Annotated in this window: 63 protein-coding genes and 3 tRNA genes (2 of these 66 running past the window's edge); 52 read left to right on the forward strand and 14 right to left on the reverse strand. The window is 43.2% G+C overall.

Going from position 1 to position 57323, the window contains the following annotated elements:
* From LIN78_RS01575 to nagZ, 11 genes are all read left to right on the forward strand, one after another.
* Positions 1-199 carry the 3' end of a sigma-E factor negative regulatory protein gene (locus tag LIN78_RS01575; protein WP_227177798.1) on the forward strand. It extends 281 nt beyond the left edge of the window, so the window shows 199 of its 480 coding nt (coding positions 282-480); its start codon lies beyond the left edge, outside the window; its stop codon occupies positions 197-199.
* Complete coding sequence (locus LIN78_RS01580) at positions 196-1164, forward strand: MucB/RseB C-terminal domain-containing protein (RefSeq protein WP_227177800.1); 969 nt, start codon at positions 196-198, stop codon at positions 1162-1164. The genes LIN78_RS01575 and LIN78_RS01580 overlap by 4 nt, the downstream gene beginning before the upstream one ends.
* 54 nt (positions 1165-1218) lie before the next feature.
* Entirely contained in the window at positions 1219-2604 is a 1386-nt protein-coding gene (locus LIN78_RS01585) for a trypsin-like peptidase domain-containing protein (protein ID WP_227177802.1), read from the forward strand.
* Positions 2605-2626: 22 nt separating this feature from the next.
* Complete coding sequence (locus LIN78_RS01590; protein WP_227177804.1) at positions 2627-2869, forward strand: glutaredoxin family protein; 243 nt, start codon at positions 2627-2629, stop codon at positions 2867-2869.
* A gap of 107 nt (positions 2870-2976) precedes the next feature.
* Positions 2977-4770: a translation elongation factor 4 gene (lepA, locus tag LIN78_RS01595; protein ID WP_227177806.1), complete on the forward strand. Its 1794-nt coding sequence runs from the start codon at positions 2977-2979 to the stop codon at positions 4768-4770.
* 29 nt (positions 4771-4799) lie between these two features.
* Positions 4800-5774, forward strand: coding sequence for a signal peptidase I (gene lepB / locus LIN78_RS01600; RefSeq protein ID WP_227177808.1), 975 nt, complete (start codon positions 4800-4802; stop codon positions 5772-5774).
* Positions 5775-5793: 19 nt separating this feature from the next.
* Positions 5794-6162: a DUF4845 domain-containing protein gene (locus LIN78_RS01605; protein WP_227177810.1), complete on the forward strand. Its 369-nt coding sequence runs from the start codon at positions 5794-5796 to the stop codon at positions 6160-6162.
* A gap of 15 nt (positions 6163-6177) precedes the next feature.
* Positions 6178-6882 carry a ribonuclease III gene (gene rnc / locus LIN78_RS01610; RefSeq protein ID WP_227177812.1) on the forward strand — a complete coding sequence of 235 codons (705 nt, stop codon included), beginning with the start codon at positions 6178-6180 and terminating at the stop codon, positions 6880-6882.
* Complete coding sequence (gene era / locus LIN78_RS01615) at positions 6875-7801, forward strand: GTPase Era (RefSeq protein WP_227177814.1); 927 nt, start codon at positions 6875-6877, stop codon at positions 7799-7801. Before rnc ends, era begins: the two co-directional genes overlap by 8 nt.
* A gap of 31 nt (positions 7802-7832) precedes the next feature.
* Positions 7833-8570 (forward strand): DNA repair protein RecO, encoded by a 738-nt coding sequence (recO, locus tag LIN78_RS01620; RefSeq protein WP_227177816.1) that lies wholly within the window; start codon positions 7833-7835, stop codon positions 8568-8570.
* 34 nt (positions 8571-8604) lie between these two features.
* Positions 8605-9696, forward strand: a complete 1092-nt coding sequence (gene nagZ, locus LIN78_RS01625; RefSeq protein ID WP_227177817.1) for a beta-N-acetylhexosaminidase — start codon at positions 8605-8607, stop codon at positions 9694-9696.
* Here nagZ and LIN78_RS01630 read toward each other — a convergent pair.
* Positions 9680-10330, reverse strand: coding sequence for a CoA pyrophosphatase (locus tag LIN78_RS01630; RefSeq protein ID WP_227177819.1), 651 nt, complete (start codon positions 10328-10330; stop codon positions 9680-9682). The genes nagZ and LIN78_RS01630 overlap by 17 nt on opposite strands.
* A 265-nt stretch (positions 10331-10595) precedes the next feature.
* Between LIN78_RS01630 and carA the strand changes: the two genes are divergently transcribed.
* From carA to LIN78_RS01655, 5 genes are all read left to right on the forward strand, one after another.
* The gene (gene carA / locus LIN78_RS01635; protein WP_227177822.1) at positions 10596-11729 is read left to right on the forward strand and encodes a glutamine-hydrolyzing carbamoyl-phosphate synthase small subunit; all 1134 of its coding nucleotides are present in this window, start codon (positions 10596-10598) and stop codon (positions 11727-11729) included.
* Between the two features lie 25 nt (positions 11730-11754).
* Positions 11755-12423: a leucine efflux protein LeuE gene (gene leuE / locus LIN78_RS01640; protein WP_227177823.1), complete on the forward strand. Its 669-nt coding sequence runs from the start codon at positions 11755-11757 to the stop codon at positions 12421-12423.
* Between the two features lie 88 nt (positions 12424-12511).
* Complete coding sequence (gene carB / locus LIN78_RS01645; RefSeq protein ID WP_227177825.1) at positions 12512-15736, forward strand: carbamoyl-phosphate synthase large subunit; 3225 nt, start codon at positions 12512-12514, stop codon at positions 15734-15736.
* Positions 15737-15897: 161 nt separating this feature from the next.
* Positions 15898-16374, forward strand: coding sequence for a transcription elongation factor GreA (greA, locus tag LIN78_RS01650; RefSeq protein ID WP_227177827.1), 477 nt, complete (start codon positions 15898-15900; stop codon positions 16372-16374).
* 32 nt (positions 16375-16406) lie between these two features.
* The gene (locus LIN78_RS01655; RefSeq protein WP_227177829.1) at positions 16407-16799 is read left to right on the forward strand and encodes a hypothetical protein; all 393 of its coding nucleotides are present in this window, start codon (positions 16407-16409) and stop codon (positions 16797-16799) included.
* A 32-nt stretch (positions 16800-16831) separates the two neighbouring features.
* On the opposite strand, the gene yhbY is transcribed toward LIN78_RS01655, so the two are convergent.
* Positions 16832-17203 (reverse strand): ribosome assembly RNA-binding protein YhbY, encoded by a 372-nt coding sequence (gene yhbY, locus LIN78_RS01660; protein WP_227177831.1) that lies wholly within the window; start codon positions 17201-17203, stop codon positions 16832-16834.
* 38 nt (positions 17204-17241) lie between these two features.
* Between yhbY and LIN78_RS01665 the strand changes: the two genes are divergently transcribed.
* From LIN78_RS01665 to LIN78_RS01840, 36 genes are all read left to right on the forward strand, one after another.
* On the forward strand, positions 17242-17892 hold the full coding sequence (locus LIN78_RS01665; protein WP_227177833.1) for an RlmE family RNA methyltransferase: 651 nt from the start codon (positions 17242-17244) through the stop codon (positions 17890-17892).
* Positions 17893-17974: 82 nt separating this feature from the next.
* Positions 17975-19897, forward strand: coding sequence for an ATP-dependent zinc metalloprotease FtsH (ftsH, locus tag LIN78_RS01670; RefSeq protein ID WP_227177835.1), 1923 nt, complete (start codon positions 17975-17977; stop codon positions 19895-19897).
* A 42-nt stretch (positions 19898-19939) separates the two neighbouring features.
* Entirely contained in the window at positions 19940-20791 is an 852-nt protein-coding gene (gene folP, locus LIN78_RS01675) for a dihydropteroate synthase (protein WP_227177837.1), read from the forward strand.
* Positions 20788-22146 carry a phosphoglucosamine mutase gene (gene glmM, locus LIN78_RS01680; protein ID WP_227177839.1) on the forward strand — a complete coding sequence of 453 codons (1359 nt, stop codon included), beginning with the start codon at positions 20788-20790 and terminating at the stop codon, positions 22144-22146. The genes folP and glmM overlap by 4 nt, the downstream gene beginning before the upstream one ends.
* A gap of 199 nt (positions 22147-22345) precedes the next feature.
* Positions 22346-23158 (forward strand): phosphate ABC transporter ATP-binding protein PstB, encoded by an 813-nt coding sequence (gene pstB / locus LIN78_RS01685; RefSeq protein WP_284700237.1) that lies wholly within the window; start codon positions 22346-22348, stop codon positions 23156-23158.
* Positions 23159-23224: 66 nt separating this feature from the next.
* The gene (gene pstS, locus LIN78_RS01690) at positions 23225-24259 is read left to right on the forward strand and encodes a phosphate ABC transporter substrate-binding protein PstS (RefSeq protein WP_227177841.1); all 1035 of its coding nucleotides are present in this window, start codon (positions 23225-23227) and stop codon (positions 24257-24259) included.
* An 80-nt stretch (positions 24260-24339) separates the two neighbouring features.
* A complete protein-coding gene (gene pstC / locus LIN78_RS01695) occupies positions 24340-25335 on the forward strand; it encodes a phosphate ABC transporter permease subunit PstC (RefSeq protein ID WP_227177843.1) in 996 nt (331 codons plus the stop codon).
* Position 25336: 1 nt separating this feature from the next.
* Positions 25337-26212, forward strand: coding sequence for a phosphate ABC transporter permease PstA (gene pstA, locus LIN78_RS01700; protein ID WP_227177845.1), 876 nt, complete (start codon positions 25337-25339; stop codon positions 26210-26212).
* Between the two features lie 95 nt (positions 26213-26307).
* Positions 26308-27060 carry a triose-phosphate isomerase gene (gene tpiA, locus LIN78_RS01705; protein ID WP_227177847.1) on the forward strand — a complete coding sequence of 251 codons (753 nt, stop codon included), beginning with the start codon at positions 26308-26310 and terminating at the stop codon, positions 27058-27060.
* A 16-nt stretch (positions 27061-27076) separates the two neighbouring features.
* Positions 27077-27418, forward strand: coding sequence for a preprotein translocase subunit SecG (secG, locus tag LIN78_RS01710; protein ID WP_227177849.1), 342 nt, complete (start codon positions 27077-27079; stop codon positions 27416-27418).
* A 50-nt stretch (positions 27419-27468) separates the two neighbouring features.
* Positions 27469-27554, forward strand: a tRNA-Leu gene (locus LIN78_RS01715).
* A 45-nt stretch (positions 27555-27599) separates the two neighbouring features.
* The gene (locus tag LIN78_RS01720) at positions 27600-27956 is read left to right on the forward strand and encodes an NADH-quinone oxidoreductase subunit A (protein WP_227177851.1); all 357 of its coding nucleotides are present in this window, start codon (positions 27600-27602) and stop codon (positions 27954-27956) included.
* Positions 27947-28429, forward strand: a complete 483-nt coding sequence (locus LIN78_RS01725) for a NuoB/complex I 20 kDa subunit family protein (RefSeq protein ID WP_227177853.1) — start codon at positions 27947-27949, stop codon at positions 28427-28429. Before LIN78_RS01720 ends, LIN78_RS01725 begins: the two co-directional genes overlap by 10 nt.
* A 3-nt stretch (positions 28430-28432) precedes the next feature.
* A complete protein-coding gene (locus tag LIN78_RS01730; RefSeq protein ID WP_227177855.1) occupies positions 28433-29026 on the forward strand; it encodes an NADH-quinone oxidoreductase subunit C in 594 nt (197 codons plus the stop codon).
* Entirely contained in the window at positions 29019-30272 is a 1254-nt protein-coding gene (locus tag LIN78_RS01735; protein ID WP_227177857.1) for an NADH-quinone oxidoreductase subunit D, read from the forward strand. The genes LIN78_RS01730 and LIN78_RS01735 overlap by 8 nt, the downstream gene beginning before the upstream one ends.
* Complete coding sequence (gene nuoE, locus LIN78_RS01740; RefSeq protein ID WP_227177858.1) at positions 30272-30757, forward strand: NADH-quinone oxidoreductase subunit NuoE; 486 nt, start codon at positions 30272-30274, stop codon at positions 30755-30757. Before LIN78_RS01735 ends, nuoE begins: the two co-directional genes overlap by 1 nt.
* Before the next feature lie 2 nt (positions 30758-30759).
* Complete coding sequence (gene nuoF, locus LIN78_RS01745) at positions 30760-32055, forward strand: NADH-quinone oxidoreductase subunit NuoF (RefSeq protein WP_227177860.1); 1296 nt, start codon at positions 30760-30762, stop codon at positions 32053-32055.
* A 63-nt stretch (positions 32056-32118) separates the two neighbouring features.
* Complete coding sequence (gene nuoG / locus LIN78_RS01750) at positions 32119-34443, forward strand: NADH-quinone oxidoreductase subunit NuoG (protein WP_227177862.1); 2325 nt, start codon at positions 32119-32121, stop codon at positions 34441-34443.
* Positions 34444-34445: 2 nt separating this feature from the next.
* The gene (gene nuoH / locus LIN78_RS01755) at positions 34446-35489 is read left to right on the forward strand and encodes an NADH-quinone oxidoreductase subunit NuoH (RefSeq protein ID WP_227177863.1); all 1044 of its coding nucleotides are present in this window, start codon (positions 34446-34448) and stop codon (positions 35487-35489) included.
* A 23-nt stretch (positions 35490-35512) separates the two neighbouring features.
* Positions 35513-36001, forward strand: coding sequence for an NADH-quinone oxidoreductase subunit NuoI (gene nuoI / locus LIN78_RS01760; RefSeq protein ID WP_227177865.1), 489 nt, complete (start codon positions 35513-35515; stop codon positions 35999-36001).
* A 41-nt stretch (positions 36002-36042) separates the two neighbouring features.
* Complete coding sequence (locus tag LIN78_RS01765) at positions 36043-36681, forward strand: NADH-quinone oxidoreductase subunit J (RefSeq protein ID WP_227177868.1); 639 nt, start codon at positions 36043-36045, stop codon at positions 36679-36681.
* A gap of 19 nt (positions 36682-36700) precedes the next feature.
* Positions 36701-37006 carry an NADH-quinone oxidoreductase subunit NuoK gene (gene nuoK, locus LIN78_RS01770; protein ID WP_227177870.1) on the forward strand — a complete coding sequence of 102 codons (306 nt, stop codon included), beginning with the start codon at positions 36701-36703 and terminating at the stop codon, positions 37004-37006.
* A gap of 87 nt (positions 37007-37093) precedes the next feature.
* Positions 37094-39106 (forward strand): NADH-quinone oxidoreductase subunit L, encoded by a 2013-nt coding sequence (gene nuoL / locus LIN78_RS01775; protein ID WP_227177872.1) that lies wholly within the window; start codon positions 37094-37096, stop codon positions 39104-39106.
* A gap of 47 nt (positions 39107-39153) precedes the next feature.
* Positions 39154-40671 (forward strand): NADH-quinone oxidoreductase subunit M, encoded by a 1518-nt coding sequence (locus tag LIN78_RS01780; RefSeq protein WP_227177874.1) that lies wholly within the window; start codon positions 39154-39156, stop codon positions 40669-40671.
* Positions 40672-40727: 56 nt separating this feature from the next.
* Positions 40728-42179: an NADH-quinone oxidoreductase subunit NuoN gene (gene nuoN, locus LIN78_RS01785; RefSeq protein ID WP_227177876.1), complete on the forward strand. Its 1452-nt coding sequence runs from the start codon at positions 40728-40730 to the stop codon at positions 42177-42179.
* 2 nt (positions 42180-42181) lie between these two features.
* Positions 42182-42481, forward strand: coding sequence for a DUF2818 family protein (locus LIN78_RS01790; RefSeq protein ID WP_227177878.1), 300 nt, complete (start codon positions 42182-42184; stop codon positions 42479-42481).
* Between the two features lie 52 nt (positions 42482-42533).
* Positions 42534-42610, forward strand: a tRNA-Val gene (locus tag LIN78_RS01795).
* Between the two features lie 106 nt (positions 42611-42716).
* Entirely contained in the window at positions 42717-44624 is a 1908-nt protein-coding gene (gene thrS / locus LIN78_RS01800) for a threonine--tRNA ligase (protein ID WP_227177880.1), read from the forward strand.
* Between the two features lie 26 nt (positions 44625-44650).
* The gene (infC, locus tag LIN78_RS01805) at positions 44651-45169 is read left to right on the forward strand and encodes a translation initiation factor IF-3 (protein ID WP_227178299.1); all 519 of its coding nucleotides are present in this window, start codon (positions 44651-44653) and stop codon (positions 45167-45169) included.
* 106 nt (positions 45170-45275) lie between these two features.
* Positions 45276-45473, forward strand: a complete 198-nt coding sequence (gene rpmI / locus LIN78_RS01810) for a 50S ribosomal protein L35 (protein ID WP_227177881.1) — start codon at positions 45276-45278, stop codon at positions 45471-45473.
* 11 nt (positions 45474-45484) lie between these two features.
* Positions 45485-45841, forward strand: a complete 357-nt coding sequence (gene rplT / locus LIN78_RS01815) for a 50S ribosomal protein L20 (RefSeq protein WP_227177883.1) — start codon at positions 45485-45487, stop codon at positions 45839-45841.
* 86 nt (positions 45842-45927) lie between these two features.
* Positions 45928-46938 (forward strand): phenylalanine--tRNA ligase subunit alpha, encoded by a 1011-nt coding sequence (gene pheS, locus LIN78_RS01820; protein ID WP_227177885.1) that lies wholly within the window; start codon positions 45928-45930, stop codon positions 46936-46938.
* Positions 46939-46994: 56 nt separating this feature from the next.
* Positions 46995-49400 carry a phenylalanine--tRNA ligase subunit beta gene (gene pheT, locus LIN78_RS01825; protein WP_227177887.1) on the forward strand — a complete coding sequence of 802 codons (2406 nt, stop codon included), beginning with the start codon at positions 46995-46997 and terminating at the stop codon, positions 49398-49400.
* 15 nt (positions 49401-49415) lie between these two features.
* The gene (locus LIN78_RS01830; RefSeq protein ID WP_227177889.1) at positions 49416-49721 is read left to right on the forward strand and encodes an integration host factor subunit alpha; all 306 of its coding nucleotides are present in this window, start codon (positions 49416-49418) and stop codon (positions 49719-49721) included.
* Positions 49705-50103, forward strand: coding sequence for a MerR family transcriptional regulator (locus tag LIN78_RS01835; RefSeq protein ID WP_227177891.1), 399 nt, complete (start codon positions 49705-49707; stop codon positions 50101-50103). The genes LIN78_RS01830 and LIN78_RS01835 overlap by 17 nt, the downstream gene beginning before the upstream one ends.
* Positions 50104-50150: 47 nt before the next feature.
* Positions 50151-50227 (forward strand) — tRNA-Pro (locus LIN78_RS01840).
* A gap of 198 nt (positions 50228-50425) precedes the next feature.
* Here LIN78_RS01840 and LIN78_RS01845 read toward each other — a convergent pair.
* From LIN78_RS01845 to LIN78_RS01900, 12 genes are all read right to left on the reverse strand, one after another.
* Positions 50426-51196, reverse strand: a complete 771-nt coding sequence (locus tag LIN78_RS01845) for a DNA adenine methylase (protein ID WP_227177893.1) — start codon at positions 51194-51196, stop codon at positions 50426-50428.
* Between the two features lie 140 nt (positions 51197-51336).
* Positions 51337-51837 carry a DUF7338 family protein gene (locus LIN78_RS01850; protein ID WP_227177894.1) on the reverse strand — a complete coding sequence of 167 codons (501 nt, stop codon included), beginning with the start codon at positions 51835-51837 and terminating at the stop codon, positions 51337-51339.
* Complete coding sequence (locus LIN78_RS01855; protein WP_227177896.1) at positions 51834-52283, reverse strand: hypothetical protein; 450 nt, start codon at positions 52281-52283, stop codon at positions 51834-51836. Before LIN78_RS01855 ends, LIN78_RS01850 begins: the two co-directional genes overlap by 4 nt.
* Positions 52280-53017 carry a hypothetical protein gene (locus tag LIN78_RS01860; RefSeq protein WP_227177899.1) on the reverse strand — a complete coding sequence of 246 codons (738 nt, stop codon included), beginning with the start codon at positions 53015-53017 and terminating at the stop codon, positions 52280-52282. The genes LIN78_RS01855 and LIN78_RS01860 overlap by 4 nt, the downstream gene beginning before the upstream one ends.
* Positions 53014-53931: a hypothetical protein gene (locus LIN78_RS01865; protein WP_227177901.1), complete on the reverse strand. Its 918-nt coding sequence runs from the start codon at positions 53929-53931 to the stop codon at positions 53014-53016. Before LIN78_RS01865 ends, LIN78_RS01860 begins: the two co-directional genes overlap by 4 nt.
* 8 nt (positions 53932-53939) lie before the next feature.
* The gene (locus LIN78_RS01870) at positions 53940-54509 is read right to left on the reverse strand and encodes a YmfQ family protein (RefSeq protein WP_227177903.1); all 570 of its coding nucleotides are present in this window, start codon (positions 54507-54509) and stop codon (positions 53940-53942) included.
* Positions 54510-55577, reverse strand: coding sequence for a baseplate J/gp47 family protein (locus LIN78_RS01875; protein WP_227177905.1), 1068 nt, complete (start codon positions 55575-55577; stop codon positions 54510-54512).
* A 1-nt stretch (position 55578) separates the two neighbouring features.
* The gene (locus tag LIN78_RS01880) at positions 55579-55929 is read right to left on the reverse strand and encodes a phage GP46 family protein (RefSeq protein ID WP_227177907.1); all 351 of its coding nucleotides are present in this window, start codon (positions 55927-55929) and stop codon (positions 55579-55581) included.
* Between the two features lie 56 nt (positions 55930-55985).
* Positions 55986-56579: a hypothetical protein gene (locus tag LIN78_RS01885; RefSeq protein ID WP_227177908.1), complete on the reverse strand. Its 594-nt coding sequence runs from the start codon at positions 56577-56579 to the stop codon at positions 55986-55988.
* Between the two features lie 86 nt (positions 56580-56665).
* Positions 56666-56872 (reverse strand): hypothetical protein, encoded by a 207-nt coding sequence (locus LIN78_RS01890; protein WP_227177909.1) that lies wholly within the window; start codon positions 56870-56872, stop codon positions 56666-56668.
* Between the two features lie 16 nt (positions 56873-56888).
* Positions 56889-57269 carry a phage baseplate assembly protein gene (locus tag LIN78_RS01895; RefSeq protein WP_227177910.1) on the reverse strand — a complete coding sequence of 127 codons (381 nt, stop codon included), beginning with the start codon at positions 57267-57269 and terminating at the stop codon, positions 56889-56891.
* Positions 57269-57323 carry the 3' portion of a phage baseplate assembly protein gene (locus tag LIN78_RS01900; RefSeq protein ID WP_227177911.1) on the reverse strand. 1091 nt of this gene lie beyond the right edge of the window, so 55 of the gene's 1146 nt are visible here — the last part of the coding sequence; its start codon lies off the right edge, out of view; its stop codon occupies positions 57269-57271. Before LIN78_RS01900 ends, LIN78_RS01895 begins: the two co-directional genes overlap by 1 nt.

The raw sequence follows: 57323 nt of genomic DNA on the forward strand, positions 1-57323 counted from the left end.
TGCGGTCGCTGTATTGGGTGTGGTTAGTTTTCAACGTACACATCAAGCAGAACAGCAAACGGTGGTTGTTGCTCAAAAAACGAATAACTTAGATTTAAACCCTTACTTAGCAGCGCACCAACAATATGCCGCGCAAGCGGGGGGGCGACCGCAAGTTCGTCCTGTGTCAATGGACAATCCGGAGGGATTGTCTAAATGAGAGTGAGTAATATCGCTATTGGGGTTGCCTGTGTTATTGCTGGTTCTGTTGCTTATGCCGGTCAGTCGTTAACGCCACAAGAAGCGATCCAACTGCTGACAAAAGTAAATAATGCATCAAGGCAAATGACTTTTTCAGGTCTATATGTCTATCAGCGTGGCGGAATGGTCGAAACGTCTCGAATCAGCCATGCAGTAATTGGTGGGACCCATTTTGAAAAAATTGAAACTGTAGATGGTCCGCCGCAAGAGTTAATTGTTCAAAATGATGCAATGTCTTGCTATGTGCCTAGTCAACATGATGCGCCGATTGATTTGCGCGCAAGTGATCATTTTTTTCCAAGCGTATTGCCGGCAGATATCAAGCAGTTATTAACCAATTATCAAGCAATGAAGCAAGATGTAGAGCGTGTGGCAGAAAATGATTGCCAAATGATTCTATTGGTTCCAAAAGATAACTTAAGAAATCCTTTTAGATTTTGCTACGAGCCTTCTACCGGAGTGATTCTTAAATCTCAACGATTTAATGACAACAAAGAGCTTTCTGAGCAAATGGCATTTTCTCAGATTAAGCTAGGTGGTGAGTTAGATCGTTCGGCTTTTAAACCAAAATTTCCGAAAAAAATTGGCACTTGGCAGCGACAAAGTAAAGTACCGCAACCAGATGATATCTTGGTTAACTATAAGAACTTACCTGCTGGTTTTAAGTTAGTGCATGGTGGTAAACGGCAGTTTCCTGGTAAATCAAAACCGATTTCACATTACCTCTTTTCAGATGGTCTATCCTCTGTTTCCGTTTTTGTGGATAAGTCAGCAGAAGATGCATCTGTACAGAATGGTTTGACAAGAAAAGGCGCTACAAATGTCTATGTTGAGTCAGAAGGTAATGTGGTGATGATGATTTTGGGAGAGGTGCCTCCTTCGTCTGTGCAACTTTTTGGTCTTGGACTTGAAATCAAGAAATAACATGCGATAACTAAAGTAGATCGCAATTCAATTTGTTAACTGGTAGTCAATTCAATGTTTGCTTGGGCAGAAAAGAAAAAATTAATCAATCAGACAATCGGTGTTTTTGTTTTAACTTTTTCTTTTCAAGTCCAAGCGTTAGATTTGCCTGATATCACAGATTTGGTTGAACGCCAGTCTCAAGTTGTTGTTAACATCAATACAACACAACCACTCTCAGACCTTAAGAGGTCGACGTTAGAAAGTGACTTAGCTACCGAGTACGTTAAAAAGAATTTCCCTCAGGTTTTAAAAGAGGTGAAAAACCAGTCCTTAGGTTCTGGCTTATTAATCAGTTCAGATGGGTATGTCGTTTCTTCTTCTCGTAATATTGAAGGTGTGGATGATATAACTGTAAAACTTGCGGATAAACGTGAGTTTAAAGCACGATTGATTGGTGTTGATAGAAGGCTTGATTTAGCATTGCTAAAAATACCTGCTACCAATGTTCCTAAAGCAAATATAGCAGATGTAGATCGCATAAAGTTGGGTGAGTGGGTTGTTGCTATTGGTGCGCCGTTCGCTGGGGATAGTGCAGTTTCCTTAGGTGTTGTCTCGTCAAAAGGTCGCTCTATTTCAGAAGATCTTTATATTCCATTTATTCAATCTGATTTATCCACTTCTTCAGGTAGTGCATTGTTCAATAGCAGGGGCGAAGTGGTCGGTGTAAATGCACAGATTGGTTCAAGCAATATCAACAATCGAAGTGCATCATTTTTTATTCCCATCGATATGGTGCTTGACGTTGTCACCCAATTAAAAGCAAATGCTAAGCTAACATCTGGAAAATTAGGATTGGTCATCCAGAATCTAGTAAGGGATCCGGCAGATGCAACGACAACGGAAAAAAACACCGGCGTTTTAGTCGTCTCTGTAGATAAGAACTCGTTGTTAGATAAAGCCGGTTTAAAGGCTGGCGACATTATCCTTAGCCTCAATGGTAAGCCGGTTATATCAGCGATAGAGTTCCAAAAAACGATTGGTTTATTAAAGACGGGTGCACGGGGAAGTCTATCTATTCAGCGTGCTACAGCAACTAAAGAGATTTCATTTGCTATTGCAGAGCCTGTTGATGAAAAGTCTGTGCAGATCGAGCGCAACAAGGCAGTCAACAAGCCAGACTACTCGGGGCGATTGGGGGTCTCATTAACTGAACTCAATGCCAATCAAAAGAGAGTGTTAGATATTCCATTTGGGCTTGTTGTCTCTGATGTTCAGCCTGTTGCGCAAAAGGCTGGAATGCAGGAGGGGGATGTGGTGATTGGCATCAATAATGAGTCTATTAAATCGTTAGTACAGTTTAATCAGTACCTCGATCGTGCAGTCAAAGGAACGGTCATTGCGCTTTTGGTAAAGCGCGAAGATAGTACATTGTTTATTCCTGTTAAAATCCAGAATTAAGACTTTACGAGTTGTTACAACAATGAATAAACCCACGCTTACCCTCTATGTAAAAGAGTACTGCTCTCTATGCCAAGAGATGTTCCAACAGTTACAAAGCTATTCAGATAGAATAACTTTGACTGTGGTTGATATAGATGATGATGATGAACTAGAGGAAAAGTATGCTCAACTCATTCCTGTGTTGATGTCCGCAGAGGGTGAAATTTGCCATTATCATCTACACGTACAACGTCTTGATGCTTATTTGTCCAAGATTGGTTAAAATAGCAAGTTGAATGCTTAAGTAACATAAGGGCACTTTTGTGCCTTTTGTTTTATCTACCAAGAGAGTCTGCTCTCTTTAATAACAATGATTGGCTGTTTTCATCAATGGAACATATTCGTAACTTTTCTATCATTGCTCACATCGATCACGGTAAATCGACGCTAGCCGATCGTTTTATCCAATTCTGCGGTGGACTAGAAGCGCGAGAGATGTCATCGCAAGTGCTGGATTCAATGGATATTGAAAAGGAGCGCGGTATTACGATTAAAGCCCAAACTGCGGCGTTATCGTATAAAGCATTAGATGGAAATGTGTACAATCTAAACCTAATTGATACTCCTGGACACGTTGACTTTTCTTACGAAGTTAGCCGGTCTTTAGCTGCTTGCGAAGGGGCATTGTTGGTTGTTGATGCTTCTCAGGGTGTGGAAGCACAAACCGTAGCAAACTGTTATACCGCGATTGAGCAAAATGTAGAGGTTGTACCAGTACTTAACAAAATTGATTTGCCTGCCGCAGAGCCAGAGCGTGTTAGTGAAGAAATTGAAGATATTATTGGTATCGATGCGACTGATGCGGTAAGAGCTTCTGCAAAAAGTGGCATCGGTATTCAAGACATCCTTGAGACAGTTGTAGCTAAAATCCCACCTCCTAAAGGCGATTTAACCGCACCACTAAAAGCACTGATTATTGATAGTTGGTTTGACAACTATGTAGGCGTTGTGATGTTGGTCAGAGTGGTTGATGGTGAGCTGAAACCAAAAGATAAAATTTTGTTCATGAGCTCAAAGGCTCAGTATCTTTGCGAACAAGTTGGTGTGTTCACGCCAAAATCTGTGCAACGGACTTCGCTAAAAGCAGGTGAAGTAGGGTTCGTGATTGCAGGCATTAAAGAACTAAAAAATGCAAAGGTCGGTGATACTATTACGATCGCAAACAAGCCAGCTTCTGAAGCTTTACCTGGTTTTAAAGAAATCAAATCTCAAGTGTTTGCCGGTTTATATCCTGTTGAAAGTCATGATTATGAGAACTTACGTGACTCATTGGAAAAGCTGCAACTAAACGATGCGAGTTTGCATTTTGAACCCGAGGTGTCACAAGCCTTAGGGTTTGGTTTCCGTTGCGGCTTTTTAGGCCTACTTCACATGGAGATTGTGCAAGAGCGTCTAGAGCGTGAGTTTGATATGGATTTGATTACAACCGCGCCGACAGTGGTTTATCAAGTTCAAATGAAAGATGGCGAATTGCTTGAAGTAGAGAACCCTTCAAAACTTCCTGACTTAGCCAAGGTCGAAGAGATCCGTGAACCGATTATTACTGCTCATATTCTAGTTCCTCCAGATTATCTAGGGGCGGTAATGACCTTGTGTAATAACAAGCGTGGCGTTCAAAAGAATATGCAGTATTTAGGTCGACAAGTAATGTTGACTTATGATTTGCCAATGAATGAAGTCGTGATGGATTTCTTCGATAAACTGAAATCCGTTAGCCGTGGCTATGCTTCTCTAGACTATGATTTTAAAGAGTTTTTGCCTGCAGATTTGGTTAAGCTAGATATCTTGGTAAACGGTGATAAGGTTGATGCGTTGTCGTTAATTGTGCACCGTGCCAACAGTGTGTACAGAGGTCGTGAGTTAGTTAGCAAAATGCGTGAACTGATTCCTCGCCAAATGTATGACGTGGCGGTTCAGGCGGCGATTGGTGCAAACATTATTGCACGTGAAAACGTTAAGGCGATGCGTAAAGACGTTTTGGCAAAATGTTATGGTGGTGATATTACGCGTAAGAAGAAACTGCTAGAAAAGCAAAAAGCTGGTAAGAAACGTATGAAGCAAGTGGGTAATGTGGAGATTCCACAAGAAGCCTTCTTGGCAATTTTGCAAGTTAGTGACAAATAAGCCTTACAACAATTAAAAAAGGAATATAGATGAATTGGATGGCCATGTGGTCGATTGCCGCTGTTGTCGGGATCGTTTTGGTTGTTGTTGGTTCAAAATCACCAAGATCTGAAACCGGAGAGGCACCAGCAGCTTTACAATTTGGCTATATGGCCTTAGTTGTTGGGCTTTTTGGTTTGGTGGGTTATCAAACTAGTCTAGCGCTAGCAATGCTTCTTTTTGTGCTGATTTCCGGTGTGGTGTGGGTACTTGATAAATGGGTATGGGCTAAAAAGCGAGCGAAAGACCAACGTCAGCATGATGCAGTTGAGCTTTTAGCTGGTTTGTTTCCGGTGATTGGAGTGGTATTTGTTGTTCGCTCTTTCTTGTTCGAACCTTTTACCATTCCTTCGAGCTCAATGCGTCCGGGCCTCATCCCTGGTGATTTTATTTTAGTAAATCGCTTTGCTTATGGTGTTCGTGTTCCCGTATCAAATCAGGTGATGATTGATACAGGTAAGCCAGCAAGAGGGGATGTGATGGTATTTCACTATCCTCCAGAACCAACTAAAGACTTTATCAAGCGTGTTGTTGGATTACCTGGTGATGAAGTGCTTTATAAGAATAAGCAGTTATTCATCAATAATAAGGAAATTCCGCAGGAATGGGTTGGTGATGCTGAATACCCAAGAGATGGACAATTCTTGCCTGTACCAGTAAAGCAGTTTAAAGAAACGCTTGGAAATGCAACGCATTTGATGCAGCAAGTTGAAGGAGCTCCTTCGGTCAATCATTTAGGTGTTCAACAGTTTCCACATAGAGAAAACTGTAGTTATGCGTTAGATGATTCATGGTTTAAATGTAAGGTTCCTGCTGGTCAGTACTTTATGATGGGTGATAACAGAGATGATAGTTCAGATGGCCGCTACTGGGGGTTTGTGCCTGACGAAAATATAGTGGGTAAAGCGGTGGTTATCTGGTTTAATTGGCCAGAGTTAAGTCGTGTCGGTACTGTAATTCGTTAAGCTTAATGAGGGTTCCATAATGAGATTTTTGCAAAACAAGAAAAAGCAAGCTGGTGTTTCCCTGCTCGGAGTCTTATTTTGGGGCGTGTTTATTGGGGCTGGCGTGTTGTTAGGATTTAAAGTTTTCCCGGGTTACTCGGAATTCATGGAAGTAAAACGTGCATTATCTCGTACGGCGGAAAAAGGTGGTCAGCCGAATGATCTGCGAGATAGTTTCGATAAAAATGTACAAGCCGGCTATATTAAAACAATCAGTGCTAAGGATTTGATTATTGAGCCAGTAGGCCAAAATTTTAGACTTAGCGTGTCGTACCAGTATAAAGTGCCATTAATAGCTAATGCCACATTGATATTGGATTTTAATTCAAGTGCTCAAACGGGTTCTTGATCAACAGGTAAGTGAATGCAAAGAAAAGAAAATGAACAGGTGCTTCAGGAGTCAATAGGGTATCAGTTCAAAAAACAAAGTTTATTAAGGCAGGCTCTCACACACAGAAGTTATGGGATTCCTCATAATGAAAGGTTAGAGTTTTTAGGCGATAGTGTATTGTCACTGTCGCTTTCTGCTTTATTGTATGACCGTTTTCCGTTGTTATCTGAAGGCGAACTTTCTCGCATGCGTGCTAATTTGGTGAATCAACAGGCACTTTGTGAGATCGCCTCTAAGCTCAATGTTGGCGAAATGTTGTGGTTAGGAGAGGGTGAGCTAAAAAGTGGCGGCCGTTCTAGACCTTCCATTTTAGCCGATGCATTAGAAGCCTTGATGGGAGCAATTTACTTAGATGGTGGATTGCCAGCAGCAAAAAATTGGATAGATCAATTGTATCTCCCAATGCTTGATTATCTTGATCCTAAAACTGTTGGTAAAGACCCTAAAACACTACTTCAAGAGTTTTTGCAGGGACGTAAGTTACCGTTGCCACTTTATCGTGTAATAAAAACGGAAGGTGCTGTTCATGAGCAGCAATTCGAAGTGGAATGTGAAGTGTCAAAATTTAATCTGAAAATTGTTGCGGTAGGACTAAGCCGGCGTTTGGCTGAACAAAAAGCGGCGGCAGAAATGCTTCCTGTCATTGAAGGTATTTTAAAGAACAAAAAGCATGGATGAAATTAAGCAAGATCAAATGGATGAATCTCAAGAGGCGGGATTTCGCTGCGGATATGTAGCGATTGTAGGCCGACCAAACGTTGGTAAGTCAACCTTGCTAAATCATCTTGTTGGCCAGAAGATTAGTATTACATCTCGTAAGGCACAAACAACGCGTCATCGAATTACGGGCATTTTCACCGATGAGAAATGCCAGTTAATTTATGTAGATACCCCTGGTTGGCAGACGAAACATCGTACAGCTATGCACCAGGCAATGAATAGAAGTGTGACTTCTGCATTGAATGCAATCGACGTGGTTTTGTTTGTAATTGAAGCTGGACGCTACACCAAAGAAGATGAAGATGTATTAAAAAGATTGCCAGCCAAAGTGCCTGTTGTGCTTGTGATTAATAAGGCGGATCGTCTAAAAGAGGACAAGCCAAGATTACTAGCATTTATGAAGGAAATGTCAGAGAAGCATTCTTTTGCTGCGATTGTGCCTGTGATTGCGCAATATGGTCATAAATTAGATGTGTTAACAGAAGCATTTATGCCATGCATTCCTGAGGGGGATGCCATTTACGATGAAGATCAAATTACTGATCGCAGTGAACGCTTTTTGGCCGCTGAAATCGTGCGTGAAAAAATCTTCCGCTTGTTAGGTGATGAACTGCCATACGCAATGAATGTCTTTATCGAGAAGTTTGAAATTGAGGGCTCTCTTCGACGCATTCATGCCGCTGTAATGGTGGATAAGCCGGGCCAAAAAGCTATTTTGATTGGTAAAGGTGGCGAGAAACTAAAGCGGATAGCGACAGAGGCTCGCATCGATATGGAAACACTGTTTGATGGTAAGGTGTTTTTACAGGTGTGGGTAAAAGTTAAAGGTGGCTGGGCGGATGATACACGAGTACTTCGTGAGTTCGGGTTCGAATAATTCGTTGCGTCACTCATAAATATCTATCGGCATGCATAAAAAAGATGGAAAGGTTGAGGCGCAAAAGGGGTATGTGATACATACATACCCCTATAAAGAAACTAGTCTCATCCTAGATGTGTTCACTGAGCAATATGGACGTGTCTCCATTGTCGCAAGGGGGGCACGGCGCCCAAATTCTGCAATTCGTTCAGTCTTATTGCCTTTTCAATTACTGGAATTTAGTTGGTTTGGTAAGTCTGAGCTCAAAACACTTCATAAAATAGAGTGGTGTGGCGGTGTTAGGGCGTTAGCGGGTAATGCGCTTATTAGTGGCTATTACTTAAATGAATTATTGATTGCCTTGCTCCCAAAAGAAGACTCGATAGAGCCTCAATTCTTTTGGACTTATCACCATACGGTTAAGTCACTTGCAGACGAGATATTTGAGCATTCTGCAATTCGATATTATGAATTGGCTTTGCTTAGGAGTGCAGGGTATGGTTTTCATGCAGTGATAGAGGAGCATGCGCTACCAATATTGCCAGAAAAAACTTATCGCTACCGATACGAATATGGAATTGGCTTGCATGATGGAGTTCTCACTCCGCTGGATTTCTCTATCACTGGAGAGTTGATTCAGGTATTGTCTAAGGGTGACGTGATTGAAAAGCATTTAAGAAAAGAAGCGCGGCAATTTCTCGCTTGGCTACTTAAATTTGCTTTACCAGAACAACACTCCCTTCAGAGTCAGGTTTTAATTCAAAAAATTTATGCACTTCAAGACTGAAACTCATCAGTCTCCTCTTACTCGAGATAACTACATGACTGTCGTGACTCAGCATATACCCCTTGGGCCTATTATTGTCGATATTGCTTCAACTGAATTAACTTCGTTGGAAAGAACTCGATTAAAACACCCAATGGTAGGGGGGGTGATTTTATTTGCTAGAAACTTCGAGTCAATTGAACAACTGATTAAGTTAACTGCAGAGATTCGAGCCATAAGAAAGCCTTCGCTGTTGATTTCGGTTGACCATGAAGGGGGGCGGGTTCAACGTTTTAAAAAGGGCTTCACTAGAATTCCTGCGATGTCGGTGTTTGGGGAGTTATGGGCACAGGACGAATACAAAGCAAAAACGTTGGCCGAAAAAACAGGCTATGTCCTTGCTGCCGAGTTAAGGGCGTCAGGTGTTGATTTTAGTTTTGCGCCAGTCTTGGATTTGGATTTTGGTCGTTCTTCAGTGATTGGTAATCGTGCGTTTCATTCTAATCCGCAAGTGGTAGCAAGCATTGCAAAATCGGTGATTAGAGGGATGAAGTTGGCAGGAATGCATCCATGTGGAAAACATTTTCCGGGTCATGGGTATGTAGAGGTGGATTCACATGTTGGAATACCTTCAGACGACAGGGGGTACGAAGACATTCACTCGGCTGACATTTATCCGTATCGGCAGTTGTTTGATGCTGGCTTAACTGCGATCATGCCTGCACATGTCATTTATTCTAAAGTGGATGCTAAGCCAGCAGGGTTCTCGCGTGTTTGGTTGCAAGAGATATTAAGGTCGAGGCTGGGGTTTGACGGCGTGATCATTAGTGATGCTTTAGATATGGAAGGCGCATCATTTGCAGGATCCACTTTTACACAGCGTGTGGCAACGGCGATTGATGCAGGTTGCGATTTAGTATTGGCAACAAATCGACCGGAAGATACAGATCGAATGCTGGAAGAGTTAAAGCTGCCAGTTAATGCTGTTTCGCTGACGAGGCTGGCAAGATTGCATGGGGAGCCAGATCCGCATCTTACTTGGGAAAAATTGAAAAATGACATTGCATTTCAAGCCACTAGACTTGAAGTCTCAGCTCTAGTTGGGGAAAAAACAGATGCGATGTGGGGTGCTAACGTGGGAGAGTAGCCAGCTCGGCAAAAGAAGCGTTGCTTAGAATTAACTCTCTAAGTTGAACGAGGAGGCTGGCTGTAGCTCCCCAAATATAAAAACCGTTATACGCGATAACATGAATGGTATGTTCTTTTTGCCATCGGATAATTTTTTCCTTTTTGAGGGCATCAGGATTAAGTAGTTGTAGTAAAGGTAGTTCAAAAACTTGCTCTACTTCACTTGTTGAAAGGTTGTAGTGGGCCTTTCGGCTGATGAGGCCGATAATTGGATGGATATTAAATTGGCTAACAGTTGGTAGCGGTAATAGGGCTCCGATTGGTCGAATGTCTTCTCTGGCAATTCCTATTTCTTCAAAGGTTTCACGCAGCGCTGTTTCTGTTGTGCTTCTATCTGATAAATCAACTTTCCCTCCCGGAAAGCAAACTTGCCCCTGGTGCGATGGCAAATTCAGACTGCGCTTGGTGAGTAATATATTTATTTTTCCATCATCAATAATAAATGGGATAAGCACTGCTGCTTGACGTAACTCAGAAGCTGGTTCGACTAAAGTTGGATTGCTAAGGCTACGTGAAAAACAAGAGGTCAGTAACTGTGTTAATTCCTCCTTGTTTAATCTATCGATTGCCGACCATAGTTGGAAAGTATTCATAATAACTAAATCCGTTGGATCACCTAATTCTAATACATTTTGCTATAGGTGTATTTGCTTTCATGATTGATGAAAAGCCTAGTTTGAGGTACAATATCAAGGTTTAAAAAGCACAACAGCGGGATAGGCTAAGCGCCTGTCCCGTTTCTATAAGTAGCAGTAGAAAATTCAATTCTACTGCTTTCACTTGTCTGGCTGAGCGATCGCACTTATCTGGTGCGAATCAGTTGGCAGGTTTTGTAAACGTCAGGATAAGGAGCAACCAGTGTCTCAACATCAGCCCGCCATTCTTGCATTAGCCGACGGGACGGTGTTTCGCGGCGTCTCAATTGGCAGCGCCGGCGTGACCGTAGGCGAGGTGGTTTTTAATACCGCCCTGACCGGATATCAAGAAATTCTGACTGACCCTTCATATACAAAACAAATTGTAACCCTTACCTATCCTCACATCGGTAATGTTGGTGTGAATAGCGAAGATGCTGAAGCTGGTGGTGTATATGCCTCCGGGTTGGTCATCAGAGATTTGCCGCTTTTGGTTTCAAACTGGCGTTCAGAAATGTCTCTGCCAGATTATTTAAAGCAACATAATGTTGTCGCAATTGCTGATATTGATACCCGTAAGCTAACCCGTATTTTGCGTGAAAAAGGTGCGCAAAACGGGGTGGTTATGGCTGGTCATATTGATGAGCAAAAAGCAGTTGAGCTTGCAAAAGCAGCTCCTTCAATGGCTGGTCAAGATCTTGCTAAAGTGGTTACGACTAAAGCAGCTTACGAATGGACTCAAGGTGAGTGGCGTTTAGGCGAGGGCTTTGTAGAATCTTCAGATAAGCCTTACCATGTAGTTGCTTTTGATTACGGTGTAAAACGTAATATTCTGCGCATGTTGGCTCATCGTGGTTGTAAAGTGACCGTATTGCCTGCGACAGCAACTGCTGAAGAAGCATTGTCCTACCAGCCTGATGGTGTGTTCTTAAGCAATGGGCCTGGAGATCCAGAACCATGCGATTATGCAATTAAAGCCATTCAAACCATATTGACAACAGGCGTACCTGTTTTCGGTATTTGCTTAGGACATCAATTGCTAGGCTTGGCCTCTGGTGCTAAAACAGTAAAAATGAAGTTTGGTCATCATGGTGCCAACCATCCTGTACAAGACTTAGATAGCAAACAAGTGCTTATCACTAGCCAAAACCATGGTTTTGCAGTTGATCAAACAACATTGCCAGCTAATTTACGTCCAACACACGTTTCATTGTTTGACGGGTCTCTGCAAGGGATTGAGCGTACAGATGTGCCTGCGTTCTCGTTTCAGGGCCATCCAGAAGCAAGTCCTGGCCCACATGATGTTGCTTATCTTTTTGATAAGTTCATTACTGCAATGGAAAAACGTAAGCAGTAAGTCCCGTCTAAAAGGAGTTTGAGCTATGTTTTATGGAGTAACTGATATAACTACATACCTTCTTGGGGTTGTGTTTATCATTCTGCTTCCTGGCCCAAACTCCTTGTATGTGCTTTCGGTTGCGGCAAGAAAAGGAGTACGTCAAGGCTTCTCTGGCGCGTTTGGCATTTTTCTTGGCGATACTATTCTTATAACGCTAACCTCTCTTGGTGCGGCTAGTGTACTAAAAACCTTTCCAGCACTTTTCATGCTGCTTAAGTATGCTGGAGCTGCCTACCTAGCTTGGATTGGTGTAACGATGTTGAAGTCGGCTATTGGCGTTTTTCTTAAAAGAAATAAGGTCAACTCTTCCTCATTTGACACCTCTTCTGCTCAAGAAGAACGAGGCTTAAATGCGCCATTTAAGAGGGCGCTAGTAATAAGTTTGTTAAATCCAAAAGCAATTTTATTTTTATTGTCATTTTTTGTTCAGTTTGTGGATAAGACATATCCCTATCCTGTCGTCACCTTTTTGATTTTGGGTGGTGCGATACAAATTGGGAGCGTCATTTATCTCTCAACGGTTATTCTCGCTGGAGCAAAATTGGCTAACTATTTTAAAGCAAGATACAAACTTTGCGCCTCTCTGAATGCAGGGGTAGGGGCTTTGTTTCTAGGCTTTGGCGGCAAATTAGCATCCGCAACAATACATTGAATTTTAAGATTTAATCCAACTTGGTTGGATGGCAAACATTTCGAATCAACAATTATTAGACATCGATACAATCGACGAGTGAGTAAGCATGCCTAAACGTACAGACATACAACGCATCCTAATTATTGGCGCAGGTCCTATCATCATTGGGCAAGCGTGTGAATTTGACTATTCCGGTGCACAAGCGTGTAAAGCTCTGAAAGAAGAAGGTTATACCGTTATTTTGGTGAACTCTAATCCTGCAACGATTATGACGGACCCAAATATGGCAGATGTGACCTATATTGAGCCAATTACTTGGCAAATGGTCGAAAAAATTATTGAAAAAGAGCGTCCAGATGCAATCCTGCCAACAATGGGTGGTCAGACTGCGTTGAACTGTGCGCTTGATTTATGGCGTAATGGCGTTTTAGATAAATATAACGTTGAACTCATTGGTGCAACGCCAGAAGCAATTGATAAAGCGGAAGATCGTCTTAAGTTTAAAGATGCCATGACCAAAATTGGTCTAGGCTCAGCTCGTTCTGGTATTGCTCACTCTCTAGAAGAGGCAATGAAGGTTCAGCAGACTGTTGGTTTCCCTGTCATTATCCGTCCTTCATTTACCATGGGTGGCTCTGGCGGTGGTATTGCATACAACGTCGAAGAGTTTGTGGAAATTTGTACGCGTGGATTGGACTTGTCTCCAACTAATGAGCTGTTAATTGAAGAGTCTCTACTGGGTTGGAAAGAGTATGAGATGGAAGTTGTCCGTGATAAAAAGGACAACTGTATCATCGTGTGCTCAATCGAAAACTTTGACCCTATGGGTGTGCATACTGGTGACTCTATCACCATTGCCCCTGCTCAAACATTAACGGATCGTGAATATCAATTACTTCGTAATGCTTCTCTAGCGGTATTACGTGAAATTGGTGTTGATACTGGTGGTTCGAATGTTCAATTCTCAATCAACCCACGCGATGGTCGTATGGTTGTGATTGAGATGAACCCACGTGTTTCACGTTCATCTGCATTGGCATCTAAAGCAACTGGTTTCCCAATTGCAAAAATTGCTGCAAAACTAGCTGTTGGTTATACGCTAGATGAATTGAAAAACGATATTACAGGTGGAAAAACCCCTGCTTCGTTTGAGCCGACAATCGATTACGTTGTTACTAAGATCCCTCGATTTGCATTTGAAAAGTTCCCACAGGCAAATAGCCGTTTGACTACTCAAATGAAGTCTGTAGGCGAGGTAATGGCAATTGGCCGTACTTGGCAAGAGTCTTTGCAAAAGGCATTGCGTGGTCTAGAGACAGGCATGTCTGGCTTAGATGAAAAGACGACCGATCGCGATGTAATTGAACAAGAAATCGCTGAACCAGGTGCAGAGCGTCTTTGGTATGTGGCTGATGCGTTCCGCATTGGCATGTCAATGGATGAGATTTTCCAGCTGACAGCAATTGACCGTTGGTTCTTGGTTCAAATTCAAGACTTAATCAACGACGAAAATAATCTTCGTGGTAAGCAGATTGACGATCTAAATGCGGATGATTTGCGCAGATTAAAACGCAAAGGCTTCTCTGATCGTCGTTTAGGTGCATTGTTAGAAACAGATCAGAATGCGGTTCGTAAAGCTCGTCATGCACTAAATATTCGCCCAGTATACAAGCGTGTAGATACATGTGCTGCAGAGTTCTCTACAAATACAGCATACATGTATTCGACTTATGAAGAAGAGTGTGAATCACAGCCTTCTGATAAGAAGAAAATTATGGTGCTAGGTGGTGGTCCAAACCGCATTGGGCAAGGTATTGAGTTTGATTACTGTTGTGTTCATGCGGCCTTGGCGATGCGTGAAGACGGTTATGAAACGATTATGGTTAACTGTAACCCAGAAACCGTATCGACTGACTACGATACTTCTGACCGTTTATATTTCGAACCGCTAACACTCGAAGATGTACTTGAAGTGGTTGCGTTAGAAAAGCCGGTTGGCGTTATTGTGCAGTATGGTGGCCAAACCCCATTAAAATTAGCACGTGCACTAGAAATGAATGGTGTGCCAATCATCGGTACTACGCCAGATATGATTGATGCTGCAGAAGACCGTGAGCGTTTCCAAAAACTGCTACACGAACTGGGATTGAAGCAGCCGCCAAACCGTACAGCTCGTACAGCACCTGACGCGATTGTTCTTGCCAATGAAATTGGCTATCCATTGGTTGTTCGCCCATCCTATGTGTTAGGTGGCCGTGCCATGGAAATTGTTCATGAGCAATCCGATCTTGAGCGTTACATGCGTGAAGCAGTGAAGGTGTCAAATGACAGTCCTGTTTTGTTGGATCGTTTCTTGAACGATGCAACTGAAGTGGATGTTGATGCGATTTGTGATGGTGAAGATGTGCTAATCGGCGGGATTATGGAGCACATTGAGATGGCCGGTGTTCACTCTGGGGATTCGGCTTGTTCACTTCCTCCATATAGCCTTCCTGCGAGCATTCAGGACGAACTACGTCGCCAAACAGTTGCAATGGCAAAGGCGTTAAATGTAGTTGGTTTAATGAACGTACAGTTTGCCATTCAAGGTCAAGGCGATGATGCCGTTGTTTATGTACTTGAAGTAAACCCACGTGCATCTAGAACAGTTCCGTTTGTGTCCAAAGCAACAGGGCTTGCATTAGCAAAAATTGCTGCTCGAGTAATGGCTGGTCAATCGCTGAAGTCGCAAGGTGTGACTGAAGAAGTAATTCCACCTTACTATTCAGTGAAAGAGGCTGTCTTCCCGTTCATTAAATTCCCTGGCGTAGATGTTATTCTTGGGCCTGAAATGAAATCAACAGGTGAAGTCATGGGCGTTGGCGATACGTTTGCAGAAGCGTTCGTAAAATCTCAGCTAGCTGCTGGTGTTAACTTGCCAAAATCTGGCAATATTTTCATCTCTGTTAGACCAAATGATAAGTCGCTTGCTGTTGAAGTCGCTGCAATGTTGGCAAAAACGGGCTTTAGCATCTTGGCGACCAAGGGCACTGCCGCTGCTATTCGTGAAGCCGGAGTAGAGGTAACGACTGTCAACAAGGTAATGGAAGGTCGGCCTCACATTGTGGATATGATCAAGAATGGTGAAGTGGCCATGATCATTAATACGGTTGAGGAACGTAAGCAGGCAATTAAAGATTCGTTTGCAATCCGCCAAAGCGCGCTTCAAGGTAAGGTGACTTATTACACTACTATGTCAGAAGCGAAAGCGGCAGCAATTGGTTTGCAACACATGACTGAATTGCAAGTTTATTCTGTCCAAGGTCTACATAAGAAATTAGCTAGCATGTAAAAACCCCTTACTTAGTAAGGAAAAAAACGCTAGAATTAAGAAATTAATTTGTCTGAATACATGCCGCCGAGCTTAATTGCATCGGCGGTTTGTGTTTTTATAGACTAGTACATTGTCTACTAAGTCTTGATATACAGTAAGAAAAGCAGGAGTAGTGTGAAATGCAAAAGATCCCTTTAACCGTAAATGGTGCAGAGTTATTAAAAGCAGAATTGCAACGTCTTAAGTCTGTAGAACGTCCTGCAGTTATTCAGGCGATTGCAGAGGCTCGTGCTCAAGGTGATCTATCTGAGAATGCAGAATACGATGCGGCAAAAGAGAAGCAGGCGTTTGTTGAAGGTCGTATTATGGAGATCGAAGGTAAGTTATCAGTAGCTACAGTTATTGATCCTACTACCTTGGATGCTGAAGGTCGTTGCGTCTTTGGTGCAACAGTAGAACTAGAAGACTTAGAATCAGGTGATGAAGTACGTTACCAGATTGTTGGTGATGATGAGGCAGATATTAAACTTGGTAAAATCTCTGTATCAAGCCCTATTGCTAGAGCCCTGATTGGTAAGTCAGCTGGTGATGTGGCAGAGGTTCAAGCACCAAGCGGTATTCGAGAGTATGAAATTTTAGACGTTTTATATATTTAATATAAATTAATTCGATTCGGCAGGAACAAGTAATGGATGCTGTGAGAAAAGTAGTTGAAACATTTTGGGTTGGGACACTGCTTTTTGTTGCGCTATATATGACGTGGTTGATGTACCATGAGCGTCCTACAGGCATCTACATGGCTCAGCATTTGTTTCCTGCCGCTTCATTTATCGGTGTGGTTGCTGGTATTATTTTATTAATTAGCACAATATGGTCAGTGGGTGCTAAAGGGATGAAAGCCCTATCATTTTGGATAGTGGTATTGATGCTCCTAATGTCAGCAATTAATTTTGTGGGTGTACCAGCATTACTGGTGCGTTTTGGTATGGATGCAAACTTTAAGTTATGGCATGCAATCGGGATGATTGTCTACCTGATGGAGTGTGCATTAGGAGTGGTATTAATCGTACAACGCCGTTAAAACGACATTGCACGATATCCCAACATCTAAGCTTAGCGCTTGCTGTTACTTTTGAGTTTTGGAGAAGCCGTTTTTCCTGGTGCAGATGCTCTGACTAGATTTTGTTTGGTCAAAGAAATCTTTGGGTTTTCAGGGTGCGGCCTATAAATAACAAGTAATTTGCCAATATGCTGAACTTGTGCTGCATCTAGTTGATTGCAAATATCTTCAAATAACTGAACGCGAACTTCTCTTTCATCAGAGAAAACACGGATTTTGATGAGTTCATGAGCGTCCAGATTAACGGCAATTTCACGAATCACAGCATCAGTTAGCCCGTTTTGGCCAATCATCACTACTGGATTCTTTCCGTGCGCTTCTGCACGTAGTACTCTACGTTCTGTAGGGGTAAGTTCTAGTTTCATTTTGTTCGTTTCAAACCAATAAAGCGTTATTCTAAAGTATGGCACAAAACAAGACCAGTAAAGCATGGGTTCATCGACATATAAATGATCACTGGGTACAACAGTCCCAGGCAAAAGGCTATCGATCTCGAGCCGCCTTTAAATTATTAGAGATTAATGAGAAAGATAAACTGTTCAGAAGGGGGATGATGGTCGTTGACCTTGGCTCCGCTCCTGGTAGTTGGTCTCAGGTTGCCAGAGAGTTAATTGGTGAAGAGGGTAAAGTATTTGCATTAGACATTTTGCCAATGGATCCAATACATAAAGTGGACTTTATCCAAGGCGATTTTCGTGAAGAGTCTGTGTTTAGGCAATTAGAAAATTTGCTAGGTGGAAAGCAAATTGATCTTGTAATTTGTGATATTGCCCCAAATTTAAGTGGTAACAAGATTACAGATCAAGCAAGAAGCTTTTACTTGAATGAGCTGGCGTTAGATTTTTGTGCAAAATGGTTAAAACCAGGTGGTTGCTTCGTGGTGAAAGTATTCCAAGGAAGTGGCTACAATGATTATGTGAATTTGATGAAAGAGCATTTTCAGCAGGTGTTAACTAGAAAACCTAAAGCCTCACGTGATACGAGTACTGAGCTATATTTATTGGGTAAATCTTGTCTTCCTCAGCTACCATCAGATCTTGATGAGATGCTATAGTAAAACATGAACTGAACTTTGAGATTTTCCTGCCGTCAGACATATAAAATCTCTAAATGTCGATGGTAAGAAGGGTGCGACCTTGAATAATTTTGGTAAAAATCTTCTAATTTGGGTTGTGATTGGCGTTGTGCTAATGACAGTCTTTAATGCTTTTAGCAAGTCATCCGCGGATAGGAATGTAGTGGATTACTCCGCTTTTCTATCTGACGTGCGAGGTGGAAAGGTACAGTCCGCAGTTATCGAGGGAAGCCCTTTTGATGGACAGACGATCTCAGGAAAAAGGACTGATGGTTCAGAGTTTAATACAACAGCACCATTTGATTTCCGCCTAATTGATGATTTAGTAAAATACAAAGTGGCTTTTAAAGTTAAGCCTGAAGAACGTTCGCTTCTAAAGACATTGCTAATCAATTGGGCGCCAATGCTCATTTTCATTGGCGTATGGATTTATGTAATGCGTCAAATGCAGGGTGGCGGCAAAGGTGGTGCTTTCTCGTTTGGCAAAAGCCGCGCTCGTATGTTAGATGAAAATAATAATTCAATTACTTTCGCTGATGTTGCTGGTTGTGATGAAGCAAAAGAAGAAGTCTCTGAATTAGTCGATTTCCTGAAAGACCCTTCAAAATTTCAGCGCCTAGGTGGCCATATTCCTCGTGGCGTCTTGATGGTAGGCAGCCCTGGTACAGGTAAAACCTTGCTAGCTAAGGCAATTGCAGGTGAGGCGAAGGTTCCTTTCTTTTCAATTTCTGGTTCTGATTTTGTCGAGATGTTTGTCGGTGTGGGTGCAGCTCGTGTCCGTGACATGTTTGAGAACGCGAAAAAGAATGCGCCATGCATTATCTTTATTGATGAGATTGATGCGGTCGGTCGTCAGCGTGGTGCGGGCCTTGGTGGCGGTAATGATGAGCGTGAACAAACTCTTAACCAAATGTTGGTTGAGATGGATGGCTTTGAGGGGACAACGGGTGTTATTGTTATCGCAGCGACAAACCGTCCAGATGTACTTGATCCAGCGTTATTACGTCCAGGCCGCTTTGACCGTCAAGTAGTGGTCCCACTTCCGGATATCCGTGGTCGTGAACAAATTCTAAATGTTCATATGCGCAAAGTACCATTGTCGAATGATGTTCGTGCAGACATTATTGCGCGTGGAACGCCTGGCATGTCAGGTGCAGACTTGGCAAACTTAGTGAATGAAGCGGCTTTATTTGCTGCACGAGCAAATAAGCGCCTTGTTGATATGGATGACTTTGAAAAGGCTAAAGACAAAATCTTTATGGGCCCTGAACGTCGTTCAATGATTATTTTGCCGGAAGAGAAGAAGAAAACTGCTTATCACGAATCTGGCCACGCAATCATTGGTGCTGTACTTCCAGAGTGTGATCCGGTTCATAAAGTAACCGTTATTCCTCGTGGACGTGCGCTGGGTGTGACTTGGTCGTTGCCAGAGGAGGATCGTTTCAGCTTGTATAAACAACAAATGTTAGGTCAAATTTGTATGTTGTACGGCGGTCGTGTTGCAGAAGAAATCTTTACATCAGATATTTCTACCGGCGCTTCAAATGACTTTGAACGTGCTACAAGTATCGCTAGAGATATGGTCACTCGATACGGCATGTCAGATTCATTAGGCCCAATGGTATATGGGGAAAATGATGGGGAAGTGTTCTTGGGACGATCAGTAACAACGCACAAGAATATGTCTGAACAGACAATGCAACGTGTTGACGCTGAAATCCGCCGCATTTTGGATGAGCAGTATGCTAGAGCGCAAGAAATCTTGACCACTAATCGTGACAAGGTTGAGGCAATGACCGCTGCGTTACTTGAGTTTGAGACGATTGATGCAGAACAGATCGAAGATATTATGCAAGGTCGTCCTGTAAGATCACCACATGCAAGCAAAAATGGTGGCGATAAACCAATGAGTGGAGGTACACCAAGTTCTCCATTGCCAGCCACAGATGGAGAGGGTGAGTCTACTCCTGCTGCTGGGCTTTAATTCGTCTTGAAGAGTTTCAAAAAGAACGCATTGACATAGTCAATGCGTTTTTCTATTTGTGAGATAGCAATGAACAATATTTATTGTGGTCGTTTTAATTTGGCAGCAAATAAGCCGATTGTAATGGGTATCGTCAATGTGACGCCTGACTCCTTTTCTGATGGTGGGAAATTTAACTCACTAGATAGGGCGTACGCACATGCGATGACTTTAGTTGAGAGTGGTGCTCAAATCTTAGATATAGGCGGAGAGTCTACAAGGCCTGGCTCAGAGTCAGTAAGTGCTGAAGTTGAGATTGATAGAGTGCTACCCTTATTGCATAAGCTGCGTGATGTTGGTGTTCCACTTTCATTGGACACGAATAAAACCGAAGTGATGAAGGTCGCTATCGCAGATGGCGTTGTTGACATCATTAATGATGTTAATGCATTAGAGGCTGATGGAGCCGTTGACGCAGTATTAAATAGCAAAGTGGCTGTTTGTCTGATGCATAAAAAAGGCACGCCTAAAACCATGCAAGAGGCGCCTGCTTACTATGATGTTGTCAATGAAGTTTATAATTACCTGCTAAACAGAGTTTCTGTGCTAGAAAAAGCAGGTTTTCCAAGAGACAACATTTGGATTGATCCTGGGTTTGGCTTTGGAAAAACATTAGAACATAATATAGAGCTAATGAAGGAAATGAAGAGGTTTCTTACTTTTTCATTACCTGTATTAGTAGGGGTTTCAAGAAAAACAATGATCGGTCAAATGACAGGTTTGCCTGTTGAAAAGCGCGTAACACCAAGTGTTGTCGCTGCTTTAATTGCCGCTAAAGAAGGTGCGCACATTCTTCGGGTCCATGATGTAGAAGAAACGGTTTCAGCGCTAAAAGTTTGGGAGATGATGGCGTGAGCAGAAAATATTTTGGTACAGATGGTGTGCGTGGACGAGTTGGCGAGTATCCAATCACCCCAGAGTTCGCATTAAAACTTGGTTACGCTGCAGGAAAAGTTTTCTCTGCAATGGAAAGCCGTCATTCCTCTGGTGAGCGTCCTGCTGTAATTATCGGAAAAGATACGCGAGTTTCTGGGTATATGTTAGAGGCAGCCCTGCAGGCGGGTTTAACCGCTGCCGGAGTAGATGTTTACTTGGTCGGACCTTTGCCAACACCCGGGATCGCATATTTGGTACGTGCACTAAGATTACATGCAGGCGTAGTAATTAGTGCATCGCATAATCCATTTTTTGATAATGGAATAAAGTTTTTTGGCCCTGGTGGTTGGAAGCTGCCTGATGAAACAGAATTAGAAATTGAGGCGTGGCTGGATAGGCCACTTGAAGTGACTTCGTCAGAAATAATGGGGAAAGCAACGCGAATCAATGATGCGAAAGGACGTTACATTGAATTTTGCAAAAGTACATTCTCTAATGATTTAGACCTACGGGATTTAAAAATTGTAGTCGACTGTGCTCATGGTGCTACATATCAGGTCGCACCGAGTGTATTCCACGAATTGGGGGCACAAGTTATCGCCATGGGTAATCAACCAAATGGCTTAAACATCAATGAAGGCTGTGGCGCTACATCGGTTAAAGCACTTCAAAATAGAGTTATTGCAGAATCTGCTGACTTAGGGATTGCACTGGATGGTGATGGAGATCGTCTCATCATGGTCGATGAGAATGGCGATGTCTATGATGGTGATCAATTAATTTATTTGATTGCTACTGCAAGAGCAGCTAGAGGACTTTTAAAAGGTGGCGTGGTCGGGACATTAATGACGAACATGGCTATTGAGGTGGCTTTAAAAGAGCGAGGCATTGAATTTGCAAGAGCAAAAGTTGGTGACCGTTACGTATTAGAGTTGCTTCAGCAGAACGAATGGCAAGTTGGCGGAGAAAGTTCCGGTCATGTACTTTGTTTAGATAAGCATTCTACAGGTGATGGAATTGTTTCTGCGTTGCAAGTCTTAGAAGCATTAATTACAACGAATAAAACCCTCTCTAAATACGCGTCTGAAGTTGCACTTTTTCCGCAAACAATGATAAACGTGAAAATGCCTAAAGGTTTTGATTTCCAAAATAACCAGCCCATCCAGGCGTGTTTAAATGATGTTTTAGTTGAATTAAATGGAAATGGGCGTGTATTACTGCGTCCGAGTGGGACAGAGCCAGTTATTCGAGTGATGGTGGAAGCCAAAGAAGCCGCTCTTGCATTGGCTTGTGCAAACAAACTAGCAAAAGCAGTTGAAGAGGCTGTTGCTTAATATCATTCATTTTCCTGAAATATTTCAGAGTTGTCACATTACTGTAATTTTTCATCTCTATGATTAACGCCAGTTGCACCTCAGGGTGGCTGGCGTTTTTTTATGATGCTTCTTTCAAGCTAGTCAACTAAGCAGTTTGCAAATAGCAAATGAAATAGAACTACAAACGAATGATTACGCATCAAAGGTGAGTCAAGCGATGAAAGTTATGGATTCCATGAGTTTAAATTTACAAGAGCAAGCGGTGGGTACTCAGGTTAAAGCGGAAGCTAAAAACCTGAACTTCTATTACGGTAACTTTCATGCGCTTAAAAGTGTTAGTTTGCCAGTCTATGCAAACAAAGTGACGGCATTAATTGGCCCTTCTGGATGTGGTAAGTCTACATTTCTTCGCTGCTTTAACCGTATGCACGATTTGTACCCAAATAATAAATATGAGGGTCAAATCAATCTCTTGCCAGATGGCGTAAATATCTTAGACAACAATATTGACCCTATCGAAGTACGCATGCGTATCGGCATGGTTTTTCAAAAACCAAACCCATTTCCAAGATCGATCTATGAAAACGTCGCGTATGGTTTACGTATTCGTGGCGTAAAAAATAAAGCGTTGATTGATGACAAAGTGGAAGAGTCTTTGCGTGGTGCTGCCTTGTGGGATGAAGTGAAAGATCGTCTAAACAACATGGCATCAAACTTGTCCGGTGGTCAGCAGCAGCGTTTGTGTATCGCTCGTGCATTAGCAACAGACCCAGAGTTGCTTTTATTTGATGAGCCAACATCTGCGCTAGATCCGATTGCGACAGCAAGCATTGAAGAATTGATGACCGAGTTGCAGTCTCGCGTAACCATTTTGGTTGTTACGCACAACATGCAGCAAGCGGCACGTGTTTCAAACTATACGGCATACATGTACTTAGGCGAAATGATCGAGTTTGATCAGACAGACAACATCTTCACTAAGCCAAAGAAAAAACAAACTGAAGACTATATTACTGGACGCTTCGGTTAATTTGTAATCAAGTTTTAATAAATAGTATTTACATTTGCGCTTCAATTTAAATTAAAGGAATTGACAATGAAGTTTTTAAAAGCGACTGTTTTGGCTGTGGCTGGTTCTATGAGTGCAGTGGTTTTTGCTGCCGATATTACTGGTGCCGGTGCAACATTCCCATATCCAATCTATGCAAAATGGGCTGATGCATACAAGACCAAAACAGGTGTTGGCTTAAACTATCAAGCAATCGGATCTGGTGGTGGCATCAAACAAATCACTGCAAAAACAGTTGATTTTGGTGCATCTGACATGCCGCTAACACTTGAAGAGCAAAACAAGGCCGGTCTGACCCAGTTCCCAGCGATCGTTGGTGGTGTTGTGCCAGTAACTAACTTGGAAGGTATTGTTGGTGGTCAGCTACGTCTTTCTGGCGAAGTGCTAGCAGATATCTACTTGGGTAAGATTAAAAACTGGAGCGACAAAGCTATTGTTGCTTTGAACCCTGGTGTTAAAGTTCCTGATCAAAACATCGTTGTTGTACGTCGTTCTGATGGTTCTGGTACATCTTTCATTTTCACTAACTACCTTTCTAAGGTAAGTGAAGAATGGAAAACAAAAGTAGGCGCAGGTACTGCTGTTAACTGGCCTGAAGGTGTGGGCGGCAAAGGTAACGAAGGCGTTGCTTCTTACGTGCAGCGTATCAAAGGTGCGATTGGTTATGTAGAGTTTGCTTATGCTAAAAAAGCAAAAATGGACTACATCGCAATGAAGAACAAAGATGGTCAATTTGTTCAACCAGACGATGCAACATTCCAAGCCGCTGCAGCATACGCAGACTGGTCAAAAGCGCCAGGGTTCTACGAAATCTTGACTAACGAACCAGGCAAAACCAGCTGGCCAATCACAAGCGCATCATTCATCTTGATGCAAAAAGTGCAAGATAAGCCAGAAAATGCGCTAGCAGTACTAAAGTTTTATGACTGGGCATTGAAGAACGGTGGTGCAAGTGCACGTGAACTAGATTACGTGCCTCTGCCAACCGCGCTTATCAAGCAAATTCAAGATAGCTGGACAGCAAACATCAAGGATGCAGCTGGTAAGCCAATCTGGAAATAATTCCACGATAAGCGAGCAGTAATAGGGTGGGTGAGAGTATCGCCTACCCATCTCTTATTTAGCATTCTGGAGTGACTTGAATGCAAAACGCAGCAAAAAGTATGGATATTGAGATGACTAATCCATTGGCGTATAAGGCGCTTGTGGCCGAAGAAAGTAGAAAAAATAAGGCTTTCAAGTATCTGGCCGTGGCAATGGCATTGGTAGTGTTGCTCATCTTGGGGGCAATTGTACTTTCACTGCTCACTGGCGCTGTGCCGGTAGCAAAAGAATTTGGGATTGGATTTTTATTCTCTAAAGAGTGGGATCCGGTTCAGCATATTTATGGTGCATTACCAGCTATTTATGGCACGCTAGTGACGTCAGCAATTGCACTATTGCTTGCTTTGCCCATCAGTTTGGGTATCGCTGTGTTCTTAACCGAATTGTGCCCGATAAAATTGCGCGGCCCGATTGGTACGGCAATTGAATTGTTGGCCGGTATTCCAAGTATCATTTATGGAATGTGGGGCTTGTTTATCTTAGCGCCATTTTTGTCCGAGCATGTTCAACCAGCAATGACTGAGTGGTTTGGTGATCTTTGGCTGATTGGACCATTATTTCAAGGCCCACCGATTGGTATTGGTATCATGCCCGCAAGTATTGTTTTGGCAATTATGATTATTCCATTCATCAGTTCGGTAATGAGAGATGTGTTTACCGTAGTGCCTGCAACCTTAAAAGAGTCGGCATATGGTTTGGGTGCAACTACCTCCGAAGTGGTGTGGGATATTGTTTTACCGTATACCCGCGTTGGTGTGGTTGGTGCGGTCATGCTTGGGTTGGGCCGTGCGCTAGGTGAGACAATGGCCGTTACCTTTATGATTGGTAACGCAAATGAAATCAATCTATCTTTGTTCGAGTCTGGAAATAGCATTGCATCGTTACTAGCAAATGAATTTGCTGAAGCAGCTAATCCACTTCATATTTCATCTTTAATTACGCTCGGTCTGATCTTGTTCGTCATTACGTTCATTGTGCTAGCTGCTGCTAGAGTGATGATTGCAAAAGCAGAGAAAAAAGAAGGGGTTCGCTAATATGGTTGCTAGTACAAAAGGACTAATTCGCGAAAATGAATTAGGACAGTTCAAAAAGCGCAAATTTAAAAACGCCATGTTGATGGCCGCATCGATCTTAGCAACAACGATCGGACTATTCTTCCTTGTTTGGATCCTGTTTACTCTGCTTGAAAGAGGACTGGGTTCAATGAGTATGGACTTGGTGACAAAGATGACTCCGCCACCAGGTTCAGATGGTGGTTTGCTGAATGCAATTGTTGGTAGTTTGTTGATGATTGGTGTTAGTACATTAATTGCCGCGCCAGTAGGGGTGATTGCTGGTATTTACCTTGCTGAATATGGTAAAAAAAGCAAACTTGCTAATACGATTCGCTTCATCAATGACATCTTGCTATCGGCGCCATCAATCGTAGTTGGCTTGTTTATCTATACGGTGATCGTCGCGACCTTCCAGCAATTCTCAGCTTGGGCTGGTTCGCTAGCGTTGGCAATTATTGCGATGCCAATCATTGTTCGTACAACTGAAAATATGCTGCTGCTTGTACCAACAGAAATGCGTGAAGCAGCATACGGTATGGGGGCTTCACAGCGAAAAACAGTTTTTACTGTTAGTTTGGTTGCTGCCAGGAACGGTATATTGACGGGTATTTTGTTGGCAATTGCTCGTATTAGTGGTGAGACGGCTCCGTTACTGTTTACCGCGTTAAATAATCAGTTCTGGAATTTGAATATGTCGCAACCGATGGCTAACTTGCCGGTTGTGATATTTCAGTACGCAATGAGTCCATATGAAAACTGGCAGGGAATTGCATGGGCTGGTGCTGTGTTAATTACGCTTGCCGTATTAACCTTAAACATTGCGACGAGAATTATTTTTAGGCAAAGTAAAGGTTAAGTGAGTCAAACTCGACTCAAAGATTAAAAGTAGTTAAATACAAGTGATAGAATAACAGGCCAAATATTGGCCTGTTTTTTTATGGAGAGAAAAGCGTGCGTATTCCTTTAGTGCTTGGAAACTGGAAAATGAATGGAAATGGCGAGTCGGGTGCTGTCTTGCTATCAGCGTTACTTAAATCAGATTTGCCGTTTGATCAAGTTGCTTGCGGCGTTGCTGTACCGTTTGTGTATTTAGCTACGTTGGGAGAAAAACTAAGCGGCACTAAAATCGCTATCGGTGCGCAAGATGTTTCTAATAAAGTAGAAGGCGCCTTTACAGGTGAGGTTTCTGCTTCTATGCTAAAAGATATTGGTGCTTCCTTTACATTGATTGGACATTCAGAACGCAGAACTTATCATCTGGAAAGTGATAGTCAAATCTTGGAGAAAACCAAGCAAGCACTTTCTGTTGGTTTAAAACCAGTGGTTTGCGTAGGTGAAACTTTGGCAGAGTTTGAGGAGGATAAAACTGAAACTGTATTGAAACAACAGTTAAGTAAACTTTGTTCAGAGTTAAGCGTTAAAGAGTGGGAAAGCGTCACAATTGCATACGAACCAGTTTGGGCAATTGGCACAGGAAAAGTGGCTAGTCCTGAATATGCGCAAAAAGTACACAGTTTTATACGCAATATGATAGCTACTGTCGATAAAACGATAGCGAATCAAACAAAAATTCTATATGGGGGTAGCGTCAAAGCCGAAAATGCGGCACAATTGAGAGCTATGCCTGATATCGATGGAGCATTGGTTGGGGGCGCGTCTCTGGTTGCGGAACAGTTTGCAGGCATTTGCCGAAACTTCCGATAAACGGTAGAATAATGATATGGAATGGTTAAAAACACTGTTGTTATTGGTTAATGTCGGTTCGGCATTGGTAGTGATTGCTTTGGTGCTTTTGCAGCAAGGTAAGGGTGCTGATATGGGGGCCGCATTTGGCTCTGGCACATCAGGAAGTTTGTTTGGGGCCTCGGGTTCTGCTAACTTTTTGAGCCGTGGAACTGCAATTGCAGCAACGGTGTTTTTTGCTAGTTCATTAGGTCTTTCTATGGTGGCTTCACAGAAAGTGTCATCTGGCAGTGTGATGTCACAAAGTGTAGCACCAGCTTCTGTTGGTGTGGCGGCGTCGGAAAAGCCGGCAAGTGCTGCGCAGCAGATTCCAAATTAATGCATCTCCTCCTTAATTGGAGGAGTAAAGCAGTTCAGTAGTAAGCAAGTGCCGACATGGTGAAATTGGTAGACACGCTATCTTGAGGGGGTAGTGGCCTATGGCTGTGTGAGTTCGAGTCTCACTGTCGGCACCATCATTTCTTATAAGCAAAAACCCGGTTTGGGGTGTTGGGGGCGGTATGTTGCAGCAATATTTTCCCGTTTTGCTCTTTGTCCTAGTAGGTCTGGCCGTAGGTGTTGGTCCGATTTTGCTAGGTTCCTTGGTGGGTCCTAATCGCCCAGATTCTGAAAAAATTTCTGCCTATGAATGCGGTTTTGCTGCATTTGAAGATGCTCGCATGCAGTTTGATGTGCGCTATTATTTGGTGGCAATTTTGTTTATTGTATTTGACTTGGAAACAGCCTTCTTGGTTCCTTGGGCAATTTCTATTAAAGAAATTGGATTCCTAGGATTTGTTTCTATGTTGATCTTTATCGCAGAATTTGTGGTTGGATTTGTTTATCTTTGGAAAAAAGGTGCGCTGGAATGGGAATAGATGGCGTATTGGAAAAGGGTTTTATTACAACATCTGCAGATACGGTGTTGAATTGGACTCGAACCGGTTCTCTTTGGCCAATGACATTTGGTCTTGCCTGTTGTGCGGTTGAGATGATGCATGCTGGCGCAGCAAGATATGACTTAGACCGTTTTGGTATTATCTTTCGTCCGAGTCCAAGACAATCTGACCTAATGATTGTTGCTGGTACATTGTGTAATAAAATGGCTCCTGCCTTGCGCAAAGTTTATGACCAGATGGCTGAGCCTCGCTGGGTCCTTTCGATGGGCTCCTGTGCAAACGGTGGTGGCTATTATCATTACTCTTATTCTGTTGTTAGGGGTTGTGATCGTATTGTTCCTGTAGATGTTTATGTGCCAGGCTGTCCACCGACTGCTGAAGCATTGCTGTACGGTTTGATTCAGTTGCAAAGCAAAATCAGACGTACAAGTACGATTGCAAGGCAGGGTTAATCAATGGCGCAAAATAATACTCGTCTTATTCAATCGCTAAAGTCTGTACTTGGCGATTTTCTTATTTCTGATTCAGTTCAGGCAGATCAATTAACGATTGTTGTAAAAGCAAGTGCACTTAAAGCGGCGATGACTGGTCTGCGTGATCATCAGGACCTTCAGTTTGATCAGTGCATTGATGTCTGTGGTGTTGACTACAGTGCTTACGCTGATGGAGCTTGGGATGGTAAGCGCTTTGCAGTTGTTTATCATTTGCTTTCTGTAAAGCTAAATCAACGTTTACGTGTGCGTGTGTTCTGCGAAGACGACAATCTTCCTGCGGTTGATTCTGTTTTAGATGTTTGGACATCGGTAAGCTGGTTTGAGCGCGAAGCATTTGACTTGTATGGAATTGTGTTTGTTGGCCATCCAGACCTTCGTCGGATTTTGACCGATTATGGTTTTGTCGGACATCCGTTTAGGAAGGATTTCCCAGTTTCTGGTAACGTAGAAATGCGCTATGACGAAGTTGCTAAGCGTGTGGTTTATCAAGCTGTGACTATCGAACCAAGAGAAAATACACCACGTATTGTACGCGAGGAGGGTTACGGTGGCTGAAATCCGTAATTACACGATCAACTTTGGTCCACAGCACCCATCAGCTCACGGTGTATTGCGACTAATTCTTGAACTAGACGGTGAAGTTGTTCAACGTGCTGATCCGCATATTGGTTTGTTGCACCGCGCAACAGAGAAATTAGCAGAAACTAGAACATTTATTCAAAGTGTTCCTTACATGGATCGTCTCGACTATGTGTCGATGATGTGTAATGAACATGCGTATGTGATGGCAATTGAAAACCTATTGGGAGTTCAAGTGCCTGAGCGTGCTCAGTATATTCGTGTAATGTTTGACGAAATTACTCGAATTCTAAATCACCTATTATGGATTGGCGCTCATGCACTAGATATTGGTGCGATGACCGTTTTCTTATACGCATTCCGTGAGCGTGAAGACCTAATGGACTGCTATGAAGCAGTTTCAGGTGCTCGTATGCATGCCGCATACTATCGTCCTGGCGGTGTGTATAGGGATCTTCCAGATTCAATGCCTCAGTATGAAGTGTCAAAACTTAAAAATGCTGAAGCAATTAGGAAATTAAATGAAAATCGACAAGGTTCCTTGTTAGATTTTATTGAGGATTTCACTAATCGTTTTCCAAAGTGTGTAGACGATTACGAAACTTTGCTAACAGATAACCGTATCTGGAAGCAGCGTACAGTTGACATTGGTATTGTTTCTCCTGAACGTGCACTTTCTTTAGGCTTGACTGGACCAATGTTGCGAGGTTCCGGCTTTGCTTGGGATTTACGCAAGAAACAACCATATGAAGTATATGACCGTATGGAATTTGATATTCCAGTTGGGAAGAACGGTGACTGTTACGATCGTTATTTAGTTCGTGTTGCAGAAATGCGCGAATCAAACAAAATCGTTCAGCAATGTGTGAAGTGGTTAAAAAATAACCCTGGTCCAGTAATCACCAATGATCATAAAGTGGCTCCACCATCACGTCTTGATATGAAGACAAACATGGAAGAGTTAATTCACCACTTCAAGCTATTCTCTGAAGGTATGCATGTGCCTGCTGGTGAGACCTATGCAGCAGTTGAGCATCCTAAGGGTGAGTTTGGTATTTATATGATCAGTGATGGTGCAAATAAGCCATATCGCTTGAAAATCAGAGCACCGGGCTTCTCGCATCTAGCAGCTTTGGATGAAATGGCTAGGGGGCACATGATTGCTGACGTAGTAGCCATCATTGGTACTCAGGATATCGTGTTTGGGGAGATTGACAGATAATGTTAACCGCTGAATCTCTAGCAAAAATTGATTTTGAAGTTGCAAAATACCCAGCTGCAAATAAGCAGTCTGCTGTAATGGGTGCGCTTCGTATTGCACAACAAGAAAAAGGTTGGTTGGCGACAGAAACAATTGAGTTTGTCGCTAATTATTTGGATATCCCAGCAATCGCTGCTTATGAAGTCGCTACTTTTTACAATATGTACGACTTGAAGCCTGTTGGTAAATTCAAGTTAACAGTTTGTACCAATCTGCCATGTGCATTAGGCGGTGGAGTAGCTGCTGCAGACTATATCAAATCTAAACTGGGCATTGGTTTTGGAGAAACAACTCCTGATGGAAAATTCACTTTGGTTGAAGGTGAATGCATGGGAGCCTGTGGTGATGCGCCAGTATTGTTGGTAAACAATCATTCTATGTGTAGTTTTATGTCAAAAGAAGCGATTGACGCAAAACTAGCAGAACTTGCGAAATTGGGTAGCTGATTATGGCGATCTTCGAAAAAGGCATTATTTTTGAAGGTGTTGACACCTCAGACCAGTCCTGTTGGACGCTAGCAGCTTATCAAGCTCGCGGTGGTTATTCTGCGCTAAGAAAATTGGTAGAAAATAAAACTCCTCAAGATGAAGTGATTGCAGAAGTTAAAAACTCATCTTTACGTGGTCGAGGTGGTGCTGGTTTTCCTACCGGTCTTAAATGGAGTTTCATGCCACGTTCATTTCCGGGTGACAAGTATGTGGTTTGTAACTCAGATGAGGGTGAGCCAGGTACTTTTAAAGACCGCGACATTATGTGGTATAACCCACATGCCTTGATCGAAGGTATGATTATTGCAGCCTATGCGATGGGTGTTAAAACAGGTTATAACTACATTCACGGCGAGATCTTTGAGGTTTACGAGCGGTTTGAAGCTGCCTTGGCAGAAGCAAGAGCTGCGGGTTTACTTGGCGATAATATTTTAGGGTCAGAGTTTTCTTTCGACTTATTTGCCCACCATGGTTATGGCGCATACATTTGCGGTGAAGAAACTGCATTGTTAGAGTCTTTAGAGGGTAAAAAAGGCCAGCCTCGCTTTAAGCCACCTTTCCCTGCTAGTTTTGGTTTGTATGGCAAACCAACAACAATTAACAATACTGAATCTTTTGCTTCAGTGCCATTCATTATTAAAGATGGTGCTACTAACTTCCTAGAAGCAGGTAAGCCAAATAACGGTGGTACTAAGCTATTCTCGATTTCAGGTCATGTTAATCGCCCTGGCAATTATGAAATTCCATTAGGAACGCCATTTGCTGCCTTGCTAGAAATGGCTGGCGGTATGAAAAATGGTAAAAAATTAAAAGCAGTCATCCCTGGTGGTTCATCCGCTCCGGTTTTACCTGGCGAAGTAATGATGGACTTAACAATGGATTATGACTCAATTAGCAAAGCTGGGTCTATGTTGGGCTCTGGTGCCGTGATTGTGATGAATGAAGATGTATGTATGGTCAAAGCGCTAGAGCGTCTTGCATATTTCTATCATGAAGAATCATGTGGGCAATGTACGCCATGCCGTGAAGGTACTGGTTGGTTGTATAGAGTTATTCACCGAATCGAAAATGGCCTTGGTCGTCCTGACGATTTAGATTTGCTTACCTCGGTTGGTAACAACATGGCGGGTAAAACAATCTGTGCATTAGCTGATGCAGCTGTTTTCCCTGTGCGAAGCTTTACTAAGCATTTCCGTCAAGAGTTCGAGTATCACATTGAAAATAAGAAATGTCTTGTTGACCATAAGTGGTTTTAATTAGAAATTTTTGAAATTGTGGTTGAGTAATCAAACTCTTCGAATTTTATCTAGGTAGTCGCGATGCTTGAAATTGAAATTAACGGACAACAACTGACAGTGGAAACTGGCAGTACAGTGATGGATGCGGCCAATCAGGCTGGCGTTTATATCCCTCATTTTTGTTATCACAAAAAACTATCCATTGCGGCTAACTGTCGTATGTGTTTGGTTGAGGTTGAGAAAGCACCTAAGCCTTTACCAGCCTGTGCAACCCCAGTTACTGACGGAATGAAGGTTAAGACACACTCTGAATTGGCTGCAAAAGCTCAGAAAGGTGTGATGGAGTTCTTGCTGATTAATCATCCTTTAGATTGCCCTATTTGCGATCAAGGTGGTGAATGTCAGTTGCAAGATTTAGCAGTTGGTTACGGCAACGTTTCTTCGCGCTATGAAGAAGAAAAACGTGTAGTACCCAATAAAGATCTAGGTCCGTTAATTAGTACAGATATGACGCGTTGTATCCACTGTACTAGATGTGTTCGCTTTGGTGATGAAATCGCCGGACGCATGGAACTTGGCATGGCCAACCGTGGTGAGCACTCTGAAATTATGCCTTTTATTTCTAAATCGGTAGATTCAGAGTTATCTGGCAACATGATTGATCTCTGCCCTGTTGGAGCGCTAACAAGTAAGCCTTTCCGTTATAGCGCAAGGACATGGGAACTATCACGTCGTAAGTCTGTTGCACCACATGATGGTCTTGGATCAAATATCATTGTTCAAGTAAAACATAATCGTGTCTACCGTGTCTTACCATTCGAAAATGAATCGATCAATGAATGTTGGATCTCTGATCGTGACCGTTTCTCGTATGAAGCATTAAATTCTGCAGATCGTTTGACTAAGCCAATGATCAAGCAGGGTGGTGAGTGGAAAGAGGTGTCTTGGACTCAGGTGCTTGAGTACGTTGCTCATGCTTTGCTCGATATTCGAAGAAATTCAGGAGCGCAGGCAATTTCAGGTTTGGTTTCTGAAACAAGTACAACTGAAGAAATGTATCTATTTAACAAGCTGCTGAAAGGCTTGGGCGTAGATGCAATTCATTCTAAATTACGTGTTAGTGATCAGCAGGGTCTTCAATTATCCCAAGGTGCAACATGGTTAGGTCTACCTATTGCTGAATTTAGCAGTCTAGATGCCGCTTTGCTCGTCGGAAGCAACTTGCGTAAGGAATATCCGTTGCTTGCAGCGCGTATTCGTAATGCGGTAAAGCATGGTGCTAAAGTATCTTCAATCAATGCACAAAACACTGTGCAACATATTAAATATGCTGCAAATGTTTCTGTTAAGTCATCTGCCTACACCACTGAATTACTCAAAGTTTTAAAAGCTGTTAATGCGATTAAACCTTTCGACTCTGGTGTACTGGCTGCTGCAGCCGATTTGCAAATTGATGCATCCCATCAAGTGATTGCTGAGTCGTTGGTTAGTGGTGAGAAAAAGATTGTATTGCTTGGTGCAGAAGCTCAAATGGCTACCAACGCATCTTCTGTTCTTATGATCGCTAACGAAATTGCCGCAGTTACTGGTGCTGTTGTTTCTGTTCCTCCATTGGCCGGAAATACGATTGGTGCGTCTGTAGCTGGAATCAATTCTAAAGTTGCAACTGATCATATTTATAATGATTCAAAACAAGCTTATGTTTTATATGGCGTAGAGCCAGAATCAGACGTCTATAACCCATTGCTAACTTTAGCTGCTCTTTCTAAAGCTAAGACAGTAGTTTCTTTCACCGCATTTAAGTCTGAATCATTGTTGAACTGTGCAGATGTGCTTATTCCTGTAACTCCATTTACAGAAACTGCAGGTAGCTTTGTAAATGGTGAAGGTGTCAGCCAATCGTTCAATGGTGTTGTTAAACCATTGGCTGAAGCCCGTCCTGGTTGGAAGGTTTTACGAGTCTTAGCTGATGTATTAGAGCTTCAAGACTTTAACTACGAATCTGTAGATGAAGTGCGTTCTGCTATTACACAATTGCAAAGTATTTCAAATATCCTAAGTAATAAAGTTGCTGATGCCGAACTAAAAACATCAGCGACTAGTGAATTACAGCGTAATGGTTCTGTTGGTATATATAGTGCTGATGGTCTAGTTCGCCGTGCCGAGTCATTACAACAAACTGCGGATGCATTTAAACCAGTCGCATTTGTGAATAGCACAACAGCTAATAACCTAAAATTATCTGGTGCAGTAAAAGTAAAATTAACTCAGTCTGGCAAATCTATCGTGGTTAATTTGCAAGTTGATGAGTCTATTGCTGACCAAGTAGTTGCTTACCCTTCAGCTATTAATGAAGCTTATGCACTTGGCGGTCTATTCGACTCAATTGAAGTGGAGCGAGTATAAGCATGGAATTTCTTCAAGGAATTATCGGCAATCACGATATTGCTTTAACTGTGTGGACGCTATTAAAGATCGTCGGCATTGTTTTGCCTTTGTTGCTCTCTGTCGCCTATTTAACGCTTGCTGAGCGTAAGGTTATTGGCTACATGCAAATTCGTATTGGGCCAAACCGTGTTGGTCCTTTAGGTTTGTTGCAACCAATTGCAGATGCAATTAAGTTGTTGAGTAAAGAAATTGTTCTGCCAGCAAAGTCTGACAAATTCTTGTTTTTGTTAGCCCCAGTACTGACAATTATGCCTGCTATTGCAGTATGGGCAGTCGTTCCGTTTGAGCCTGGCGTTGTACTTGCTGACATTGATGCTGGTTTGCTATTTGTATTAGCAATTTCTTCGATGGGCGTCTACGGTGTAATTGTCGCTGGATGGGCTTCTAACTCTAAGTATGCTTTTTTGGGTGCGCTTCGTTCGGCTGCTCAAATGGTTTCTTATGAAGTTGCGATGGGACTTTCACTTGTTGGTGTTTTAATGGTTTCAGGCACTTTGAACTTATCTGGAATCGTAAATCAACAAGCAGTGCATCTTGGCGGGAGCATTTTAGGATGGAATTGGTTGCCGCTGTTTCCATTATTCCTTGTTTACCTAATTTCTGGTGTAGCAGAAACTAACCGTCATCCATTTGATGTTGCGGAAGGCGAATCAGAAATTGTTGCTGGTTTCCACGTAGAATATTCTGGTATGGCATTCGCTATCTTCTTCCTTGGCGAATATGCAAACATGATTCTAATCTCAGGTCTAACTGCGATTATGTTCTTAGGTGGCTGGTTATCTCCATTTCCAGCATCGTGGGGAATTATTGGGCAAGCAAGTTTCTTGTGGCTTTTGTTTAAGATAGCTGCAGTACTCTTCTTCTTCTTATGGATTCGTGCAACCTTTCCTCGTTATCGTTATGACCAAATTATGCGATTGGGCTGGAAAATTTTCATTCCTGTAACATTGGTTTGGGTGCTGCTAATTGCGTGTATCATGCAAACTGAATTTTCTCCTTGGTAATGAGTGGGTTAGGATAAGAATAAATGAAACCAGTTTCTAATTTTTTCAAAACTTTCCTGCTGTATGAGATGGTCCAGGGTATGCGTGTTACCTGGAGACACTTCTTTGCAAGGAAAATTACCGTTCAATTTCCAGAAGAGAAAACGCCGCAATCTCCACGCTTTCGTGGTTTGCATGCATTGCGTCGTTATCCAAATGGTGAAGAGCGCTGTATTGCCTGTAAATTGTGTGAAGCTGTTTGCCCAGCAATGGCGATCACGATCGAATCTGAAAAGCGTGACGATGGTACAAGACGTACCACTAAATACGATATTGATTTAACAAAGTGTATTTTCTGTGGTTTTTGCGAAGAGTCATGTCCAGTTGACTCGATTGTGGAAACGCGTGTTCTTGAATATCACGGAGAAAAACGTGGTGATTTGTATTATACAAAACCGATGCTTTTAGCTGTTGGTGATAAGTATGAAGCGCAAATCGCAAAAGATCGTGAAACTGACGCTAAATATCGCTAATTAAGATTTGGCATTATCTAGTTTTCTTAGAGTAAATTGAGATGACCTTTCAAGATATCGTTTTTGTCGTATTCTCTGTGATCATGTTGCTATCTGGTCTTAGAGTAGTGACAGCAAAGAACCCGGTGCATGCAGCTTTATTTTTAGTGCTCACCTTTGTGTCAGCTAGTGCACTGTGGCTATTAATAGAAGCAGAATTCTTAGGCATTGGCTTAGTTCTGATTTATGTAGGCGCAGTGATGGTTCTGTTCCTATTTGTTGTGATGATGCTAAATGTTGATGTTGAAGTGTTACGGCATGGTTTTTGGAAGAACTTACCACTAGCTTGTGTAGTAGCAGCCATCATGGTTTCTGAGCTAATTTTATTAATCAAGGCGCGTGGTGCTGACGTTGCTTCGACAGTGGATGTGATGCATACCGCTAGTAACAGTAAATTGCTAGGTAAACTTCTATACTCAGAGTTTATTTATCCTTTCGAAATTGCTGCGATTATTCTGCTTGTAGCCCTTGTTGCTGCAGTTGGTCTTACTTTCCGTAAGCGCAAAGATAGTAAATATGTTGATCCAGGCAAACAATCTAAAGCTTCTAGTAAAGATCGCATTAAATTGGTTTCTATGTCTGCTGAAAAGTTTGTCGTTGTCGAAGAGCCGGCCGCTGAACAAACTGATGTTCAACAATAATTCATAAGGATCTGTTGAAATGATAACGTTAACCAACTACCTGACCGTAGCAGCTGTATTGTTTGCTATCGGTGTACTTGGCATCTTTATGAATAGAAAAAACTTGATTATTCTCTTGATGTCGATAGAGATGGTTTTGTTGGCGGTAAATATTAATTTTGTCGCTTTTTCGCAGTTCCTGCATGATATGGCCGGTCAATTGTTTGTCTTCTTTATTTTGACTGTAGCTGCAGCTGAGTCTGCGATTGGCCTTGCAATTCTTGTGGTGCTATTTAGGAATCTTAATAGTATCAATGTTGAGGAATTGGAATCTCTTAAAGGCTGATCCATTTTCGGTTATTTAAAGTTCGATGGTTGTAGGAGAGCTTGGCTCTTCTACTAATCTGATAAACAAACTGGCAAGAAATTCGATATGCAAAATTTGTACTTGACGATTCCGTTAGCGCCTCTAGTAGGGTCAGTAATTGCTGGCTTTCTAGGTAAAATTGTTGGTAGGGCAGGTGCTCATACAGCTACCATCTTAGGTGTTTTAGTTTCATTGGTTCTTTCTGTCTATGTTCTATACGATCAAATGACAGTCGGTACGGCTTTCAATGGAACTGTTTATGAGTGGATGTCTGTAAATGGTGTTACTTTGCAGGTTGGTTTCTTGATCGACAAGCTTTCTGCAATGATGATGGTTGTTGTTACCTTTGTGTCTCTGATGGTACATATTTACACCATCGGTTATATGCACGAAGATGCGGGCTACCAGCGTTTCTTTAGTTACATCTCGCTTTTCACCTTCTCAATGTTGATGCTAGTTATGTCAAATAACTTTGTGCAACTATTTTTTGGTTGGGAAGCAGTGGGCCTTGTTTCATACTTGCTAATTGGTTTTTGGTATACAAAACCAACGGCAACTTTTGCTAACTTAAAAGCATTTTTAGTTAACCGTGTAGGTGACTTTGGTTTTGTACTTGGCATTGGTCTAGTGTTAGCTTACTTTGGTACACTAGATTACGCCGCTGTTTTTGCCAAAAAAGAAGCTTTCACTGCTACTCAAATTTCTCTCATCGATGGTCATTCTTGGTCATTGATGACAGTTATCTGTATCTTGCTATTTGTTGGTGCGATGGGTAAGTCAGCACAATTCCCATTACATGTATGGCTTCCAGATTCGATGGAAGGTCCTACGCCAATTTCAGCACTCATTCACGCTGCAACGATGGTTACCGCTGGTATTTTCATGGTTGCTCGCATGTCTCCATTGTATGAAATGTCTGAGACTGCGCTAAACTTCATTATGGTAATTGGTGCAATTACAGCTTTATTTATGGGCTTCTTGGGTGTTATCCAGAACGATATTAAGCGTGTAGTCGCATACTCTACTTTATCTCAATTAGGTTATATGACTGTTGCGCTTGGTGCATCAGCATATTCTGTTGCAGTTTTCCATTTAATGACCCATGCATTCTTTAAGGCCTTATTATTCTTGGCTGCTGGTTCAGTCATTATCGGCATGCATCATGACCAAGATATCCGCAACATGGGTGGTCTACGCAAATACATGCCAATCACCTGGATTACTTCTCTCCTTGGTTCATTGGCGCTGATTGGAACTCCTTTCTTCTCTGGTTTCTATTCAAAAGATAGTATTATTGAAGCAGTTAAAGCATCGCACTTGCCTGGTTCTAGTTTTGCGTATGCTGCAGTGATCATCGGTGTATTTGTTACTGCGTTCTATTCATTCCGTATGTATTTCTTGGTTTTCCATGGGGAAGAACGTTTCCGTCATGTGCATCATGACGCTCACGATGCACATGGTCACGATGATCATCACCATGCCCATGAGCCACATGAATCTCCTCTAGTTGTGACATTGCCTCTTGTTCTTTTAGCAATTCCTTCTGTAGTCGTCGGTTACTTTGCAATTGAACCTATGCTATATGGTGAGTTTTTCAAAGATATTATTTACAGTGGCAATCATGAAGTCATGCAAGAGCTGCATCATGAATTCGAGCATGTTCATGGTGCACTTGGAATGGCGTTGCATTCAGTAACTACGCTACCTTTCTGGTTAGCTCTTTCTGGTGTTGCTGTTTCTTGGTTCTTCTACTTAAAAGCTCCTGCTATCCCAGCAAAAATTAAAGCTGCAACAGGCCCAATTAATAAAATATTAGAAAATAAATATTACATGGATGATCTATACATCAATGTATTTGCAAAGGGTGCGCGTGGTCTTGGCTGGTTGTTGTGGAAAGTTGGTGATGTATTGTTGATTGATGGATTAGTCGTAAATGGTTTAGCTAAACTAGTTGGTTGTATCTCTGGTTTAGTTCGCAAGTTCCAGACTGGTTTGTTAAATCAATATGCTTTAATGATGATTGTATCGGTTATGGTTGCATTGGCGTGGTGGTTCCAACATGTCTTATTTGCACACTAATAAGTCTCTTTAACCGCAAATATTAAACAGAACTAATTGGGTTATTTATGTTTGAAAAACATCTGTTAAGTCTTGCTGTATGGCTACCCATCTTGTCGGGCATTGCTGTTATTGCCCTTGGTGGCGGAAAGAGGGGCTCTTTAGCTCGTTGGATTGCACTTGCAGGCTCACTTCTGAGTTTCTTTGTAACATTGCCACTTTTTACTGGCTTTGATAGCTTAAATGCAGGAATGCAATTTGTTGAAGATACTGTTTGGATTCAACAATTTAATATTCATTACGCCCTAGGTGTGGATGGTATTTCTCTTTTCTTTGTTATCTTAAATAGCTTCACAACCTTTTTGGTTGTTCTTGCTGGCTGGCAAGTGATTCAAAGTAGAGTTTCACACTATTACGCGGCATTCCTGATTATGTCAGGCTTGATTAATGGTTCATTTGCTGCAATGGACGCGGTTCTTTTTTACGTCTTCTTTGAGGCAATGCTGATTCCTATGTACCTAATTATTGGTATCTGGGGTGGCCCACGCCGTGTTTATGCGTCTGTTAAGTTTTTCTTATATACGCTATTAGGTTCTTTACTTCTTCTAATTGCATTTATCTACTTACACAATGCAAGTGGTGGCAGTTTTGCGATTGCAGATTTCCAGTCGCTTTCAATTTCAAAAGATATTCAAACATTGCTGTTTGTAGCCTTCTTTGCTTCTTTTGCGGTGAAAGTGCCAATGTGGCCAGTTCATACTTGGTTGCCAGATGCACACGTTGAAGCGCCTACAGGTGGTTCTATGGTGCTAGCTGCAATTACACTAAAAATTGGTGCTTATGGTTTCTTAAGGTTCTGTTTGCCAATTGCACCCGTTGCTAGCCATGACTTGAGCTGGATTATTATTGCATTCTCTCTAGTTGCTGTTGTTTATATTGGTATGGTTGCACTAGTTCAGTCAGATATGAAGAAGTTGATTGCTTACTCTTCAATTTCTCATATGGGTTTTGTCACACTAGGCTTCTTTATGTTTAAAGAAGGCCATTTGAATGCATACGCGGTTGAGGGTGCGCTACTTCAGATGATCTCTCACGGCTTTGTTTCTGCTGCGATGTTCTTCTGTGTTGGTGTGATGTATGACCGAGTACACAGTCGTCAGATAGCTGACTATGGTGGTGTCGTTAATACAATGCCAATTTTCGCCTCTTTTTTCCTGTTATTTGCGATGGCAAACGCAGGCCTACCAGCGACATCTGGCTTTGTTGGTGAGTTTTTGGTGATTATGGGGGCTACAAGCGTTAACTTCTGGATTGCTTTCCTTGCTGCTTCTACGTTGATTTTTGGCGCGGCATATACACTTTGGATGTACAAGCGAGTTGTATTTGGTGCTGTGGCAAATGATCATGTTGCTGAATTGACTGACGTTAATGGACGTGAATTACTGGTTCTTGTGATTCTTGCAGTAACAGTTCTTGGTATGGGCCTGTATCCAGACTTGTTTGCTCAAAAGATGCATGCTTCTGTAAACAATCTGATTACTTTAGTTGCTGATAAACAAGCTGCTGCAGCTGCGCTAGGGCAATAAGCTGAATTTGTGGATCTATTGGTTGTTTTAATGCTAACACCTGCTGGAAATTGATTATGACGATAGCTGGATTAAACTTGATACCTGCTCTGCCAGAGACTTTTCTGCTATGCGCTGTCTCGGTGCTGTTACTTGCAGATCTGTTTATTAAGGAAAATTCGAAAGTGCTTCTGCTAGGCGGAAGTTTACTGGCGGTACTTGTTGCTGTTGGTATTGTATTGAATGTTTCTTCAGACAATATTATTTACACGTTCCACCACATGTATGTGCTGGATCCGTTGTCTACTTTAATGAAGGTGGTATCAGGTATTACCGTTTTCTTCATTCTTGTTTACAGCCACGGATATGTAAGTGATAAGGCTCTCTTTAAAAGCGAATACTACGCATTAATGCTATTTGCGTTAATGGGTATCTTCGTCATGGTGTCTGCAAATAACTTCTTGGCAATGTATGTTGGCTTAGAGTTGTTGTCTCTATGCTCATATGCATTGGTCGCTCTTGATAGAGACTCAGTAAAAAGTACTGAAGCAGGAATGAAGTATTTTGTTTTAGGTGCTTTAGCTTCTGGTATGTTGCTTTATGGTATGTCTTTAGTTTATGGCGGTACTAAAACACTTGATGTAAATGCAATTGCTTCTGCACTATCTGGAAATGAAGCAAATACAACACTGGTAAAAGTTGGTCTGGTGTTCTTGGTTGCTGGTCTTGCCTTTAAACTTGGTGCAGTTCCTTTCCATATGTGGGTACCAGATGTCTATCATGGTGCACCAACTTCTGTGACTGTTTTTATCAGTTCTGCGCCAAAAATTGCCAGCTTTGTGTTCATGTCTCGTATTTTAGGTCAGGCATTACCATCTTTGCATGGTGAGTGGTCTCAGATGCTAATGGTGTTAGGCGTGCTGTCAGTTGCCATTGGTAACATCACTGCTGTTGCACAGACTAACCTAAAGCGTATGTTGGCTTACTCTGCAATTTCTCACATGGGATTCGTGATTTTGGGTGTGATGGTTAATTCTACTCAAGGTTACTCTGCTTCTGCGTTCTATATCGTAACCTATATGGTGATGACACTTGGTGGGTTTGGTTTGGTTCTGCTTCTTTCAAGATCTGGTTATGAGGCTGAAGAACTAAGCGATTTGAAGGGCTTGGCACAGCGTAGCCCACTGTTTGCTGGTGTTCTGTTGGTTGTCATGTTCTCAATGGCTGGTATTCCTTCTACAGTTGGTTTCTTTGGTAAATTCTCTGTATTAACTTCGGTATTAGCATCTGGTAACGCAACTCTAGCAATTATTGTTGTATTGCTATCAGTCATCGGTGCTTATTACTATCTACGTGTTGTTAAGTTGGCTTTCTTTGATGAAGCTTCAACTGATGCTGCGATTGTTAGTACGCCATGTACGAAAGTAACACTTGTATTAATTGCTGTTGCTATTGTTGCGTTAGGTGTTTTACCTCAGCGTCTACTGGATATCTGTAGCAATGCAGTTCTAGCCTCTTTTGGTGGTTGAATATGAAAGTAGGGGCTGATTTAACTTTTTGGGTTTTTTTGGTTCTATCTTTCATTATTGCAAATGCAGCTTTCTTTACTGAGCGGCTATTAGGTATTTTGAAAACCACTACGTTAAACCACGTGGTGGTTTTTATTTTGAATTTTGTTGCAAGCTTCTTTTTTTTGGCTGGTGTTTCGTATTTATTTGAAACAACTTATTCTGTACATCAGTCTCAAAATTGGCAATTTTATGCTTCTGCTGTTTGCTTTTACTTCATTCTGGCCACGCCTGGATTTGTTATTAAGAAATTGCAGAAATAAAATATTTAAAGCTTGCGAAATCCTGTAGTTTTGCTATAATCTTTTTCTCTTTAGGCACGTAGCTCAGCTGGTTAGAGCACCACCTTGACATGGTGGGGGTCGTTGGTTCGAGTCCAATCGTGCCTACCAACAAAGAATTTGTATCACTGCCAAATCGGCAACGTTTTTTGGAGTGGTGAAAAAAATGCGGCTCCTGCCGCATTTTTTTTTGTCCTTAGCTTTTAGAAAGTCGACTATGGTTTCCGTGCGCTTACCGGATGGCTCTGTCCGGCAATATGATCAATCAGTCACTGTTGCTGATGTAGCTGCAAGCATTGGTGCTGGTTTAGCTAAAGCAGCATTAGCAGGTGTTGTTGATGGTGTAATGGTAGATACGTCTTACTTAATTGAAAAGGACGTGTCTCTTGAGATTGTTACGGAAAAAGATCCTCGTGGCTTAGAGGTTATCCGCCATTCAACTGCTCACCTTTTAGCATATGCTGTGAAAGCGTTGTTTCCTGAGGCGCAGGTTACTATTGGTCCTGTAATTGAAGATGGCTTCTATTACGATTTTGCTTATAAACGCCCATTTACTCTTGATGACCTTGCTGTTATTGAGAAGAAAATGTTGGAGTTGAGTAAGCAAAATATTGAAGTGACTCAGCGAGTTATTTCTCGTGATGATGCGATTTCCTACTTTAAAGGCTTGGGTGAGGTATATAAGGCTGAGCTAGTTGAGGCAATTCCTCAAGGTGAAGCCATTAAACTGTATTCAGAAGGTGATTTCACTGATCTTTGTCGTGGTCCTCATGTGCCTTCAACTGGCAAGCTAAAACATTTCAAATTAATGAAGGTTGCTGGTGCTTATTGGCGTGGTGATTCAAAAAATGAAATGCTTCAGCGTATTTACGGAACTGCATGGGCTAAAAAAGAAGACCTTGATGCCTATCTTTTCCGTCTTGAAGAGGCTGAAAAGCGTGATCACCGCAAATTGGCTAAGCAACACGATTTGTTTCATTTGCAAGATGAAGCACCTGGTATGGTGTTTTGGCATCCTAAAGGATGGGCACTTTGGCAGAACGTAGAACAGTACCTTCGCAATCGTTTATCTTTGGCCGGTTATAAAGAGATTCGTACTCCGCAAGTAATGGATCGTACTCTTTGGGAGCAGTCTGGTCATTGGCAGAACTATCGCGACAATATGTTCACGACAGAGTCTGAAAAGCGTGACTACGCAATTAAGCCAATGAATTGTCCTGGTCATATTCAGGTCTTTAACCAAGGGTTGCGCTCGTATCGTGATTTGCCATTACGTTACGCTGAATTCGGTGCTTGTCACCGTAATGAACCATCTGGTTCTCTGCACGGTATTATGCGTGTTCGCGGCTTTGTTCAAGATGATGCACATATCTTCTGTACTGAAAATCAAGTTATTGAAGAGGCGAAAGCATTTAACTTGCTGGCAATGAGTGTTTATCAAGACTTCGGTTTTAATGATGTTGCTATTAAGCTATCTTTACGCCCAGAAAAACGTGCAGGTTCTGATGAAGTATGGGATAAAGCTGAGCAAGGTTTGCGTGATGCGTTAACTGCATGTGGGCTTGAGTGGGAAGAGTTGCCTGGTGAAGGTGCTTTCTATGGTCCTAAGATTGAGTACCATATTAAGGATGCGATTGGTCGTTCTTGGCAGTGCGGTACTTTGCAGCTTGATTTTGTTTTGCCAGAGCGATTGAAGGCTGAGTACGTTGCCGATGATAATTCGCGTCAACGTCCGGTGATGTTGCACCGTGCGATTGTTGGTTCTTTAGAGCGTTTCCTTGGTATTTTAATTGAGCAGCATGCTGCAAGCTTTCCGTTCTGGTTGGCGCCAGTTAAGGCTGTTGTATTGAATATTACGGATAAACAAGCGGATTACGCAAAAAGTGTGGTTTCTCAGTTGCAAGAAGCAGGTTTCTCTGTCGAGTCTGACTTGAGAAACGAGAAGATTACCTATAAAATCCGTGAGCACAGTTTAAATCGTCTACCATTCATTTTAGTGGTAGGTGATAAAGAAATGGAACAAGGTAAAGTTGCGGTAAGAAACCGCAAGGGAGAGGATCTTGGTCAGCTAGATTTGGCTTCTTTGATTGATTTATTCAATCAGGCCGTAGCGGATAGATCTTAATTTTTTAGTTTAGTTGGAGAATAGTCATCGCTCAGGAGAAAGAGCCGCGTATTAACGGCGAAATTAATCTGTCAGAACTTCGTTTGGTTGGTGTAGAGGGTGAGCAATTAGGTATTATGAGTTCGCGTGCTGCGATTCAGCTTGCTGAAGAGGCAGACGTAGACCTTGTAGAAATCGCTCCTCAGGCATCTCCTCCAGTTTGTCGCTTAATGGATTATGGTAAGTTCAAATACCAAGAAAGTAAGCGTAAACACGAAGCTAAGCTTAAGCAAAAGCAAATTCAGGTTAAGGAAATTAAATTCCGACCTGCTACAGACGAAGGCGATTATCAGGTTAAGTTAAGAAGCTTGATTCGTTTTCTGGGCGAAGGCGACAAGACTAAAATTACCTTGCGCTTCCGTGGCCGTGAAATGGCTCACCAAGAATTTGGTTTCAATTTGCTAAAACGCGTTGAGGCTGACCTAGTAGAATTTGGAACTGTTGAGCAGTTTCCAAAATTAGAAGGTCGACAAATGGTTATGGTTATTGCGCCAAAGCGTAAGTAAAGTATAAAATACAGGTTTTGCTCTTCGGAGCAATTAGTCAGGTGTCACGGTTCGAAGTGTTGAGAGGTTCAACCACCGTGCGCTTGTTATTAATAGAGGTAGTAAAATGCCAAAGATGAAGACCAAAAGTAGCGCTAAAAAGCGCTTCAAGGTCATGGGCAGCGGTGTGATTAAGCGTAGTCAAGCTTTCAAACGTCACATTCTGACCAAGAAAACCACCAAGAACAAACGTCAACTGCGTGGTACCGCTCAGGTACACAGCACGAATATTGCATCTGTTCGTGCAATGCTTCCGTTCGCATAAGGAGTTAGAGAATGCCACGAGTTAAACGCGGTGTAACGGCACGTGCCCGTCACAAAAAAGTTCTTGCGCTAGCTAAAGGCTATCGCGGTCGTCGTAAAAACGTATACCGTATTGCTAAGCAAGCGGTAATGAAAGCTGGACAATATGCTTACCGTGACCGTCGTCAACGTAAGCGTCAGTTCCGCTCTCTATGGATTGTTCGTATTAATGCTGCAGCCCGTGAATTCGGTCTAAGCTACAGCGTTTTCATGAATGGTCTGAAAAAAGCTGCAGTAGCTGTTGATCGTAAAGTATTGGCTGATTTGGCAGTGTTTGACAAAGCTACCTTCGGTAAGCTAGTTGAACAAGCTAAAGCAAGCTTAGCTTAAGCGATACGGCTGATAAAGGGAGGCTGTATGCCTCCCTTTTTTCTTTGTTGGGTTTGAATTTTGTCTGCTGTCTGGATGGGCATAACATGCGCAGTCTCTCCGAAATTGTTTCTGAAGCCGAACTAACACTTTCTGCTATTGATGATTTAGCTGTATTAGAACAAGAAAAAGCTAAATATCTTGGCAAATCTGGTGAACTTACCGAGCACATGAAAGGCTTGGGAAAGGTTTCTGCTGAAGATAGACCACGTCTTGGTCAAGAAATTAACCAAGCTAAAGAACGGATTGAGGCGGTTTTAAACCAGCAGCGTCAAGCAATTCAATCTCGGAAATTAGCCGCTAAATTAGCGGAAGAATCTATTGATGTTACCTTGCCAGGTCGCGGACGCGGGGCGGGTGGCGTGCATCCAGTTATTCGTACTTGGCGCAGAGTGGAGGAAATCTTCCGCTCTATTGGTTTCGATGTGGCAGATGGCCCCGAAATTGAAAGCGACTGGTACAACTTCACTGCGTTGAACCAACCGGATAATCATCCGGCACGTTCAATGCACGATACTTTCTACATTGAATCTGATCATGCTGAGCCGTTGTTGTTGCGTACACACACTAGCCCGATGCAGGTTCGCTATGCAAAAAATCATCAGCCTCCTATCAAAGTAATTGCTCCTGGCAAGACTTACCGTGTGGATTCTGATGCAACTCACTCTCCTATGTTCCATCAAGTGGAAGGTTTGTGGATTGCAGACAATATTAGCTTTGCCGATTTAAAAGGTGTTTACACCAACTTCTTGCAGCGTTTCTTTGAAACGGATGATTTAGAGGTTCGCTTCCGCCCGTCTTTTTTCCCGTTTACCGAGCCATCTGCCGAAATTGATATGAAATTTGGTAGTGGTCCATTAAAAGGCCGCTGGCTAGAAATTTCTGGTTCAGGGCAGGTACATCCTACTGTTGTGAAGAACTTTGGCTTAGATCCCGAACGTTACATCGGTTTTGCTTTTGGTAGCGGCTTGGAGCGTTTGACCATGCTACGGTACGGTATTGGTGATTTGCGCTTGTTCTATGAAGGTGATTTACGCTTCTTAAAACAGTTTGCTTAATCTTTGTATTTTCGCATTCGTTCAATCTGATTTTAGTTTTGTGATAGCAGGCAAATATGCAATTTTCAGAAAAATGGCTTCGTTCTTTCGTTAATCCAGATTTAACGACCGATCAGTTAACACATTTGTTGACGATGGCTGGCTTAGAAGTTGAAGAAGATGAGCCGGTTGGTGTTCCTTTTTCTGGTGTTGTGGTTGCTGAGGTTTTAGAAACCGAACGCCACCCGAATGCAGACCGATTGAACGTATGTAAAGTGAATACTGGTACTGAGGTATTGCAAATTGTTTGTGGTGCGCCAAATGTGCGTCCTGGTATTAAAATCCCATGTGCAACACTAGGTGCTGAGTTGCCTGGTGAAAGTGCTGATAAGCCATTTAAGATTGCTGCCGTTAAGATGCGTGGCGTTGATAGCAGCGGTATGCTTTGCTCTGCTAAAGAACTGAAGCTTTCTGATGACCATGGTGGTTTGCTAGAACTTCCAGCAGATGCGCCTGTTGGTGCTGATGTATATCAGTACTTAGCACTTGATGACCATAAAATTACGATCAAACTAACACCAAACCGTGCGGATTGTTTGTCTTTACTTGGTATTGCTCGTGAAACGGCCGCATTGACTGGTAACGTAATGAATTTGCCTGATGTGTCTCCTGTCACACCAGTCATTGATGACATGTACCCTGTAGTGATTGACGCTGTTGATGCTTGTGGGCGTTTTGCGGGACGTGTTATTCGTCAAGTTAATGCTGCGGCTAAAACGCCTGACTGGATTGTTGAGCGTCTCGAGCGTAGTGGTGTGCGTTCTATTTCTGCGCTAGTGGATGTTACCAACTATGTGATGTTGGAACTGGGTCGTCCACTGCATGTCTATGACTTAGCAAAGCTTAATGGTGATATTCATGTGCGTTTTGCTAAGCAAGACGAACAAATTTTGTTGCTAAATGAACAAACACTGACATTAAATGATGATGTGCTTGTGATTGCAGATAACAGCGGTGCGATTGGCATGGCTGGTATTATGGGTGGCGATTCAACAAAAGCTGAATTAACTACCACGGATGTTTTCCTTGAAGCTGCATTCTTCACGCCTGAAGCGATTGCAGGCAAAGCGCGTCGTTATAATTTTAGTTCTGATGCTTCGCATCGTTTTGAGCGTGGAGTCGACTTTAATAATTGTGCTGAGGGTCTTGAGCGCGCGACGCGTTTGATCTTGGATATTTGTGGTGGTCAAGCTGGCCCAGTTAAATCTGTTGACGGTGTGATTCCTGCTCGCCCTCCTGTAACGATGCGTGTTGCACGTGCAGTTAAAGTAATTGGTGTTGATATTTCTGCAGAGGAAATGGGAGGCATCTTTACCCGCTTAGGTTTAGAAAACCAAATCGTTACTGAGCCAGAAGCAGCTTACGTAGTAACGCCTCCATCATTCCGCTTTGATTTAAATCTTGAAGAAGATTTGATTGAAGAAATCGCCCGTGTGTTCGGCTTTGAAAATATTCCTTCAAATCCACCTGTCGCTGCTGCGGCGATGTTCTCGCATGATGAAGCGCTACGCTCTATTCATGATATTCGTGATGTATTAGCTGATGCTGATTATCAAGAGGTGATTAATTACAGCTTTGTTGAAGCACGTTGGGAAAAAGATTTTGCTGGTAATTTGACGCCAATTGCTTTGCAAAATCCAATTGCTAGCCATCTTTCTGTGATGCGTAGTAGTTTGATTGGTGGTTTGATTGCTAACCTTTCTTACAACATTAATCGTCGCGCTAGCCGTGTACGTATTTTTGAGGTGGGTAAAGTTTTCCATCGTGATGAATCGGTTGTCGATGGCCCACTGACGGTTGCTGGATATCATCAGCCGCTACGCGTTGCTGCCATCGCTTGGGGCCCTGCAGCTACTGAACAATGGGGCCAAGCTACTCGTCCTGTAGATTTCTTTGATGTGAAGGCAGACCTAGAACTAATGGCATATCCATTAGTTCTAAATTTCAAGAAAGCTGAGCACGTTGCACTTCACCCTGGACGTTCTGCTGCCGTTTACTTGGGCGATACTCAGATTGGTTGGATTGGTGAGTTGCACCCACAACTAACACATGAGTATGATTTGCCATCTGCTCCTGTATTATTTGAAGTTGAGGCATTGCCATTACAGCAGGTTGGTATCCCTGTTTATAAAGAAATTGCAAGCTTCCCTCCAGTGAAGCGTGATTTAGCTTTTGTTGTAGATAACACAGTAACTGCTGATGCATTGTTGTCGGTTTTACGCCGCGTAGCGCCAGCTGAAGTAACTGACATTGGTATATTTGATGTTTATGCAGGTAAGGGAATTGAAGAAGGCAAGAAGAGTCTTGCAATCAGATTTAATCTGCATAATACTCAAAAAACGTTGACTGATGCCGAAGTGGATACAGTGATGTCTGTATTCATTGAAGCTGCTGGTGAGCAGCTTGGTGCACGTTTACGTTAAGTTAAGGAGTTCCGATTGATTAACACATTGACTAAAGCCGAGCTGGCTGACGTGCTTTTTGAGCAGGTTGGTTTAAATAAGCGCGAAGCAAAAGAAATGGTAGAAGCTTTTTTTGAAGAAATTCGTATTTCATTGGAAGCAGGTGATACCGTTAAGCTATCTGGTTTTGGTAATTTTCAATTAAGAAATAAGCCACAGCGCCCTGGTCGTAACCCAAAAACAGGGGAAGAGATTCCAATTACTGCGCGTAGAGTGGTGACGTTTCATGCGAGCCAAAAGCTAAAAGGGCTGGTAGAAGAATATCATGACAGAAACAGTTAAGACTGAACTGCCTCCTATTCCGGTTAAGCGTTATTTCACTATTGGTGAAGTAAGCGATTTATGTGCCGTAAAACCGCACGTATTGCGTTATTGGGAACAAGAATTTACCCAATTAAAACCGGTAAAACGTCGTGGTAATCGTCGTTATTACCAACATCATGAAGTGCTATTAATTCGCCGTATTCGTGGTTTGTTGTACGAAGAGGGCTTCACGATTAGTGGTGCGCGTAATAAATTGGCTGAGTCTGAAGAATTGGTCACGAGTTTGACTTTCTCTGAAACGCCTGCTGTTACCTCTGATAGCGATGAGAAGTTACCAGATCTAAGCCGTAGAGGACTACGTGCTGAGTTAACTGAAATCTTAGGGATTTTGATTAACTAATCTGTTGCGCGTGTTTTGAAAAAGGCTATAATCCTAGCCTCATTTGTCGGAGCGTAGCGCAGCCTGGTAGCGCACTTGCATGGGGTGCAAGGGGTCGGAGGTTCGAATCCTCTCGCTCCGACCAATAATTTCAAATACTTAGGCCACTCTTGAGAGTGGCCTTTTTTGTTGTGTATATTTTTGCCCCATTTTTTGCCCCATGATTGATTCAGTGTAACGCGCCGAAAACTTTTGCACAGAATTGCATGAGCTTCTGCACAGTCAGAAAAGCGAAAAGTGCAGGTTTTGACGGCACATTCTGCACAATCCGCCCTGTAAAATCCTACCAGTTTTTAATGATTAGCTCTGAGCGTTTTGAACGAGCCAAATCGCCTTGGCCAACAGTGTAATTAATGCTGCAAGTTTCAACACTAAGTCCCGCAAAGACCTTTCTCATTTCGGGTATGTCGTTCACTGAGACAATCATCTTGCCCTGGATGCTCTTGGCAAGTCTGGCCAACTCTATATAGTTCTCAAAAGCAAAGTCGACGCCGTAGCCTTCGGTATCCCAGTACGGTGGATCACAGTAAAACAGGGTATGTGGACGGTCATACTTTTGTATGCATTTTGACCAGTCTAGGTGTTCAATAAATGTACGGCTTAAACGTAAATGTGCCTGGCTTAAATCCTCCTCTAGTCGTAGCAGGTTCAGTCTTGGGGCACTGGTGGTTGCCGTACCGAAGGTTTGACCATCTACCTTGCCGCCAAAAGACAGCTTCTGTAGGTAGTAGAAGCGGGCTGCTCGTTGGATATCAGTCAGGGTTTCTTCAGGTGTGATCTGTAGCCACTTATACAGCTGCCGCGACGACAATGCCCATTTGAACTGCCGTACAAACTCTTCTAGATGGTGTTTTACCACCCGATACAGGTTGACCAGTTCGCCATTGATGTCATTGATTACTTCGACCTTGGCCGGTTCTTTCATGAAGTACAGGGCGGCTGCTCCGCAGAACGGTTCTACATAGCAGGTATGCTCTGGGAACATTGGCAGGATAGTTTTTGCTAGACGGCGTTTGCCGCCAATCCAAGGGATGATAGGGTGAGATTGATTCATGTGAGCCTCTTATATTAATAGAACGATTGTTCTATAATGGTACCCGCAAGTGCACAAGCGGGCAGCCTTGGTTTGCTCACAGGATTGGTCTGTGGGTTAGATAACCCTCGGGGTGTTGGCGCACTCTGAGGGTTGCTGCTTTATTTCACTTCATAGCTGGAATAAGGATTGGGTACGCATACAAGCGGATAACGACCTGTTGAGCCATGTACTGCGCCCATGAGCTTCCAACCAAGATATATGCGCAGACATTTGCTTGTGCCTGGCCAACGATAAATTACATAAAGCATCCATTCCCCAGAAGGAAGACGAGCTTTACACCACCCACTATGCCCAGGTCGATTACTTGTCTGCGAATCTCCTGACCAGTGAACCAGAGTAAGGTCGGTTACCACAGATGCATTTTGATAATCCCAACCGTCTGTCGGATTACGGAGAAGCCATGCAAGGCGCTGTAGATAGGCTGGCTTATCAGCCCACCGAGCATAGTGACCACCGTCACCCATCAGGTCGTAATCGACCGTCTGGAACCATGATAGGCTCTGTGGCAGTTTGCTCGGCCATAGCGCCAGCAGTGGACTGGTGATAATCTGGATAATAGAAAGGACAATGCCGACCGTTGTGAGTAACAGCCATTTCATAGCGGATCTCCTATATGGTCCGTGCAAAAGAAACCGACAATAAATGTTGAATCGTTAGCAACGGGGAGTAGCGCATGTGGGGTGCCACCAAGCACACAAACCGTATCGCCGGGGCTGATATTAACTAGGTCGCTCCCTATCTGAAGGGTTACAATCTCCGGCGATAGCAATCTAATGACTGATGCTGAACAGATGCGGGCGTTATTACGATGAAATGAAAGCGGATGATCCACATGACACGGGATGCCAGCCCCCTGTTTTACATGGATTAGGCAGATTCCTGCATCGGCTGAAAGGTCAAAATTAACATCCGATGGAATATAACTTGCTAGCTCGTTCAAGCGCACCGTATCGTCAAGATGGATAGTGGATGTGAGCCCATCAAATGCGTAATTAAATACTTCATTTGCTGTATTGGTTGGCGTATTAAAAATCAAATAGCTCATGCGACCACCCCCTGTACAGCGCTCCCTGAGACAAAGGTAAAAGCACCACCATTTAGCGCCACCGCTTTGCCGGGCGAACCTCCGCTTCCAAAATAGGATGTATCCACGTTACATCCCCCAACCCCACCGGCTTGGCCAAGATTGCCACCTGAACCACCATATCCATCTTGCCAAGAAAAAATAGCATGCGCGGAGACCCCTCCAGATGTTAGATTCCCTCCATTCCCACTAGCCAATGCATGTGCTGCTGATGCAGCACCGCCTCCGACCGATTTAATAGAGTTTGTGCCGCCTGCCCCTCCTGAACCTCCTGCCGCAACATCTCGATTTCCTTGGCCACCTCCACCACCTCCGCCACCGCCAACTATGCCATTATTTGTAAGCTTTAACGTTACTCCACTTGATAATGAAATAGCATCGCCGCCATTTGTTCCATTTGTTGCGCTACCGTTATAACCAATACCACCATTTCCCCCCATTCCAACAATCGTGCCATTGTTAACAAGGTTTACAGTGATGCCACTGGGAAGGGCTCCAGATCTAAAACCAGCAACGCCAGTTGTTGAGGAACCTACAACAACACCGGCATTGACGGTTACATTAATTTCCGCGCCAACCTGCGCATTTATCACATCATTGGTTAGTAAGTATTGATCTGTGTTTGCGCTAATAACAATGTTAAAAACCTGTTTCAGGGCCAGCATTACCGCTGGGATATTTGCCGGGATGGTCATTTCACATCCTTCACGATCGATACAAATACCCGTGTCGCGGTCTCTGCATAATAGGTCAGGTAATCAGTTGCATTTGCTGTAGTGGTCAATGTCGGCGCAGATCCACCTGCAAATTTATAATTTGTTCCAAATGCAAGTGTTCTAGATCCAGTGGCATCCTGAGTAACCGCAATAATCCCACTTTGCCCAGGTACTACATTGGTGGGTGTCGCCAAGGTCCGGTTGCCTGCCAATGTGATGCTAAAGTTATTCGACAAGGAAAGATCAACAGCAATACTGGCCGCATCGGCTAATGCCAATACCTGCCCACGTTGGGCCTTTGTCCACAGCTGAGTTAGCGCAAGATTGGCATAAGCGGAAATATCTTGACGCAACAGAATTTCAGCTGCGCTAATTGCAAGCCCGATTGGGACAGACGTCAGCGTTGATGTGAGTGCTCCGGCAGTTGTGGTGGACAAATACACCTTGCCAGCCGTTAGCCCTGCCAATCCGCTGACGTAACCACCGATAACGATATCCGCCTTGCCAGCCGACACATTACGGGCAAAGCCGATGAAATTGGCAGCGCTCGTGCCATCTGCCTTGGCCAGATCGTAGCGGCTATTGGCAGAGTCCCAGTAAACGGGGGAACCGTTGGCCACGGTGGTATGGACGGTTTTGTTGTAAAGGACATCCGAGCCTTGCAGAAGCTTTAAGGCTTGGAGCAATTGCGTTCTGTCGGCATCAGCCAAGGTCAAACCTAATGCCTCAATAACGCCGCACAGCTCTTCCTGAACAGAGTTAAACCATTCGTAGCCAGGTATAGTGGCTGACTGACCACTTTGTGGATCACCTTTACCAAAATAGCCTGGTGTGCCAGTAGCTGGTGGTGCTGGAATGACTGCGACGGCGGTATCACGTCTAACGCGCTGCATATAAGTTCCTAAGCGTAAGCAAATAGTAAAATGGTGTGTGCTGGTCTCAAAGGTCTTAGCACACACTCAAGCAGTGTATTTCCCCAGTATCTCAGCGGCGTCTCTACGCCATCCTCTACCGTTGCTTCTTGAATTGAGACGCTGGGTGCATTGATCTGCCATACAAAATCCCACCCTTCATCAGCAACAGGGCTCTCGCATGACATCTCGCAGGTATATGCACCAAGTTCTGTAATTGAAATCTGAAAGCCGATTGAGGCAGCCAGTGCTATGAAGTAAGTCTTCGATAGCCCACCCAGCTCTTTTTCTTTGGCGATCAGCCGCTGGCGTCGGCTTGAAATAGAGAGCGATCCGCGCGGCGTACAAGGGTCTGGTAGCCCATAAACAGATTCCCAGTCAGGGATCATGGAAACAGGGCAAGTCGCAGGTGACATGGCATCAATTACAGACTGTGCAAAATCTTCTGCAAAATCCAGTCGTTGCCCATCTAACAGCAGTGAAGCCGATAACATCTCGGCATTCGGTTCATAGCTGGTTGGTGGCAGCAGCTTGGCGAGTAAGGAAGCGTACCTGCTCATCTACATCGCACTCACCGTTACCGCACCCAGCCGACACCACTGAAGCACGGTAGAGGTATTGGTTGGTACTACATTGGCCGCAGGCAGCGTTATCGCTCGATCAACCACGCCAGTCAGATCGCTGATTAAGGTTTCAAGCTTGCTCTTGATGACGGTATCGCCGGGAGTTATCCCCGCAAAGTAACTCTCCATCGCTGACTGAATCAGCGGGGTGATATTGGCGAGCGTGGTACCGGCTACCTTTACTTGTACCGACACATCGACAGTGAGAACCGATGGTGCAAACACCAATGTCCCCTTGGTACCCGCAGGTCGAAGGCTATCAATGTGACTTTGCACTTGGGAAATGAGTCCGGCAGATGGCAGCCCTCCCGCACTGGTGATGGCGACATCAACCGTGCCTGCCCCTCGTCTCCATGGGAAAACATATGCGCCAGTAACCCCATCAACTTCTAGTGCCCAGCGCTTATAGTCGTATGGGTTGCCTCCAGCGGGCGGATGGCGAAGTATATCCAGCAGTCTGGCCAGTAATGAAGCAGCAGTTTCCTTGTCAGTCCCGGAGAGCATTGAAGAGATGACCGCTTGGCTTTGAACACCTGATGGTGCAGATTGAACCGTTAGCAGAACACCTGTACTCGCATTGCCATTTGCTCCCGCAGTCACAGCTTGTGCAGCAACCGTACACGTACCCGATCCATCAATCGTTGCAGCGGCTGTTGTTTGATAGGCGGTATCATCCGCCCGCTTTAGTTGGGTTCCGACCGGAATCACACTACCTGATTGGCCAGTGAATGTGACAAACCCGGTTGCATAGGTTGCAGCCTTATAGGACAAGCCTTTTCTGGCGGCATGCATTTCCATGTACTCAACATCAGCCTGATCCGGAAAAATCTGTTTAAAAATCCAAGACTGATGCTCATACAAGCCTTCGATTGCACTGGCAATCACCGTGGCTCGGATGTAATTGTCACTATCCGAGTCGGTAGCTGCAGCTGGATTAGCACTCAGTAAGTCTCGCAACCAGTTTTGTCGGATGGTATCTAGGGAGGGCGGATTGAATGTACTCATCTCAAACTACCTTTACCGGATGAGAGAATACATTTGTGCGACCTTGGGCATCAGTGACCGCGATAGCTAGACGCAGCCAGCCATCGTGAAGTTGCTCCGGGGTGATCAGGATTTGCGTAGCACGACCATCTTGCAAAAGCGGCTTCAGTGCCTCTTCTGCATATTGTTTGGCTAGTTGGGAAACGCGAGATAAGTCTTTTTGACGCTGCAACTCATGCAGGCGACTACCCAATTTAATATCCGCCCACCATGACCCAAGCGGGGTCATGAGGCGAATATAGACGGCATTGGCCAGCGTATCGATTAGCTGCCCAGTGTAGTCTCCGGTATAGGGGTTTAAGGCTTTATCCATGCCGCTATTGTGCGGCGGCAAGGATTAAGTGATTAGCTGATGGGTGTCAGTAGGCGCTACCCATTGCTTGATACATCATCACCTTGTTTGTCTGTTTTAGACGAAGGATCATCTAGAAAATCGACCTTAGGGGTATCCTGTAGTTCAGGAGACTGCTTTTTCATCTCCTGTATGTCTTGCACAAGCTCATCTAAGTAAGTCTGACCTAGTTTTACTTTTCTAAAGAAATTCGCCCCTGAAATTGCTAGGCTGATGATAAATACCCACAGGCCGATGATGATCAGAACTGTCGTCACATCTTCTAGCCTTTTGCTAATAGTCATTGCATGTCCACTATGCAAAATTAGGTTGACTGTCTGCCCACCTGTTGTCAGCAAAGTGTAAAAGAATGCGGTAAAAATCAGCATGGTTTTTTCAGCAAAGGTTGCTATTAATATGCTTTGATTGTCCATGCAGCGCTTCAGATTTTTTAGTTCAAGACGGCGTGAACTGTACTGATTTTGTTTTCGCTTTGGACCGATCTTTCTTTTATAGAAAGAAATCCCTACTTTAAAAAAAGCGATGATTAAACCTACCGCAGTACAGAAGGTGACTATGACTACTATGAATTTAAAAAAGACTGAGTCAGAAATGCTTGCAATATATTGCATGAAATAATTCTCCAAAATTAAGGTCTGCGTTAAAAACGTAGACCTTAATTTATAGAAAATTCCAATGTAATAGTCAAATTGAATGACTACACCGGTTGCCCTGTTTGGCTAGCACCAGTAGTAACATTGCCATGAACGTGATGAACAAGTGATTTTCCATCGGCAATCACATCAACCGTTGTTTTGATCGTCCCAGTGAAGGTCGCACAATCAGAAGATGTACCTGCATCCACATTTAAGCCATTACTGATCTGTGTATGGCCGGTAATGGTGACTTGTGGACTGTTGATCATGACATCTGCCGTAGCATTAATAACCAGGTGCTGAGTACTCACTTCGACCACACGGCCACGCTTCAGATACACATGGTCGCCTTCGTCGGAGTAAAGTGCGACCTCTCCAGACTGGAGGCTTTTTGAGACGATAGCTGCCATGTTCAGTGGCAATCATGATGCCGTGCGCTGTTTTTCCTCCGATGGGAAGTACTACCCCCTGCGAACCTGCTGGCGGGTTGCTGGTATAGCCATAGTGCTGGAAGTACTCCGCCGCCTGCAGCTGCTCACCCGCAAGGCCATCCGCCTGTACCAGGATAATTGGACGGCTAGTATCCACTCCAGTTAGCAGCACACGGAATGCCTGTCGAATGCGGCCTATTGCGCGGCCAATTCGCTGATCAATGTCTTTTATCATCACTGTTGCCAAGAAGGTTTTGCGATATCCAGAATCTGTCCTAGTGCACCATTC

Source organism: Leeia speluncae (assembly GCF_020564625.1).
Classification (GTDB): domain Bacteria; phylum Pseudomonadota; class Gammaproteobacteria; order Burkholderiales; family Leeiaceae; genus Leeia; species Leeia speluncae.

Coding starts and splice junctions, on each gene's coding strand:
- LIN78_RS01580 (WP_227177800.1), top strand. CDS start 196: ATGAGAGTGAGTAATATCGCTATTGGGGTTGCCTGTGTTATTGCTGGT.
- LIN78_RS01585 (WP_227177802.1), top strand. CDS start 1,219: ATGTTTGCTTGGGCAGAAAAGAAAAAATTAATCAATCAGACAATCGGT.
- LIN78_RS01590 (WP_227177804.1), top strand. CDS start 2,627: ATGAATAAACCCACGCTTACCCTCTATGTAAAAGAGTACTGCTCTCTA.
- lepA (WP_227177806.1), top strand. CDS start 2,977: ATGGAACATATTCGTAACTTTTCTATCATTGCTCACATCGATCACGGT.
- lepB (WP_227177808.1), top strand. CDS start 4,800: ATGAATTGGATGGCCATGTGGTCGATTGCCGCTGTTGTCGGGATCGTT.
- LIN78_RS01605 (WP_227177810.1), top strand. CDS start 5,794: ATGAGATTTTTGCAAAACAAGAAAAAGCAAGCTGGTGTTTCCCTGCTC.
- rnc (WP_227177812.1), top strand. CDS start 6,178: ATGCAAAGAAAAGAAAATGAACAGGTGCTTCAGGAGTCAATAGGGTAT.
- era (WP_227177814.1), top strand. CDS start 6,875: ATGGATGAAATTAAGCAAGATCAAATGGATGAATCTCAAGAGGCGGGA.
- recO (WP_227177816.1), top strand. CDS start 7,833: ATGCATAAAAAAGATGGAAAGGTTGAGGCGCAAAAGGGGTATGTGATA.
- nagZ (WP_227177817.1), top strand. CDS start 8,605: ATGACTGTCGTGACTCAGCATATACCCCTTGGGCCTATTATTGTCGAT.
- LIN78_RS01630 (WP_227177819.1), bottom strand. CDS start 10,330: ATGAATACTTTCCAACTATGGTCGGCAATCGATAGATTAAACAAGGAG.
- leuE (WP_227177823.1), top strand. CDS start 11,755: ATGTTTTATGGAGTAACTGATATAACTACATACCTTCTTGGGGTTGTG.
- carB (WP_227177825.1), top strand. CDS start 12,512: ATGCCTAAACGTACAGACATACAACGCATCCTAATTATTGGCGCAGGT.
- greA (WP_227177827.1), top strand. CDS start 15,898: ATGCAAAAGATCCCTTTAACCGTAAATGGTGCAGAGTTATTAAAAGCA.
- LIN78_RS01655 (WP_227177829.1), top strand. CDS start 16,407: ATGGATGCTGTGAGAAAAGTAGTTGAAACATTTTGGGTTGGGACACTG.
- yhbY (WP_227177831.1), bottom strand. CDS start 17,203: ATGAAACTAGAACTTACCCCTACAGAACGTAGAGTACTACGTGCAGAA.
- LIN78_RS01665 (WP_227177833.1), top strand. CDS start 17,242: ATGGCACAAAACAAGACCAGTAAAGCATGGGTTCATCGACATATAAAT.
- folP (WP_227177837.1), top strand. CDS start 19,940: ATGCGTTTTTCTATTTGTGAGATAGCAATGAACAATATTTATTGTGGT.
- pstB (WP_284700237.1), top strand. CDS start 22,346: ATGAAAGTTATGGATTCCATGAGTTTAAATTTACAAGAGCAAGCGGTG.
- pstS (WP_227177841.1), top strand. CDS start 23,225: ATGAAGTTTTTAAAAGCGACTGTTTTGGCTGTGGCTGGTTCTATGAGT.
- pstC (WP_227177843.1), top strand. CDS start 24,340: ATGCAAAACGCAGCAAAAAGTATGGATATTGAGATGACTAATCCATTG.
- pstA (WP_227177845.1), top strand. CDS start 25,337: ATGGTTGCTAGTACAAAAGGACTAATTCGCGAAAATGAATTAGGACAG.
- secG (WP_227177849.1), top strand. CDS start 27,077: ATGGAATGGTTAAAAACACTGTTGTTATTGGTTAATGTCGGTTCGGCA.
- LIN78_RS01720 (WP_227177851.1), top strand. CDS start 27,600: ATGTTGCAGCAATATTTTCCCGTTTTGCTCTTTGTCCTAGTAGGTCTG.
- LIN78_RS01725 (WP_227177853.1), top strand. CDS start 27,947: ATGGGAATAGATGGCGTATTGGAAAAGGGTTTTATTACAACATCTGCA.
- LIN78_RS01730 (WP_227177855.1), top strand. CDS start 28,433: ATGGCGCAAAATAATACTCGTCTTATTCAATCGCTAAAGTCTGTACTT.
- nuoE (WP_227177858.1), top strand. CDS start 30,272: ATGTTAACCGCTGAATCTCTAGCAAAAATTGATTTTGAAGTTGCAAAA.
- nuoF (WP_227177860.1), top strand. CDS start 30,760: ATGGCGATCTTCGAAAAAGGCATTATTTTTGAAGGTGTTGACACCTCA.
- nuoG (WP_227177862.1), top strand. CDS start 32,119: ATGCTTGAAATTGAAATTAACGGACAACAACTGACAGTGGAAACTGGC.
- nuoH (WP_227177863.1), top strand. CDS start 34,446: ATGGAATTTCTTCAAGGAATTATCGGCAATCACGATATTGCTTTAACT.
- nuoI (WP_227177865.1), top strand. CDS start 35,513: ATGAAACCAGTTTCTAATTTTTTCAAAACTTTCCTGCTGTATGAGATG.
- LIN78_RS01765 (WP_227177868.1), top strand. CDS start 36,043: ATGACCTTTCAAGATATCGTTTTTGTCGTATTCTCTGTGATCATGTTG.
- nuoK (WP_227177870.1), top strand. CDS start 36,701: ATGATAACGTTAACCAACTACCTGACCGTAGCAGCTGTATTGTTTGCT.
- nuoL (WP_227177872.1), top strand. CDS start 37,094: ATGCAAAATTTGTACTTGACGATTCCGTTAGCGCCTCTAGTAGGGTCA.
- LIN78_RS01780 (WP_227177874.1), top strand. CDS start 39,154: ATGTTTGAAAAACATCTGTTAAGTCTTGCTGTATGGCTACCCATCTTG.
- nuoN (WP_227177876.1), top strand. CDS start 40,728: ATGACGATAGCTGGATTAAACTTGATACCTGCTCTGCCAGAGACTTTT.
- LIN78_RS01790 (WP_227177878.1), top strand. CDS start 42,182: ATGAAAGTAGGGGCTGATTTAACTTTTTGGGTTTTTTTGGTTCTATCT.
- thrS (WP_227177880.1), top strand. CDS start 42,717: ATGGTTTCCGTGCGCTTACCGGATGGCTCTGTCCGGCAATATGATCAA.
- rpmI (WP_227177881.1), top strand. CDS start 45,276: ATGCCAAAGATGAAGACCAAAAGTAGCGCTAAAAAGCGCTTCAAGGTC.
- rplT (WP_227177883.1), top strand. CDS start 45,485: ATGCCACGAGTTAAACGCGGTGTAACGGCACGTGCCCGTCACAAAAAA.
- pheS (WP_227177885.1), top strand. CDS start 45,928: ATGCGCAGTCTCTCCGAAATTGTTTCTGAAGCCGAACTAACACTTTCT.
- pheT (WP_227177887.1), top strand. CDS start 46,995: ATGCAATTTTCAGAAAAATGGCTTCGTTCTTTCGTTAATCCAGATTTA.
- LIN78_RS01835 (WP_227177891.1), top strand. CDS start 49,705: ATGACAGAAACAGTTAAGACTGAACTGCCTCCTATTCCGGTTAAGCGT.
- LIN78_RS01845 (WP_227177893.1), bottom strand. CDS start 51,196: ATGAATCAATCTCACCCTATCATCCCTTGGATTGGCGGCAAACGCCGT.
- LIN78_RS01850 (WP_227177894.1), bottom strand. CDS start 51,837: ATGAAATGGCTGTTACTCACAACGGTCGGCATTGTCCTTTCTATTATC.
- LIN78_RS01855 (WP_227177896.1), bottom strand. CDS start 52,283: ATGAGCTATTTGATTTTTAATACGCCAACCAATACAGCAAATGAAGTA.
- LIN78_RS01860 (WP_227177899.1), bottom strand. CDS start 53,017: ATGACCATCCCGGCAAATATCCCAGCGGTAATGCTGGCCCTGAAACAG.
- LIN78_RS01865 (WP_227177901.1), bottom strand. CDS start 53,931: ATGCAGCGCGTTAGACGTGATACCGCCGTCGCAGTCATTCCAGCACCA.
- LIN78_RS01870 (WP_227177903.1), bottom strand. CDS start 54,509: ATGAGCAGGTACGCTTCCTTACTCGCCAAGCTGCTGCCACCAACCAGC.
- LIN78_RS01875 (WP_227177905.1), bottom strand. CDS start 55,577: ATGAGTACATTCAATCCGCCCTCCCTAGATACCATCCGACAAAACTGG.
- LIN78_RS01880 (WP_227177907.1), bottom strand. CDS start 55,929: ATGGATAAAGCCTTAAACCCCTATACCGGAGACTACACTGGGCAGCTA.
- LIN78_RS01885 (WP_227177908.1), bottom strand. CDS start 56,579: ATGCAATATATTGCAAGCATTTCTGACTCAGTCTTTTTTAAATTCATA.
- LIN78_RS01890 (WP_227177909.1), bottom strand. CDS start 56,872: ATGATCAACAGTCCACAAGTCACCATTACCGGCCATACACAGATCAGT.
- LIN78_RS01895 (WP_227177910.1), bottom strand. CDS start 57,269: ATGATAAAAGACATTGATCAGCGAATTGGCCGCGCAATAGGCCGCATT.